Raw genomic sequence first — 57,671 nt, 5'->3', positions numbered from 1 at the left:
TGGTGTGCCCATACACCAGCATAGCAGTCAGCCTGGAGTTCCACCCTGACCTGCAATGCGTTGGCCTTCTGGGTGTTGCCCCATTGCTGTTTGGCTTGCTGTACTTTTGCCAGTGTGCCCTGCAGGTTCTGGATATGATGTCCTATCTCATGCGCCAGCACGTACGCCTGTGCGAAATCACCGGGGGCATCATGCGTTTTTGACAACTCATCAAAGAAACTGAGGTCCAGGTAGACCTTCTGGTCTGCGGGGCAGTAAAACGGGCCGACCGCCGAGTTGGCAAATCCGCATCCGCTCTGTGTCCCTCCGCGGTAGAGGACCATCACGGGTTCCCTGTAGCCAGGCAACTCTTTTTTCCACACATCTTCCGTACTTGCCAGCACCGTTGAGATAAATGCCGCATTTCTATCATCCTCTGCCTGGTCGATCGGAGCTGCGGGGGTACCGTTCATGCCTAGCATGGAAAGCGGATTGAATCCGCTCATATATGCCACCACACCCAGGCCAATGATGGCCCATCCCAGTTTCGTTCTGAGCAGGGGTCTGATGATGGGCCAGAGCAGCATAAGGGTCCCCCTGGAGGGCATACCGCGTCCGCCGCCGGAAGCAGCCCTTCTGTCATCCACATTGGAACTCTTTCTGCCGCCTTTCCATTTCATGGGCATTGCCTTTTTAAATTCTGTTTTATACTTTCAATTATACCAATCACAAGTAAAATTTAACTACAATAATAGCAATAAAACCAAGGAGTTTCTTTGTCTTTAGCTTTAGCAAGAAAATACCGGCCTGCCACCTTTGATGACCTCATCGGACAAGAAGCAGTGTCACAGACGCTCTCTCTTGCGCTTGAAGGGAACAGACTCTCCCACGCCTACCTTTTTTCGGGGCTCAGAGGAAGCGGAAAAACCTCTACGGCACGTATTTTTGCGAAAGCACTGCTCTGTGAAAAAGGCTCCACGTCTCATCCCTGCGGCACATGTACACACTGTGTCATGGCGATCGAGAACAGCCATATGGATATCATCGAGATGGATGCCGCAAGCAACCGCGGGATAGATGATATCAAAGACCTCATCGAACACACCAAATACAAACCCAGCTCTGCACGCTACAAGATCTTCATCATCGATGAGGTACATATGCTTACCCCTCAGGCCTTTAATGCCTTATTGAAAACCCTTGAGGAGCCGCCGGACTTTGTCAAGTTCATACTGGCCACTACCGATCCGTTAAAACTGCCGGCCACCATACTTTCGCGTACCCAACATTTCCGGTTTAAAAAGATCCCCCAACCGCTCGTGCTCAAACATTTGGAACACATCCTGGACCTCGAGAACATCGAGTACGAGAGAGACGCGCTTGACATCATCGCGCGTTCGGGAGCAGGAAGCCTGAGGGATTCTCTGACATTGCTGGATCAGGCCATTGTCTACTCCAAGAACTATGTAGATGTCAATACGGTTACGGGAATGCTGGGTATTATCGAGCCGAGTCACCTGGAGCAACTGCTCTCCGACATCATGCAGAAGGACACCGCAAAGATCCTGGCCTTTATCAAAACGGCTGCAGACTACGAAACGGAGATGATCCTTGATGAGTTTACCCTCTATCTCAAAGAGCTGCTTTTAAATGAAAAAAGCCGTTTGAACCCTATGATCATAGAGCGTTTCTTCAGGATCATCGCAGAATCAAAGTCCTTGCTCTCCCTGGGAAGTGACGGCGAATTCGTGCTCTCTCTGTCTCTCTTTAAAATGATGGAGGCTCTGGAGATCAAAGATATAGACACGATGATACGTGGCCTGGAGCAAGAGCTCAAAGGGGTTGAGATCTCGGAGATCATGGTAACCTCTGAAAAGAGCGCGGTATCTGAAGGGGTGACGGTCATTACAGAAGATGAAATAGTCTCCTCGCTTCCCGTACAGAAACAAAAAATGGCCTCAGACATACAAAACACGCAGGAAACGATAAGCAAAGCAGAAGCAGCTGTCATGCCTGAAGCGCCGGTAGCTTCCTCTGAGATCACAGAAACACCCGTCACAGAAGAGGAAAATGATGCAGGGGCCAAACCCGCTGTTGAGCCCGGAGAGATGCAGGGGTCTATCCCTACACAGGATGTGGAAGCATCCATGAGCGAACCTGCAGCAACACAGCCCTCTGCACCCGCTGCAAACCCTCAGCAGAAAGCCTTTGATGCACTTGTCCGTAAAATTTATGACAGGAATTATGACGTAGGTGCCTGCTTCGAGCGCAATATCACCTTTGAAAGTTTTGCCGACAACCAGCTCACATGGGGTTCTACGGCGGAAGGTGAAGATAAAAAAATGCTCGTCACACATTGGGGGCTTATCAATATGTTCGTCAAAGATATGTTTGGATTTGACACCAAGATCATCAATAGGCCTAAAAAAAAAGTTGACACACCAAACGTAGAAGAAGCAGCACCTCCGGCACAGGAAGCACCTGCACATCAGGATGCGGATTCAGCTTCCATGATAGAAGATATTGAAATGAAAAGTTCCTGTATCGCCCCCGAAGCGGGAGAAACAGAAGCAGCAAAAGAGAAAGACCCTTCCACTCTGCTACAAGAGCCTATGATCAAAGAGGCCATTGCCCTGTTCGATCCAAAGAAGGTCAGGATCAAACGTAACAGCTAGGCAGGCGCTTAGTCCTCCATCCATGCCTTTGTGACTATCTTCGGTTTGTCCTCATAGATCTTGATCTTTTCAGCCCCTACACAGCGCCCGTCATCATCGAGTTCAAACACCACCATTTGCAAAAGCGCCTTGCATGCATCAGGCACATCAAAATGTCCCCCGATCCCGGTAAGCACCCGTTTGATCGGTACCGCACTGTCCATCCCTATCACGCCGTCGTAGCAGCCTGTCAGTCCCACATCTGTCACATAACAGCACCCGTCCCTTACCTGCAGGTCATCTGTGGCCACATGGGTATGGGTACCGATGATCGCGGATACCTCCTCTTTGAGCATATGCAGGAGCGCCTGTTTTTCTGAACTGGCTTCTGCATGCATATCAAGGATGATATGTTTGATCCCCTGTGTCTTCAGCTCTTTGACGACCTCCATGATCATGGTGAACGGGTTGTCTGCCATGGGCATGGTATAGTGTCCCATAAGATTCAGAATGGCAGTTTCATGCCCTGATATGGTCGTTCTGTAGATACCCTTCCCGGGTGTTTCCTTCGGGTAGTTCATCGGGCGGATCAGCGGATAGGTGTCAAAGAGTGTGAGTATCTCTTTTTTGTCGAAACTATGGTTCCCTCCGGTCATCATATCGATACCGTAGCCCAGCAGTTCAGTGCAGTTCTTCTCTGTCAGACCAAAACCGTGGCTGGCATTTTCATAATTGGCTATCATGAAGTCCACAAAATGCTCTTGTTTCAGACGCTTCAGATGACGTTTGATCATCAGGCGTCCGGGTTTACCTACGATATCGCCAATAAACCCGATCTTCATATTTTAAGCTCCTTGGGAAAATACACTTAGCGTGATTTTCCGGCGAACGGCAATAAGGCACTTGCCCAGGTCAATCCCCCGCCGAAGGTGTCAAGCAGCATCAGATCGCCTGTTTTCAGTCTGCCAGACTCCCAAATATCATTCAGTGCCATAGGTATGGAGGCCGCGGAAGTATTTCCGTATTTACCGACGGTAAGTACCACCTGTTCGTCTCTCATCTTCAGCGCATCCCCTACTGCCTTGATAATACGGTAATTCGCCTGGTGCGGGACAAAATGCGGAATATCATTCGCATCGATCTTATTTTTGGCAAGTATCTCTTTGACATCTTTTGTCAAAGTCTTGACTGCCAGTTTAAAGGTTTCATTTCCCTTCATTTGCACGAAATTAAGCCCCTGATCGATCACTTCCTGGCTCGCAGGATGGATCGCTCCGGGTGCCGGTGTCACCAAAAAGTCCGCATAGGACCCGTCTGCGCTCGCATGGATATCGATGAATGCTTCGTCCTTATTCGACGTGGCAGAGATCACCGCGGCACCTGCACCGTCTCCGAACAAGATACAGGTACTTCTGTCTGTATAATCCACCACGGAAGAGAACTTCTCTGCTCCCACCACCAGTACATTTTTCTTCATGCCCGATTCAATGAACGCTTTGGCGATCGTGAGGAGATAGACAAATCCGCTGCATGCGGCAGAGATATCGAACGCCTGCACATCCCTGATACCGATCTTGTCCGAAATAAGACAGGCAGTGGAAGGCATGTTGAAATAATCAGGCGTGACGGTTGCACAAATGACCAGATCTATCTCATCTTTTGCTATACCCGAACGTGCTATTGCCACTTCGCATGCTTTGGCAGCCATATCACTTGTATACTCATCTTCTGCAGCTATATGACGCTCTTTTATACCCGTACGCTTGACGATCCATTCATCTGTGGTATCTACCATCTTTTCAAGATCTGCATTGGATAGGATCTTTTCAGGCACGTATGCCCCTATAGACCTGAATGCCGCGTATATGGGTTTTACTGGTGACATAGTTGTCCTTAACGAATAAAATAAAGTCTGCTATTTTACCATAAATTTATAAGTTTTAAGGAGTAAGAGTGCTTGCAGAGTGGTCTAAGGTACCGAGATACCTTAGACCTATTTGTTATCAGAGAGAAGTGTTTCGATGGTTTTATTTACATCCGACTTGGTATAGCGTATCGCCTGAAATATAGCATTTTTGATGGCTTTGGCATTGGAACTTCCATGAGAGATGATCGCACATCCGTTGACACCCAAGAGCGGTGCGCCTCCGTACTCTGCATAGTCCACCTGCTTTTTCATATTGCCGAATACTTTTCTTTTCATCATCAATGCACCGATCTTTGCCGGAAGCGATTTGCGAATGTGCTGTCTCATCAGTGTGAAGATCGTGGAGACAACCCCCTCACTGGTCTTAAGTAAAATGTTACCGGTAAACCCGTCACATACGACCACGTTCACACTCCCGTTAAATATGTCACGGCCTTCCACATTGCCCACAAACCCCTTAAGTCCTTTGAGCAGCTTAAATGCCTCTTTTGTTAAGGCATTCCCTTTCGAGTCTTCCGAACCATTGGATAAAAGCCCTACTCTGGGAGAAGGTATCCCCAGGATCGTCTGCGCATAGGCTTCACCCATGGCACCGAACTCATAAAGGTTTTGAGGGGTACAGTCCGTTACGGCACCTACATCCAATACCAATGTTTTCGTGGCGATCACACTGGGCATCAATGTCGCAAGTGCCGGCTTGGAGATATGCGGCAAACGGCCTATACGCAAAGTGGCAAGGGTCATGGTCGCACCGCTGTGCCCGGCGGACACCACTGCAGATGCTTCTTTTTCCCGTACCAGCTCTACCGCTTTGAAAATAGAGGAGTCTTTACGTTTCAATGCATTCGTCGCCTGATCGCTCATAGAGATCACATCTGAAGCTTCAACGATTTCAACTTTGTCTGCGTAATAGGGGGGAAGGAAAGAGCGTATCTCTTCTGAATTACCTACTAGAATAGGGAGGAATTTTTCTGTTTCCAGTGCTTGGACCACACCTTCTATGATAGGCTCAGGACCAAAGTCCCCGCCCATTGCGTCAATCGCGATTTTGATCATTAAGATTACGCTTTAGTTTTTTTGTACTCACCAGTGGTCATGTTCATGTGGTGAGGCATTCTCCATGTTCCGTCTGCATCTTTTACAGGCATTGGGAGTGTCAATTTGTAGTGTGTTCTTCTTTTTGCTGATCTTGTGTGACTCACACGTCTTTTAGGTACTGCCATTTTTTGTCCTTTATTACAATTTTATTTAATATTCTACTTCAAAATCTTCATCACTATTGTTACAAGTGTCACAATAGTTATAAGTACTCTTAAATGTATTTATTTCGCTCTGTAGTATGTACGACATATCTATTTCGCCATCTAAGAACTCAATTATATCTAAATCATCTTTATCTTCGGATATGATATCACTGAGCTTAAGCTGCAGACCATTGTCTATATCATAGCTGTAGGTCTTCCCGCATCTATCACATGACAATTCAATACTGCCGCTCATCTTCGCATCCAAGATCACCTGATGATAACCGCTCTTCTTTAAAGTCCCTTCAAGCCTCACACCTTCTAATTCAAATTCAACAGGTGTAGGTGTGGAACCTATCTTATCAAAAACTATTTTCACAGTTTTTTACTTAGTAAATTTCTCTCTGTGCAAAAAAGAAGTTGATTTCATTTGTAGCATTTTCAACAGAGTCACTTCCGTGTACTGCATTGGCATCGATACTGTCCGCGAAATCAGCTCTGATCGTACCCGGCTCAGCTTCTTTTGGGTTGGTAGCACCCATTAGCTCTCTGTTCTTGGCCATTGCATTTTCACCCTCAAGTACGGTTACAACTACTGGACCGGAGATCATGAAATCTACAAGATCCTTGAAGAAAGGTCTTTCTGCGTGGATCGCATAAAATGCTTCAGCATCTACACGTGAAAGTCTTGTTTTTTTCGTTGCTGCAATTCTAAGTCCTGCTGCTTCAAATCTAGCCAAGATCTGACCTACTACATTTTTAGCTACTGCATCAGGTTTGATGATCGATAATGTTTGTTCCATGCTATATTCCTAAGCGATAATTTACTTCCAAATGAAATTCAGTGGATAGTATTCGGACGGAATTCTACCTAAAATTGTATTAAAATAAGTTTATGTTTTGAGAGAATTAAGAGGGTTTTATCGAGACTACCAGGAGGTAGTCTCGTATAAAGTAATAGATTAGTCTTCTACTACTGGTTTTCTAGCTTGTCTATCTTCGATTGAGATATCAGCTCTTGATGGCATAACTGCATCAGCATTTTCCATAACGTAAGCTTGACCATCGATATAGTTCTCTCCGTTAAAGTGATCTTTATAATCTTCTGTAAACGGCATATCCCAAGTGATACAACCTTCCGTTGGACATGCTTCAGCACATGCCGGAGAATCAAAGTGATCTACACACTCAACACATTTGTCAGGATACACATAGTGGTATTCCTCACCCGTTGGATTATCATCCTCGTCTACGATCGCTTCTACTGGACATTCGTCAATACAAGCTGCACAGTTGATACATGTATCATTAATAATTACTGCCATTCTAATTCCTTTATATTTAGATTTCAAACTATAGCTAAAGATTTTTAAAAAATACTTTAATCCCTATAAAATTTATAGGTAAAAAAAAGGCGTTCCCTTTTTACACGTTTTAGACGATCAAAGCCCTAAATAGCGCTTGATCTCCTCAACTCTAGGTGTCTTTTCCCAGGTAAAATCATCATCTTCCCGGCCGAAATGACCATAGGCTGCTGTTTTTCTGTAGATCGGTCTCAACAGATCCAGCTCTTCCATGATACCTTTGGGTGTCAGATCGAACAGTTCTGCGACGCAGGCTGAGATCTTCGCTTCTTCTACCTTTGCCGTACCGTGCGTATCTACATAGATAGAGACCGGCTTGGCAACACCGATGGCATAGGCGATCTGCAAGGTTGCTTTGTCACATGCACCCGCTGCCACCAGGTGCTTCGCTACATATCTTGCGGCATAGGCTGCCGAACGGTCTACCTTGGTAGGGTCCTTACCGGAAAAAGCGCCTCCGCCATGCGGGCAGGATCCGCCGTAGGTATCTACAATGATCTTTCTTCCTGTCAGTCCGGCATCTCCTTGAGGTCCGCCGATGACAAAACGCCCCGTAGGATTGATGTGATAGGTGATATCGTCAGACATCAGTTCCTCAGGTATCACCGCTTTGATAACCTCTTCAAGTACCGCTTTTTGTACCTGTTCAAGTGTGACTTCAGGATGATGCTGCGTTGAGACCACGATCGTATCGATAGCCACAGGCTTGCCATCCACATATCTGACCGAAACCTGCGCTTTTCCATCAGGGCGCAAGAACGGGACAGTACCGTTTTTACGTACCTCAGCAAGTTTTGCTGTGATCTTGTGTGCCAGCAGGATAGGCAGAGGCATAAGCTCTTTGGTCTCGTTACAGGCATAGCCGAACATCAGCCCCTGATCTCCCGCACCTATTTCTCCACACGATTTATCGACACCCTGGTTGATATCCGGGCTTTGTTCGCCTATACCGTTCAGTACACCTGCGGATCTATAGTCGAACCCGTAGCTTGCATCGGTGTACCCTATCTCTCTTACGACTTCCCTCGCGATCTCCTGCATCGGTGCATACGCTGTCGTCTTTAACTCTCCTGCAATAACACAAAAACCATTACTCAGTAACGTCTCGCAGGCCACTCTGGCCTGAGGATCTCTTTCGATGATATAGTCAAGTATAGCATCTGAGATCTGATCAGCCATTTTATCGGGATGACCCTCGGTTACCGATTCACTTGTAAAAATGTATTCGTTAGCCATTTTTTAACCTTTATTTGTTTTCTCCTTGAGTATAGGCAGCACCCATGCTCAATTCCTCTCATTGAAGCTTCACCTTGCGGTTCAGAGAATATTTGAATTTTGTTCACTGTCACTGAACTTAAAAAAAATATTCGAAATATCTTTTTTAAATCCAATTTCATATTGTAGGGACAGACCCCTGTGTCTGTCCAGGAATCAGAATGATTTCCATGGGTTGAGACAGGGCTGAACCCCTACACTATCTTTTTTGCCAATTGCTCCGGCAATATACCCAACGACTCTTCTACCAGTTTTGTATTTCCGTGTGTGATAAAGGCATCACTGTATTCAAAGGTAGTGACTTCGATATCTTTGATCCTGTTTTGGCTTAAAAACTCCAGAATGGCTGAACCTACACCCCCCTGGGCTGCAGAATCAGAGAAAACAAACCATTTTTTGTAGGTCTTGCTGAGTTCTGTAAGCATTGTAGCATCAAGCGGCTTCACAAAACGCAGATCCAGGATCCCGACGTTTTGATCGACCAGTGCGGCAGTCTGTTCTGCGCGGCCTACGCCATTCCCGTAGCCTATGAAGAGTATCTCTTCCCCCTCTTTCAAAAGTACAGATTTCCCAAGTTCATACGCCGGGCTCTCTCTGTCTTCCGCCAGGAAGGGGCCTCTGGGATACCTGAACGCACAAGGATGGTCAAAGTCTTTAGCGAACTGCATACAGAGCTTCATCGTTGTTTCATTATAAGGAGCCAGGAGCGTCATGTTGGGTATTCCTCTTAGGTAAGAGATATCAAAGGCCCCCTGGTGGGTCTCTCCGTCCTCCCCTACGATACCTGCTCTGTCCAGAGCGAACGCCACACCCAGGTCCATCAGTGCTATATCATGGATCACCTGGTCAAAACCGCGCTGCAGGAAGGTAGAGTAGATCGTGCAGAAAGGTTTAAATCCTTCCTTTGCCAGAGGTCCCATAGAGGTCACTGCGTGCTGTTCTGCGATCGCTACATCCCAAAAACGTTTCGGATATTTTTCAATGGCAGCACTCAGCCCTGTCCCGCTTGGCATCGCTGCGGTCACACCTACCACTTTTTCATCTGCATCTGCCAGTTCGACCAGCATATCGGAAAAAATGGCCGTAGCCGCTTTGGCACCGTTTTTCTTAGGAGCCATACCGGTTTTAAGATCAAAAGCACTTACCCCATGCCAATGTTCTTTGGTCCCCTCTGCGATCTCATAGCCTTTCCCTTTAATGGTCTGTGCATGGATCATTACCGGTTTGCCCAACGCTTTGGCCACTTTCATCGTCTCGATCAAAGACTCAATATCATGTCCATCCACAGGACCGATATACTCTATACCCATCTCTTCGAACAGGATACCCGGTGTGATCAGCTTGAAAGACTCTTCAAATCTTTTTGCCATATAGGTTGCGCCTTCGGGCAAATGCTCAAGGAGTTTTTCTACTTTACCCTTGAACTTCTGATAGAATGAACCTGCCATCGTTTGGGAGAGGAGTTTGGAAATAGCCCCTATGGGCTTGGCGATACTCATTTCATTGTCATTGAGTATGATCACCACAGGGTACTTTCTGTCACCCAGCTCATTCAGTGCCTCGTACACCATACCGGCACTCATGCTCCCGTCACCGATACATACGACCGGAATACGTTTTTCACCTTTGAGTGCAATCGCCTTCGCAGCCCCCACAGCCAGAGAAATGGAAGTAGAACTGTGTCCCGCCACATAATAGTCATATTTGGACTCTTTGGGCTTCGTATAGCCGCAGATACCGCCAAACTGGCGCAAGGTGTCGAACTGCTCCCATCTGTCCGTTATAAGTTTATGTGCATACGCCTGATGGCTTACATCAAAGATAAAAGGGTCTTTCTCTACATCGAAAACCTTGTGCATCGCTACGATGAGATCCGTTGCACCCATAGTGGAACTCAGGTGTCCGCCATTTTTACTTACTGTTTCCAATATCTTTTGTCGGATATCTTCTGCCAAAGTATTGAGTTCTTCTATGGAATATGCTTGTATATCTCTCATCTTTTTATTTCCCTGCCAAATAGGCATTCAAAAGTTTTTTTGCAAAAATGATCTCTGCTTCGCTGTAGAGAAATCCTGCCTCTTCAGCGACCTGCTTCAGTTCTTTTTTCGTAACTTTTTTTTGCATACGGTGTACATCTTTCTGCTGCATAAAGTCATCAAGTATAAAGGGTTGGACCTTGATCTCACTTGATGCGACTATCTCGATTCTTTTCAAGCTGTCACTTCTAGAAAATGCTTGAAGAAAACATCATTCTGCTTCGCTGTCCCTATCGTAATGCGTATCGCATTCATTTGATAAGAGGCAAGGTTCCGGATGATCACACCGCGCTTCAGCAATGCATCCGAAATTTTGGTAGAGTCCATGCTCTCGTCGAACAGATAGGTGATAAAGTTCGTATAGCTCTCAATGTATTTAAAGCCCTGTGCATCGGCAAACGCTTCATACCGCTTTATCTGTTCCTGATGCAAAGCTATGGACTCTTCCACAAAGGCATTATCCTTGCATGCCTCTATGGCGACTGCCAAAGAGAGCGTGGAGATATTGAACGGCGGTCTCATTTTATGAAGTTCTTTTATAAGTTCAGCCTGTGCGATACCATAGCCTACACGCATACCGCCCAAACCATGCGCTTTTGAAAATGTACCCAGATAGATGACATTCTCATGATCCAGCAGATCATTGGGTGTAATTGCATATTGTGGATCTTTAGCTGCAGCATACTCCATATAGGCACCGTCTACAACGACCAGTGTATCTGAATCCACTGCATCAATGATCTTCAAGACCTCTTCTCTGGTTGTCGCATCCCCGGTAGGATTGTTCGGTGTACAGAGGAAAATGATCTTTGGTCTGTGCATACGGTATGCTTCCATAAACTCATCATATTGGTGCGTATAGCTCGCAGTACGGATGATCTTTGCACCCATCTGCTTGGCATAGATCTCATACATGGCAAAGGTCACCGCAGACATCAAGACAGATGATTGGTCATCCAAAAGTGCACGCGTGATAAACTCTATCACCTGGTCGGAACCCGCACCTATAATGATATTGTCGTCTTTTACATTAAACTTACTGCTCAGTGCAGCCTTAAGTTCATACATACTGTCATCAGGGTACAGATGCGCGATATCAGCATTGGATCTGATCACTTTGGATATGGCAGGGTTCGTACCTATTGGATTTTCGTTGGACGCCAACTTGACCACATCTTTGGGCGCGATACCAAATTCACGTACGACAAGCTCTATAGGTTTCCCCGCTTCATAGGTTTGAATGTTCTCTAATACTTTGTTAAACTTCATAATTATCTTTCTTCCTCTCAGCTTACTTCTTACTTTTAAATATCGTCTATCTCTTTCACATAGGAACCCAGTATTTTGATCTCATCTTTATGTTTTTCCAAAATAGGTTTGATATGTGCATCCTCTTTGTGCCCGTTGAACTCTATGAAAAAGAGTGATTGGCCCTCTACGATATGTGACTTGATTTTTGTCAAATTCACTTTGGCTGCTTCAAAATCGTTCAAAAAGTCTACCAGGGAACCCGGTGTATTTGCAAGTCTTACAAGCAGAGAGGTCTTGTCATTCCCCGAGGGTGCATTTTCAAAGTCAGAGACAATGAAGAAGCGTGTCCTGTTGTTGCTGTCGTCTTCCACATTGTTGAAGCGTATAGGCAGGTTGTTCAACTTGGCTGCCACTGCCGGACAGAGGGCCGCTGCCGTTTCGTCTTTCAGCGCGAGCTTGGCAGCTTTGACGGTAGATTCCACCGGAATATGTTCCACTTCATCCAGTCTTAGGTCCTGTAAAAATTTGCGGCACTGCCCAAAAGCGATATCCTTGGAATAGATCTTGGTGATCTTGGTGATATCCTCATTGAGTGTGGCAAATGCCAGATGCACATCTATGCACACCTCGGCGATGATCTTAAGGTCATATTCATCCAGACAATTGATCGTATCGCTCACGATACCGTTGCTCGAGTTCTCTATAGGGATCACGCCGAATTTGGCCGTGCCTCTTTTGACCTCACGGAAAATACCCTGTATAGAGCTCATAGGCAGGTAAGCGCTCATGGCACCGAACTTGCTCTCGGCTGCCTGATGCGTAAAGCTTGCTTCGGGCCCCAGGTAGGCGACGCCTTCAGGGAGTTCGAGGTTTCTGGCCACCGCGAACATTTCCAGGAAAAGTGCGTCTATCGCCTCGTCCGTAAGCCTTCCTCTGTTCTGACTTTTGAGACGGTTGAGAATGGCCTGCTCTCTTTCCGGACGATAGATGGGCGCACCTGTGGTATTTTTGAGTTCGCCGACCTGATGCACCAGCTCCATACGCTCATTATAGAGTTCAAGCAGTGTATCATCGATCGTATCTATTTTTGCCCTTAACTCATCCAAAGTCATATCTTATCCTACCTTTTTTAACTTACTGTTCCAAATACTCAAGTTCCAAACGCACCTGGTCCTCATAGGTCTCACGTTGACGTATCAGCCTGTCTTTCCCGCCCTGCAATGCCACTTCCGCACACTTTGCACGCGTATTATAGTTGCTTGCCATCGTAAAACCGTAGGCGCCTGCAGAGTGTATCACTATCAGGTCATTATGCGCTAGCGGAGGCAAAGGTACATTCTTACCGAAGAAGTCACCGCTTTCACACACGGGACCGACCACATCGGCCGGTGTTTTTTCGCCTTCGACCATGACCGCCTCAATCTTATGATGGGCATTGTAGAGGCTTGGGCGTATCAGGTCGTTCATCGCACCGTCTACGATGACAAAACGTTTTCCGCCATTCACCTTTTCATACAGCACCTTCGTGAAAAATGCACCTGCATTGGCAACCATATATCGGCCCGGTTCACACAAGAGTGTCACATCCAACCCCTTGGTCGCTTCAAAGATCGCCTGCGTGTAGGTCTCGGCAGGGATGGTCACTTCGTCATCATAGACGACACCTATACCGCCGCCCACATCAAAGAACTTGATATCAATGTTGATGGCTTTGAGCGAACGGACCAGGTCTGCTACGATCCCGCATGCCTCGCGTATAGGCTCGATGTTGGTCAGCTGTGAACCGATGTGGAAATGGATGCCTACAGGATTCAAGAACTCCGATCTCTTGGCATAAATATACATACGTTTTGCCATATCTATCTCTACACCGAACTTGTTTTCATGCAGCCCCGTGGAAATGTAAGGATGAGTCTGCGGATCGATGTTGGGATTGACACGGATAGAGATGCGTGCTTCTTTCCCGAGTTCTTTGGCCACCATCTCCACACGTTTCATCTCCGCTTCACTCTCCAGGTTGAGAAGGAGGATATCCTGCTCCAGGGCTTCACGTATCTCATCATCACGTTTTCCTACACCGGAGAAGATGATCTTATATTTATCTACACCTGCCGTCAGTGCACGTTTGACCTCACCGATACTCACACAGTCAGCCCCCGCTCCAAGCTTTGCCAAATGGGATATCACTGAAAGGTTCGAATTTGCCTTGACCGCATAATTGATAAGTGATTTTCTACCTGAAAAAGCATCCTTGAGCGTGGTATACCTATTCTCAATATAATCGAAATCATATATATACAAGGGCGTACCATACTTATCTGCCAATGCTTTATAATCAATATTCATTTTCACTATCCTATACTGCTCTGTCATGCGAGTCTATTTTAAGGTGATTTTATCCAAAAGTTGATTAAAAGGTAGATGTAAAGCCTATGGCCGGCATCAGACAAGGCTTCTTTCATCGGTAAAATAGACATAGAGAGCAACACCGATCAGAAGCACTACTGGCAATATCACTGTCAATTCAGGCATCAAAACCCCATTCAGGCCCACCTGACTCAGGCCATACAGCGCACCCCAGATCATGAATGTTGCCCCCAAGGCCAATGCGACGACAGCACCGATATTCATCATTCGTGCATGAAAAGGGAGTTTAAAGAACAGGATCAACAATAAAGCCATGGAAGAAAGCGGCATCACGACCTTATCATAGAGGATGGCCCTTATTTTGTCCGAATTGAGATTTTGTTTCTGTAACAACTTCCAGGTATGGTACGCATCGAGAATATTTAAAGATTTCCCCGCATAAAGCGATTCTATGATCTTGGGTTTATACCCCTCCAGTGTTTCTATGCGCTCCTTATGCTCTATCGTGTAGCGCTTCAATACTTCATTTTCATAGATATGTGTTTTGAGTGTCGCAGCATGTGCCGTCCACTTTTCCCCGTCAAAGGTCGCCAGAGGTGCATTGATGGTATAAAGGACCTGGAATCCCTTGACTTTGAAAATAGTGATATCTGTGATCTTTTTCTCTACAGGATGCAGTTTGGTAATATAGACAAAGGTATCATTATATTTAAAAAAAAGATCATCAACCGCATTGGGGCCCATTTCATTGTCTACAATAAAGGATGCTTTGTCTTTTGCATAGGAGAACTCTGTACTGTTCAATCCCAAAAAAATAAGATAGGTGACGGACGCTACCACCAATAGCGGCGTAAAAAGTCTTTTTTTATCATACCCGAACGCATGAAAGGCCCCCATCGTGTTGTTTTTGATCAGTGTGATCTTTGTCATGATCAATGCAAATACGATCGCCAGCGGGTACAGCAGTCCCAGGGCAACTTCCCACATGTAAAAGATATAGAGTATTTTGTAATTTGAAGCTACATCGAACTGCTGCACATGCTGGAAATAATCGATCGCAGCAAAAGCAAAAGAGAGGCCGAACAGGATGGCGAGCAAATTTTTAAGATACCGCTTCGCCAAATATACAAAGTAGAGTGAAGGTTTAAACAGACTCATTCCAAACCTTCTATGGATCTGAGACTGTATCTTGATTTCACCTCATTCAGCTCCTCTTTTGCCAGCGACACACAGGCTTGTGCAACATGCGTGACCAACCTGTCCAATACGGACATTTCATCCTCGGAAAAATCATGCAGTACATACTCTGCCACTTCTGTTTTATGTGCCGGTTTGCCCACCCCGACCCTTACACGAAGATACTCCTTCGTAATGTGTGCATCCAAAGACCTGAGCCCGTTGTGACCGCCGTGGCCGCCACCTCTTTTAAAACGCACCGCGCCAAAAGGCAGGTCGATATCGTCATGTATCACAATGATGTTTTCCAGTTCTACTTTGAAAAAATGTTTCACTGGCTGTACCGATCTTCCCGAAAGGTTCATAAATGTGGTAGGTTTTAAAAAAAGTGTATCGGCAGCACGATAGAGCTTGCCTTGAAAAGAAGTTTTGGAAATGTCGCGGGCCGAAAAGTCATCGACCAGTTTGTCGATGACCTTGAAGCCGATATTGTGCCGTGTATTTTCGTATTGTGATCCCGGATTACCTAGACCTACGAAAAGTATCACGACCGTGCTTTCATAATGAGGATTATTTAGCTTTGATCACACCACAGATAGCCACATCCGGTCTATCCATCATTTTGCAGTTTGCAGGTACTTCAATGTCTCTTACAAGAATAGAGTCATCTCTGTTCAGTGGTGTCACGTCAAGATCAAATTTAGCAGGCATGTTTTCAACAGCGCCTCTTACTTTCAATCTTTTTTTAGACATGATAAGTACACCTTTGTTCTTAAGACCGACCGGTGTACCATGTGTTACCACCGGTACAAGGAAATCTGTTACCTGCCCAGGAACTGCGATTCTCAGATCTACGTGGGTCGCATCACCGTTTACCGGGTGAAATTGATACTCTTGGATAAATACATTCAGCTCTTTATCGCCAACTTTTACGGGGAATGTCAGTGTCTCTTTATTTCTTACTGTTCTGATGAATTCTCCGCGTTTAAATGCAGCGTTGATATTTTCAACACCATTTGCATAAATGTTTGCGATTAGATAACCATCTCTTTTAAGCTGCTTTGCATTACGCTTGCCGATACTCTCTCTAACGATACCTTCTAACATATCTGTCCTTTATGACTATTGTATAATTTTTTTACTCAATCAATTGCTTCATTTAGTAAAATAGACGCGAATTATACCCAGTTTGTATTAAATTAATCTTCATCCTCTTTGAAACCAAAGACATCATCCTCTTTGGGTTTCGCATGTTCATCCACGATGGCCCCTTTTCCCACACCCTGCATTTTAAGCTTCAGGTCTGCAGGATTGGTTGCATACTCCAGTGCGGTCTCGTCTGTGATCTCGCCCTTTCTCAGGAGATCCAACAGTGCCTGGTCAAAGGTTTGCGTACCGTAGATCTCTTTCCCGTCAAAAAGGGCATCCGGGATCTCGGCATCACGGTTTTCCACTATCAGCTGTTCTATTCTTGCTGTTTTTTTAAGCACTTCGATACCTGCGACCCTGCCTCCGCGTTTTGTGGGGATCAGCCTTTGGGAAATGACACCCTCAAGTACCGAAGCCAGGGACATACGGATACGGTTCTGCTCTTCATTCCCAAACATACCGACGATCCTGTCTATCGTCTCTTTCGCATCCAGTGTATGCAGTGTTGAAAATACCAGGTGCCCGGTATTGGCAGCATGAAGGGCGATATCGATCGTCTCCAGGTCCCTCATCTCCCCTACAAGGATAATATCCGGGTCTTCTCTCAGTGCCGCTCTCAGTGCATCTGAAAAAGAGTGTGCATCGGGACCGATACCCCTCTGGTTGATCAGACACCCTCTGTCCTTATGGACGAACTCAATAGGGTCTTCTACGGTGATGATATGTTTCTTCTGTTCTCTGTTGATCTTGTCAAGTATCGCTGCCAGCGTCGTAGATTTACCGGACCCTGTCACACCGGTCACAAGCACAAGCCCTCTTTGTATCTCTGTAAATGTTTTGATGACCGGCGGCAGATTCAATTCATCCAATGTCAATATCTTCACCGGAATAATACGGAAAACCGCGCTCAGGCCATCCATTTGATAAAAAAAGTTTACACGAAACCTGCTGTCTTCTCCTAACACATAAGAAAAGTCCAGGTTCCTGTCCATTTGTAACTTTTCATACTGATCGGCCGTCGTGATCTCCTGGGCCAGCTTATCCATCATTTCTGCACTCAGAGGATCTTTCCCCAAAACCTTCAGGACACCATGTATACGTACCCTGACCTGAGAGCCCGATTTAAGGTGGAGGTCACTTCCACTGTTGCTGATCATTGTTTTAAGATATAACTTAAGTTTTTCTTCCACGATTATCCCTTTGGGGTAGTATTTATTTTAAAGCGTCAAGCATCTCTTGAAATGCTTTTTCAAATGCCTCAAGCCCTTCTTTCAGAAGTTGTTTATACACTTTCTTCATATCAAACCCATTATCGGCCAATTTCGTAAAATAGCCGTTGATCTCACTCTCTTCCAAAGGAAACTTGGGTGCCGGTGCCTTTTTTGCGATAAAGGCCTCTATGGTTTCAAGCGGTGCAGTATTGACCGAGTGCGGCGCAAGGAGTTCTCTCATGTAGTAGTCTGGCGGCAGCGTATCGCCTTTTACGCCGGTACTTGCGAAAAGGGTGCGTACACTAGGTGTATGGTTCGCTTCGATAAGGTTGTAGATCTTTGCAGCATTGTAGATACCTGTTTTGGCAACAGAGATGCCTTCTTGTTCGAGATCGGCATCAAGCAGCCTGTCAAAACGGCTGACAAAGACAGAGATCACAGCTTCTGCTCTCAGTCCGCCATCCTTTTCAAAACTATCCAAACCTTTTTTCATCGCTTTAAGCGCTTTTCTGGTTTGCTCAGGAGAAAAGATCAATGTGGCATTGACAGAGATACCCGTGCTCAACAGTTCGGTCATCGCATCATACCCTGCTTCTGTAGCAGGTACTTTTATCATGACATTGGGCTCGCCGATCGCAGCAAAGAGTCTCTGCCCTTCTGCAATAGTGCCTTCGGTGTCATTGGAGAGAAAAGGGTCGACCTCTATGGAGATATACCCGTCATTCCCTTCATCGTAGGCAGGTCTTAATGCCTGTGCAGCTGTTCGTATATCTTCTATCGCAAGGGCTTCATACTTCTCTTTTGGGCTTTTGCCGGCCAGAGAAGAGAGCTGTTCTTGATAAGCAGGGGAGGTCGTTATCGCTGAAGCAAAGATAGACGGGTTGCTCGTAGCTCCATTGATCACACCTTCTTCAATCAATTTCGTAAACTTATTTTTAAGAAAATCCCTCTCTACGAAGTCCAACCACAAAGAGAACCCTATATCCCTATTCACCATCATTATACTCCCACTTAAAGTGCTGCCATGAACCAAAATCCATAGGCTTATCCACCGTCTCTTCTAGCAGCTCAAGAAAAATATCTCTCTCAACCACCTCAGCGCCCAAACCCACCATATGATCTGTTTTCATCTGACAGTCTATAAAATCATAACCTTTACTGCCTAAAACATCACTGAGTGCTTTAAAGGCCACCTTGGATGCATCGGGTACCAAAGAGAACATGGACTCTCCAAAAAAGGCTTTCCCCATCGCTACCCCGTACAGTCCTCCTACGAGTCTGCCTTCTTTATACACCTCCACACTGTGCGCAAATCCTTCCTCATGCAGACGTATATAGGCTTCTTTCATTTCAGGGACTATCCAGGTACTCTCCTGCCCTTTTCTGGGGACACTGGCACAATAGGTGATCACTTCAGAAAAACGTGTATCAAAGGTGACCGTAAATTTTCCGGAACGCAACACCCGTCTAAAGGACTTCCGTACTTTAAATTTTTCAGGAAAAAGAAGCAATCTGGGGTTGGGGGACCACCAGAGTATGGGTTCGCCCTCGCTATACCAGGGGAATATCCCCTGTCTGTATGCTGCCAGCAGCCTGGCAGGGGTGAGGTCGCCGCCGTAGGCGAGCAGGCCTTCATCCGGGGCAAAACGAGGGTTCGGGAACGCTAGGAAATGTCTGTTCAACTGCGGTACATAGTAATTGTCTTCGTCAAACATTGAAGCCATTGCTAATGCTTGTTTCCCTCAAAGACAAACTGCAGTTTTTCCCCTTTATAACCCACTTTGACCAAACCGCCTTTTTTGAGTTTTCCGAACAATATCTCATCTGTCAATGCTTCTTTCACTTTGGCATCTATCACGCGTCCGATATGTCTCGCACCATAGCGTTCGTCATACCCTTCTTTTGCCAGGTACTCCTTGGCTTTTTTATCGAGTTTCACTGTCACGTCTTTCGGTTTGAGGAGCACATTGAGCTTATCGATCTCTGTATCCACGATACCTATCAGTACATCCAGCGAGAGCGTATTGAACATGATCGTTGCACTCAAACGGTTCCTGAACTCAGGAGAGAAGAAAGCTGCCAACGCTTTGTCGGTCTTCATGGAAGTGTCTTTGTGGAAGCCCATGACATTGGCCTCTTTGGTACCGATGTTGGAGGTCATGATCAGTATGACGTTCTTAAAGTCAGAGACCACACCGTTATTGTCCGTCAGTTTCGCCCCGTCCATCACCTGAAGCAGGATATTCATGATATCCGGATGTGCTTTTTCTATCTCATCCAAAAGCAGTACCGTATGCGGATGCTTTTTGATCATTTCGGTCAGCAGTCCCCCCTGCTCATACCCTACATACCCCGGAGGTGCACCTACCAGACGGCTGACCGCATGAGGCTCCATATACTCGGACATGTCCAGTCTTTCAAAGTGCACGTTCATGGTTTTGGCCAGCTGTGTTGCAAGCGCTGTTTTACCCACGCCCGTCGGTCCTACGAACAGGAAGCTTCCTATCGGCTTGTCCCCTGCGTTCAGTCCTGCATACGAACGTTTGATCGCTGTGGACAATGCCTTGATCGCCTCGTCCTGCCCGATGATATGTGCCGCCAGGTCCTTCTCCAGGGTTTTCAGTTTTTTCGTATCATCCGTACTGATCACCGTAGAAGGGAGCTTCATGATCTTGGCCACGCTCTCTTCAATATCTTTAGGCTTGACGGTCACACCCTCTTGCCCCTTAAGCATAAAGTGCGCACCTACCTCATCAATGATATCCATCGCCTTATCCGGCAAGAACCTGTCATGCAGGTACTTCACCGAAAGATCGATCGCCGACTGCAGCGCCTCGTCCGTGAATGTGATCTTATGGTACGCTTCGTACTTATGCTGTACCCCTTTGAGGATCGTAAAGGTATCTTCCACACTCGGTTCTTCCACATCCACCTTCGCAAACCTTCGGCTGAGCGCTTTGTCTTTGTCAAAAAAGTTTCTGAACTCCGCATAGGTGGTCGCACCGATACACTTCAAATCACCGCGGGCAAGTGCGGGTTTAAGCAGGTTGGAGGCATCCATGCTTCCGCCGCTGGTCGCTCCCGCGCCCACCATCGTATGGATTTCATCGATGAATAAAATAGCATCCTTTTGTGCGGTAAGCTCCTGGATGATCCCTTTGAGGCGCTTCTCGAAATCTCCCCTGTATTTTGTTCCGGCTACCAAGGCTCCCATATCCAGGGCATAGACCTTTGATTTTTTAAGGATATCAGGCACATCTCCTTCAGAGATCTTCAGTGCCAAGCCTTCAGCAATGGCCGTTTTACCCACCCCGGGCTCACCTACAAGCAGAGGGTTGTTCTTTTTACGACGACACAGTGTTTGCATCACGCGCTCTATCTCATCCAGCCTTCCTACGACGGGGTCTATCTTTCCTGTCTTTGCAAGGCCTACCAGTTCCATCGTGAACTTGTCCAGCAGCGTCTCTTCTTTTTTCTCGTCACTTTTCGTGCTAGTTTTATCATAGCGGTGCGAGATCACTTCAAGCACATCCACACGCGCGATCCCCTCTTTTTTCATCAGGTAGACCGCATAAGAGTGTTCCTGCATGAAGATAGCCGCTATCATATCCCCTATGCTGGCTTCGGTCCTGCCTGAAGAGTGTATCTGTGTCATCATGTCATTGATCGCACGGGAAAGGGCAACCGTTTCAAACGGTTCGACCGCTTCCTGCAGTGCGGGGATGGTCTTTGTGATATGCTCGATGATACCTGCTTCAAGTGCAGTGAGGTCTGCGTTCAATATGGAAAATATATCCTTCCCTGCACCACTTCTTACGATCGCCAAAAATACATGTTCTACTGTCAAGTACTCATGTCTGTTCTCTTTGGCATAGCTTACCGCTTGTTTAAATACATCATTAAGTGCCATACTAATCATTTATAATCCTTTTGGTTCTCTTTCTTCTTGTCATTTCGAAACTTTATCTATCCTCTTCGATAGTAGCAAGCAATGGAAACTCATTTTGTTTTGCTTTCTGTTTGACCTGATGCGCTTTGGTTTGTGCTATTTCAAAATAGTATACACCACATACGGCTTTGCCTGTTTCATGGATGTGCAGCATGATCCTTTCCGCCTCCACATAACTCTTGTGAAAAATAGTGGTGAGCACTTCCACCACAAAATCCATACTGGTGTAGTCATCATTATGCAACAGCACTTTAAACATCTGCGGTTCTTCTAGCTGTAACTCAAATTCCAATTCGTGTTCTATCTTTGGCATATTATGTTAAAATCCTAGTTGTGAAATATATGACTATTATACATAAAAAAATGGAGAATTGCCAATGCAGTCACTTTTCATCACCGCAACAGGGACCAATGTTGGCAAAACACATACCACGCTGCGACTGATCGAACTCCTTTCCGATAGAGGTTTGGCTGTCGGTGCCTACAAGCCCATCGAGACAGGTGTCGGCACTATAGCGCATGATGCCAGTTTACTGCTAAAAGCTTGCCAAAAGGTTAATGAAAACTTCAAACATTTCACTCCGGAGGACATCACCGCCTACACTTTTCCTCTTCCCGCTGCCCCTTTTTGCGCAGATACGAACCATGAGATAAGCCTGGACAGGATCCTAGACCGGTACCATGCTCTCTCAAAGCTCTGTGACATACTTTTGGTAGAAGGTGCGGGGGGACTGATGGTTCCGATCACCAAGGATCTGATGATGATAGACCTGATCGAGAAGTTGGGATCCGATGTACTCCTGGTCACTCCGAGCCGCCTGGGATGCATCAATGACACGCTGCTTTCGCATGAAGCCCTGAATTCCCGCCATATCACATTTGACTGGTGTGTCAATATATTTGAAGATGAAGAGAGTTTCCCCGAAGTGACACAGCCATTTTATGATGAACGATTTCCTAATTGGTGGAGTGTGGACAAAGGCTTACAAAAGTTTATTAGCACCTATTAGCTATAATCACATCATAAGTCTCAAACCTCATATATAAATGACGAAGGATACGATGCCATGCAACATCTCATAGATACCCTTGACCTTTCTGATGCCCAAATAGCACAGCTGCTTGATGATGCCAGGGCTTTTAAACAGCAGCATCCTTCCCATCTCCTAAGAGACAAACTTCTTATTACCCTTTTTTTTGAAGCATCGACCCGGACCCGCTCCTCTTTTGAAGTGGCGGCCAAGAGGCTCGGAGCTGCGGTGGTCCATCTTGACCCGAGCAAAAGTTCTACGAACAAAGGGGAGTCCCTGGAGGACACCTTTGCAAACCTTTGTGCCATGGATCCAGATGGTGTGATCATACGCCACTCTGAAAATGAAGCTCCCGGACTATTGGCGGATATGCAGATGACCTCTGTCATCAATGCAGGGGCAGGAAACTATGCGCACCCTACCCAGGCGCTGCTTGACCTCTTTACCTTGATGGAACATTTTGACGGGGAGGTCCGGGGTAAAACCCTGGCCATTGTAGGCGACATCATAAGTTCACGTGTGGCAAGTTCGGCGATACGTTTGCTGACACGCATGGGTATGAATGTGATCCTGGTCGCGCCAAAACCGTTCATGCCCCAAAGCGACCTGCCGAAATATGAGAGACTCGAAGATGTCCTGAACAAAGTGGATGTCATCATGTCCCTCAGGGCACAGCTCGAACGCCACGCTTCCCCTATTTTCGATGACTATGAAGAGTATGCTGAGCACTACTGCATCAATGCCGAGCGTTTGGGCAGCAGAGATATACTCATCCTGCACCCGGGTCCAGTCATGCGAAACATTGACATCTCCGATGAGATACTTGAAGACCCAAGGTGCAAGGTGCTGACCCAGGTCAGGAACGGGGTGTATATGCGTATGGCTATCCTGAAACTGTTGCTTCTAGACTCTTAATGGATATTCTAGATCTCTGTAGGGGTCGAGCCCCGTCTCGATCCGAGGGTGGCCACAGGGGTCCACCCCTACAAAAACACAATCGATTAAAAAGCTGGTACTTTTAAATGTGGCTTAATAAAGAAAATGGTTTTGAAGAGATGAACAGACTCTCAAAAGCACGTACCCCTTTTCTTTTCATCACTTCTTTTGAACAGGACAGGATCTTTGCCAAACCGCTTGACTCACTGGACGAGGATATTTTCTATAAACTCGAAGCGTGGCGGAACTACCCTGTCCAAAAACGTACCAGGGCATGTAGCTTCTCCAGATCCCCCGTAGACTTCGGCACCTATAAAAAAGCGTTCGATCAGGTACTCGAAGAGATACGTTCGGGCAATACCTACCTGCTCAACCTCACGTTCAGAACACCGGTAGAGAGCTCTTTCACGCTCAAAGAGATCTTTACCTATGCCAGGGCAAAGTTCAAACTCTATTTTAAAGACCAGTTCGTCTGCTTCTCTCCGGAACGCTTTGTGGAAATAACAGAGAACACGATAGCGACATACCCTATGAAAGGGACCATAGATGCCAGCCTGCCCCATGCCAAAGAGAAGATATTGTCCGATGAGAAAGAGATGGCCGAGCATGTGATGATCGTGGACCTGATGCGAAACGACCTCGGGATCATCGGGTCAGACGTCACAGTAGAGAAGTTCCGTTATGTAGAGAAGATACAGGCAGGTGAAAAAGAGCTACTGCAGGTCAGTTCGAAGATCACAGCGACCCTGCCCCCAGACTGGAAAGATCACGTAGGTACACTGCTCCGTCAGATACTCCCTGCAGGCTCCATCTCCGGAACCCCTAAGAAAAGTACGCTGAACATCATCAGGCAGGTAGAAAAGGGGGAGAGAGGATTCTATACAGGGGTATTCGGTGTTTTCGACGGCAGGTCCCTGCGTTCGGGGGTCATGATCCGTTTCATCGAAAAAGAGAATGGCACGTTGTTTTACAAAAGCGGCGGGGGCATTACCATCGACTCTGATGTCAACAGTGAATATGAAGAGTTGCTGGATAAGATCTATTTGCCTTTTTAGCCATATTTTTGTAAACTAGTCTATCAAAACGTACAAAGGTTCAATATGTCCAGACTAGTATCGAATATCGCCTTTTCTTTTTTGCTACTCTTTCACTCTGCTGCGATGGCAGAAGAAGAAACCTCTCCGACAGAACCCTATGCAGAAGAGCAGGAAGCACCTGAAATCACAGAAGATGCCCAACCCGAATCCGGATCTGATGCAGGCCGGGAGAAGATTGAAGCCTCAGAACCCGAAGACGCCCTTTCTGAAGCAGAAAAGGAAGCTTTGGAAGCAGAAGCGGCAGAACTGCGCGAATCAGGCATCTATGACGAGCCTATAGAAGAGTAGCATCTAACGGCAGCCTCTGGCCGGCCGATGGTGCCATCGATAGGCATCATCGTTCTTCACAGTAGAGAAGAAAAGCTCTCCCGAATCTCTCCATGGATCTATAAGGACCCCCTCCTCTACTTTTCCCCCCTTTGCGACCACGACCAAGGCATTGTGTTCATAAAAATATTCCCCTATGTTCGCCCCGGCCAAATGAAATTCAAACGAGGCATAGCGTTTCTCAGAGAGATAGATATAGAGGGCATCACTCCAATGGAAGCAGAGTCCTTTGTCACGCAAGCCCACATTCACCAGGAAATTATGAAATACCGGCGGAGAGGTCAGTGCGAACTCTTTGGTCAGCAGCTGCGTGCGATGAAAAATATCTTTTGAGAGCTGCTCAGCCTCACTTGGAGGGATATTGCTATCGAGCGACTGCAAGAGAATCGTGAGCCGTGTCACCTTGTCTTGCGGTACCGAAGGCGGAGTAACCGCACACCCTGCAAGAAAAAAGGAGAGCAGGAAACACTTAAAATAATAGCTGCGCATAGCGGTCAGGCAGGTAGCTGGCAATGGCAAGGATGACAAGCACCATCGCCGTGCTGTAGATCCAGATCCATCTTGGATCTTTGGAAAGTGCAAATCCGCCTATAAAGCCCACGATCAGCCCCCCTATATGGGCACTGACATCAATGCTGGGGATAGAAAAGCCTATCACAAGATTGATCACGATGATGACAGTAAAATCTTTCATAAAGCTTTTGGTGTAGGAGGCTATCTTCTCTTTATGTGCCAGGAAGAAACCGGCCAATGCCCCAAACACACCAAAGACAGCCCCAGACGCACCGACCCCCACACTTACAGGGTGCACATAGAGAGAGACCAGTCCGCCTATCAGGCCCGAGAAAAAATAAATGCTCAGGTAGGACTTGGTATCAAAATACATTTCCGCCCCCCGGCCTATCAGGTAAAGGGAAAACATATTCATCAGCAGGTGGGTCATACCCCCATGCAGGAACATGGCACTCAACAGCCTCCACCACTCACCCTTCAGCACTGTCAGCGGGCCGTAGAGGGCACCCATATCCACTAGGGTCTGCAACTCCATATCTATCAGGCTTTGGCTCAAGAGTGCTAAGAAGAGATAGACAACCGTGCTGCAGGCTATCAGGGTATAGGTCAGTGTGTAACGTTTGATATCGGCTTTCATTGATGCCTAGTAGATGGCACTATCAAAGATCACGCCATCTATGCCGCCCCTTGCTATTTTACTGATCTCTTTTTCACTGTGGATAAGCACCAGGACACGGGTATCAAAAAGGTACTCCTGCGCGACAGGCTGGATCATCAAAGCTTCATCCTCTTCACAGATGATATACTTTGCGCCTAATGCATTGGCAAAGAGTGCATCATCCAGGGTATTGACCGCTACTGCAAAAGGGATCCCATTGGCCTGGCAATGCTGTGCATAGGTATGTGAATCCACCAAAGGTTCAAGTAAAATGATATCATCCGGTTTGCTCTTCTCGATACCTTCAATGGAAAATACTTTAAAGAACCGATTGCTTTTTATCCATGGGTGTCCAATAATGATCATCCGTACTCCTTTTTCGATCTGATATGTGCCGTTCATTCAAAGCCATCCTGGCCTACGGAACACACTCTCTGGAACAATAATATTTACCGCCTACGATGATGCTCTCTTTTACCGTGACATAGGTATGGCAGGTATCGCATTCCACCAGTGTGTCATCCTCCAGTTTTTTTTCATGCGGACTCTTGCCGAAGGTTGGAAGTCTGCCTCCAAAAAGTTTATAGATAAGTACTGCTGCAATAGCAAAAATTAGCAATTTTAAAATCATTGTTCGTTCTTTATATATAGGTAGTTTCGCTGGTTTTTTTGTACTATATCATATCTTAGCTGATGTTGTACATCTTCTATCTCATCAAAGACCCGGGACCCTTTGTAAAAAAGATATTCTGTATGCGCGTCACTGATCTTCGAGGTCAATTCCAAAAGCAGTCTTGTATTGGTGACCGCTCTGGAGCTGATAAGGTCGAACGCTTCATCTGCGACCTCTTCCACCCTTTTTGCCTCCACGCTGACATTGGAGAGCCCCAGATCTATCGCTGCGTACTTCAAGAAAGAGACACGCTTTTTCAGCGGTTCAGCCAGTACCACTCTGGTTCCGGGCAGCGCGATCGCAAGTACAAGCCCGGGAAAGCCTGCTCCCGTACCCACGTCCAAGAGCGTTTCGGGTTTTTTGATAAACGTCAAAGGGTACAGAGAGTCTATGATATTGACATAGATCGCATCGACGGTCCTGGCTCCGGTAAGGTTATGGATCTGGTTCCATTCATGCAACAGTGATGCGAAGTTCTCCAGCTTGACGATGGTCTCACGCTCGAGCTGTATACCCTCAGCATCCAGATACTGTGACAGATTCAATGCGCTTTCACCTCTACCAGCCCGCTCTCAAGCAGTTTCTCCACAAAGTCTGAGAGGTCCTTTTCCAAGATCTCCGGCTCCACATCGTACTGCTCCAGCAATGCATCGAAAACATCCTGCAGCGTTCCATGCTCCTGCATCGCCTGCCAAATGGAGGTACCCACTTCATCAAGACCAAAATAGTTTTCACTCTCCATATCGAGAATGACCATTTCATCATCTACCTCTTGTGCGAAAACGGTATCTGCAAAGATGATTTTTTGATTGAGATCCATTGTTGTCCTTCTGTTGGATTTGGGTGCTGCTTAGAGCAGATGCCCCATCTGCTCTTTCTTGACCTGGAGATAGCCTTCATTATGAGGGTTCGGTTTGATCTTGATAGGAAGGCGCTCTATGATCTCTATGTCACCAAGACTCTCTATCTTCTTAGGATTGTTGGTAAGCAGTTTCAGCTTTTTGATACCAAAATGTTTTAAAATGAACTCTACCACTTCATAGGTGCGTTCGTCCGCTTTGAAACCCAACTGGTGGTTCGCTGCTACCGTGTCCAGCCCTGCATCCTGAAGCGCATAGGCATTGACCTTGTTGAGCAGTCCAATATTACGTCCTTCCTGACGGTGATAGATGATCATACCGCCCTCTCTGGCTATCAGTGCCAGGGCATAGTGAAGCTGCTCTCCGCAGTCACATTTCACCGATCCCAGTGCATCGCCGGTCAGACATTCGGAGTGTACCCTCACGATGGGTGCATCCGAGAGATCCTCTGTAAAAATGGCCAAATGTTCTTTGTTGCCCTCTCTGAAAGCTTGTATCTTAAAGGTGCCGTATTTGGTCGGTAGCGTGGCGATCTGTGATATATCAATAGTATTCATGATGAGATTATACTTTAAAAATGAGAAATTAGAAATTAGAAATCGGAAATTAACCATAATTGTCCCATATAATTGTTAAAATAAATAAAATATTTTATGAAGGTATCAACTATGTTCGCACGCTTGAGAAGAAAAAGGATCAACCCCGTCCTCAGAGACCTGCTCCAGGAGACCCATCTTTCTGTCAATGACTTCATCTACCCTCTTTTTGCCAAAAGCGGCACAGACATCAAAGATGAAGTAGCTTCCATGCCCGGGGTCTATCAAATGAGCATCGATGAGATCATCAAAGAGTGCGAGGTGCTCAAAGGGCTTGGTATCTACGCCATCATCCTCTTTGGGATTCCCGATACGAAGGATTCTGTAGGGTCGGATGCCATGTGCGAGCACGGTATCATCGCGCAAACGGTACGTCAGGTCAAAGCGGCCCACCCTGACATGTTCGTTGTGACCGATCTCTGTTTCTGTGAATACACAGACCATGGGCACTGCGGCGTCATCGATCCTGTACTTCATACGGTCGACAATGACATTACGCTGGGCAACCTGGCCAAACAGGCCGTGATCCATGCCAAGGCAGGGGCTGATATGATAGCACCTTCCGGTATGATGGACGGTATGATCACTGCCATCCGTAGCGGTCTGGATGCAGCAGGCTTTGAAAACCTGCCGGTCATGTCCTACTCAACCAAGTTTGCCTCTGCCTACTACGGACCTTTCCGTGACGTAGCCGAGTCAAGTCCCAGTTTTGGGGACAGAAGGTCCTACCAGATGAACCCGGCTAACAGAAATGAAGCCATCCTGGAGAGTCAGGAAGATGAAAAAGAGGGTGCGGACATTCTGATGGTGAAACCTGCCCTGGCCTACCTTGACATCGTAAGAGATGTGAAGAACAGTACGTCACTTCCGCTGGCAGTCTACAATGTCAGCGGTGAATACGCCATGCTGAAGATGGCCGCAAAGGCCGGTGTGATAGATTACGACAAGGTGATGATGGAAACACTCATGGCATTCAAACGTGCCGGTGCGGATATCATCATTACCTATCATGCAAAAGAGGCAGCGATACTGCTCCAAAAGTAACTCCACAGCAATTCCTGCCCCATACGAAAGGTGCAGGCTTCTGCAACTTTCAACCTTTTATGGTAAAATGATTCCTTTTAAATTTTACATTAGTATTAGGTATCTAATGTATCAAGGATAGTCCTATGAGACACTTTTTAACCCTCAAAGATTTTAGCAAAGACGAGATCTTGGAGATGATTGCATTGGCACAGAAGATCAAGAGCCAAACCAAACAGCGCAAGTTCGTCCCCTATATGGAACACCAGACACTGGGAATGATATTTGAAAAGAGCTCCACGCGTACACGTGTGAGTTTTGAGACGGGTATCTATCAGCTTGGCGGTGTAGGTCTTTTCCTCTCTTCCAATGACATACAGCTGGGTCGCGGTGAACCAATGAAAGATACTGCCCGTGTTATCAGCCGCATGGTCGACATGGTGATGATACGCACGTTCGAACAGTCCAAGCTCGAAGAGTTTGCACGCTTCTCAAAAGTACCGGTCATCAATGGGCTGACAGACTCCTACCACCCGGTACAGCTGATGACCGACTACCTTACGATGATAGAGCATGGCAAAGACAAAGACCCTGTGGTCGCCTATGTCGGTGACGGGAACAATATGACACACTCCTGGCTGATGCTTGCAGCGAAACTAGGGTTTGAACTGAGAGTGGCTACGCCTCAAGGCTATGAATGCGATGAGACTATCGTAAAAGAGGCGCTTGATATAGCCAAAGAGAGCGGCGCCAGGATCACGTTCGGCAATGACCCCAGAGAGGCGGTCAAAGGGTGTGATGTGGTCACCACGGACACCTGGGTCTCCATGGGACAGGAAGATGAAAAAGAGGTCCGCATGAAAGCCTTCAAGGGATATATGGTCGATGAATCCATGATGGCTTTGGCCAAAGCCGATGCGATATTCCTGCACTGTCTTCCTGCCTACAGGGGCTATGAAGTGAGCGAAGAGACGTTTGAGAAACATGCTGACGTCATCTTCAGCGAAGCAGAGAACAGACTGCATGCCCAAAAAGGCATCATGGTATGGTTGGATCAGCACCGCTGACCCAACCAAGTGTTTAGCGTTAAGAAAAGAAATAAAACAATAATTATATTTGAGTGTTCATCATTCACTTTCAGTTTCTAGAGTCATCCTCTGAACACTGAACGCTGAACGCTCTTTCCAAAGGAAAGCACTTGAGCAAGATAGATTTCGAAAAATTCAGCAAATATTCCAAGCCGGGACCGAGATACACTTCCTACCCTACCGCCCTGGAATTCAGTGATGCCTTCAGCTATGATGCCTATATACACTACCTGGAAAACTCGAAAGAAAAACTCTCACTCTATGTGCATCTGCCATTCTGCCGGTCAGCCTGCTACTTCTGCGGATGCAATGTTGTCTTTACCTCCAAGGAAGCGAAACTTTCACGTTATATAGAATATCTGAAAAAAGAGGTGGACCTCTTGGCCAAACATATCGATACTTCGCGTGAAGTGATACAGTTTCATTTCGGCGGCGGTACACCAACCTACTATAAGGCCTTTGAACTGGATGAGATCGTCAGCCACATAAAGTCCAGGTTCCCGAACTGGAGCGATGAGGCAGAGGTTTCCTGCGAGATAGACCCCCGATACTTCAATGAAGACCATATGAAGGTCTTTCAGAAGCATGGTTTCAACCGTATCAGCTTCGGTGTGCAGGACCTCGATGAAAAGGTCCAAACAGAGATCCACCGCGTACAACCTTTGGAGCTCACCCAAAAGGCAGTGGACCTTGCCAGAAAATATGGGATAAAGTCCATCAATACAGACTTTATCTATGGATTACCGTACCAAACGCTCGAAACCTTCAAGAAGACCCTGAAACTCTCGACACAGCTCGATCCAGACAGGGTGGCAGTCTTCAATTATGCCCATGTGCCCTGGCTGATGAAAACACAGCGTAAATTTGATGAAACCACCCTCCCCACACCGAATGAAAAGTTAAAGATCTTTCAATACACCATTGACTTTTTTGAAAGTAATGGCTATAAGATGGTAGGTATGGACCACTTTGCAAAACCCGAAGATGAACTTTTTGCCGCCATAGAAAAAGGTGAACTGCACCGAAACTTTCAAGGCTATACCACCAAGGGCGGTTCCAACCTTATAGGTATCGGTCTTACCAGTATCGGTGAAGGTGAACGCTATTATGCGCAGAACACCAAAGATATGAAGGTCTATGAAGCAGCGCTGGATGCAGGCAAGCTCCCCTATGAACGTGGGGTGGACCTCAGCGAGGATGACTATATCCGTAAAGCGGTCATCATGGAGCTTATGGCAAACTTCTCTATAGATATGAAACGTGTGGAACAAGAGCACGATATCATATTTAAAGCGTATTTTGCAGATGCGCTGGAGGCGTTACAGGAGTTTGTGGATGCTGATCTGGTGACGATCACGGAAGACAAGATCACCGTCAGTACTACCGGTACCCTGCTGATCAGGAACATTGCGATGCCATTTGATGCGTATATGAAAAAATATGCGCAAAGCAAAAAAAGTTTTTCAAAAACGGTATAATCACAAAAATATGCATTCCCACACAGCATCATATGGGAACAAGTATAAAGAGGAAATATGAGTAAAACACCAGAAGAGATTTTTAACTTTACCGATACCAGTGAAGCCTGTATCAAATGCGGTAAATGTATCCCTGTATGTACCATCCACCAGGTCAATCCGGATGAGACCACGTCTCCTCGCGGCTTCATTGACCTTTTGGGTGCCTATCAGCAAGGAGATCTGGAACTCGATAAGAACGCCAAAGATATCTTCGAGTCCTGTTTCCTCTGTACCAACTGTGTCGATGTCTGCCCCAACTCACTGCCTACGGATATGGTCATCGAAGAGGTGCGTGCAGACATTGCTGACAAGTTTGGTATCGCATGGTTCAAACGTGCTTTTTTCTACCTGCTTCGCCACCGCAGGATCATGGACCTGGTCATGAAGCTCGGCTTTATGTTCAAAACCTGTGCATTGTCCGTGGATGAAAAAGGCAGAGGCCTTCGAGCAAGATTTTCCCTCCCGATGGTAAAAAAAGGAAGACTGCTTCCATCATTGGCAAAAACAAGTTTTTTAAACAGCCATCCTGAAGAGATACCGGCTCCCGTGCAGGAAAAGAAAAACCCTCGTGTAGCGATCTTCATCGGATGTCTTGCCAACTATAACTACACGGATATCGGTGAGAGCTTGGTCGAGATACTGAAACAATTGAATATTGATGTGTTCATCCCCAAGAAACAGCTCTGTTGTGGTGCCCCGGCCTACTTTACCGGAGATGTGGATTCTGTAGAGTATATGACCAAAAAGAATATCGAATATTTTGAGGGCTTTATGGATGAGTGTGATGCGATGCTGATCCCGGAAGCGACCTGTTCAGCGATGGTAAAACATGACTGGCAGGTCTTCTTTAAAAATCACGATATGCCTGAATGGGAAGAGCGTGCCAAAAAAGTGGCGGAAAAGATCCATATGGCAACAGCATGGCTCTATAACAACACCGATCTGGTCAAACTGCTGGAAACAAAAGGTAAAAAGTTTGATGACGTCGTCACCTACCATGACCCTTGCCATGCGAGGAAAGTACAGGGTATCTGGGAAGAACCGCGTAATCTGCTTGCGCAAAACTATCCGATGAAAGAGATGAGTGATCCAAACCGCTGTTGCGGATTTGGCGGGGTGACGATGCAGACAGAGAAGTTCCATCTTGCAGAAGCCGCAGGGAAGCCAAAAGCGGCCATGATCAAAGATACAAAAGCCAAGTATGTCAGTGCGGAATGTTCTGCCTGCAGGGTACAGCTCAGCGAAGCGATGAACAACGCCGACGTAGAGACCATCTTCAAGAATCCTTTGGAGCTGATCGCAGAGGCGCTGAAAGATTAACCGAAACGGCAGGCTTCTCCTGCCTTGATGACAAAGATATTATATCCGTCACTGTACTTATACTCCAGACCGCACCCCAGTTTTTCCAGAATACTGTAGACAATATAGAGCCCCAGTCCAAACCCTGAACTTCTTTTCTCCTCCTGGGAAAAAGGCTCGATATAGTAGGATAGAGGGTGTTGCAGCTTTTCACCTTTGGAACTGACCTCCAGGCCATCATCGACCGATCTGAGCGTCACATGTTTGTCTTTGCTGTACTTGATGCCGTTATCCAGTAAGTTCTTAATGGCCAAGGAGAGCAGTTTCACATCAGAGGCCAACGCGATACTTTTCACATCCACCGTTACATGCTCTTTCCCTACCATCAAAAGGTCCAGACTTCTTCGTACGACTTCATCCAGCATCACATATTCAAAATTCGGTTCAAAACTGTGGGTGGTGACCCTCTCTATCTCGGCCAGTTCCGAGATCAGCTCGTTCATTCGCTCAAAGGCGCGTATGAGCACCTTTTTGGTGGCTTCGTCTTCCATCATCTCTACCACGATACGCCCTTTGGTAATAGGTGTTTTAAGCTCATGCATCAAATTACGCATGAAAAGATTCTTGGACTTGCTCAGATCGTTGATATGCATAATCGCATCATCAAAACTTTTGGCTATTTTACCTATCTCGTCATCATACTGATAGGTAATACGCGTCTGTATATCACCCTGGGCAAACCGCTGTATCTGTCTATGCAGTTTTTTCAGGGGATAGAGTTTTCTCAGAACCGCCACGTAGATCAAAAGCAGCAACCCGATCAGAAAAATACCCAATGCGACGGCTATCTCAAAATAGTAGTTCTCGCGCCGGTCATCTTCCAGCAATAGATTGTGTTCCATACGCTGCACATAGATATAATATTTATCGTTTATTCTAAAGACCCTTACCTGCCCGAGAGAAGACCCCCCTGTAAAGATCGTCTCACCCTGTTCTTCTATCTGCTTCCTTACCTCATCGCTGTCTTTCTCAGGTATGGGGTTCAACCTCAGGTCTCTATAGAGCTGCTCCAGTGCTTTTTCACCGGGATTGAGCTGCAAATTTGAGAGGAACGTGATGGAGACGAGCTGGTAGCGTTTATACTCTTCGATCTTATGGCGGTCTTTATCCCAGGAGAGAAAGAGTAAAAAGGTAGCGATCAGAATGGAGATCGCCAAAGAGAAAAGAATATGTATAAAGGTGGTTACGGAAAGGTTTCTCATATGCGATCGGTCAAAAGATATCCCACTCCGCGAATGGGTTTGATGTAGATATTGTCAGGGTCTATTTTCGCGATCTTCTGCCGTATGCGGGAGATGATCACATCGATGTTCTTGATCGAAGAGTCATCATCGATGTGCTCGCTTTCGTACAAAAGCTGCTCTCTTGAAACAGAACCGTTCTTGTGCTGCAGCAGCATACCCAGCACATCATACTCTGCCGCGGTCAGCTCCAAGGGATGTCCTTTAAACCGGATCTCTCTGGCATTGGGGTCTGCCACGAACAGCTCTTCTTTTTCTGCTGCGGCCTCCTCCACGCTCTGTGTACGTCTTAAGATCGTTTTAATGCGGGTGACCAGTTCCCTGGGATCGTAAGGCTTTGGCATATAGTCATCCGCACCCCGTTCCATACCGATGACCTTGTCGGTGATGTCATCCCTCGCCGAAGAGATGATGATAGGGATATTACTGATATCACGGATCTTTGGTATGACCTCCAGACCATCCATACCGGGCAACGTCAAGTCCAGAATGATCAGATCGAATTGATGCTGTGTCAGGAGAGAAAGCCCGATATACGGATCCTCCGCACCGATCACTTCCATATCAAATTTCGTAAGATAGTTCGTTAAGATGAGTGCCAATTCCGGATCATCTTCTATAATGAGTATTTTTATAATGATGTTTTCCTTCTCTGACCTAGGTCGTTATTCTGCTTTGCTCTTTATGATTATAATCAATATATACTTTAGTAATTGCGATCAAAAATGAAGTGATCGCCGGCCCCAGTATCATTCCCCAGAAGCCGTAGGTACTCATCCCTGCTATGATAGAGAAAAATATCACCAGTTCGTTGATCTCGACGGTACTCTTCAGAAGATCTTCTTTGATCACTTTGATGATCACCGGTTTGATGAACGTATCTGCGATCACAGAGATGACCACCACCGAATACCCCGAAATGAACAGCGCTGTATTTGCATCCATATCGGACCAGGCATAGAGTGCTACCGGTATCCAGACGATGGCACCTCCGATGACGGGGATCAACGATGCAAAGCCATAAATGACCCCAAAAAGCAGTCCGTTGAAACCAAAGTAGCTCACCATCACGCCAAACAGGAATCCTTCAAAGATCGCTGTCACCACAATAGAGTAAAAAACCACCTCCATCGTAGAAGAGACCTCGTGTATCATTTTGGCACTTTTCATCTTGCTCATAGGCATGAGTGCACGTATCAATTCAAAAAAACGCTCTCCGTAAAAGTTCATCAGAAAATAGAATACCAGCACAAGCAGCATATTTTTGACAAATCCCAATCCCACGCTCCCCGCTGTGGTCATATAAGAGGTGGAATCCTGAATATACTCTGCGATCTTCGCATCGTTCAACCCCACCTGGCGCCACTCTTGCACATAGGGGATCTCTTCTGTAAATGTTTTGATGCCCGAAGTGACCTCATTGATGGTCTTTACATCCAGTTTTGAAATATACTCCACCCCGATCGTTGCCATATAGACAATAGGGGCGAACAGGATCAATATCAAAAGCAAGGTGGTGATGATAGCACTGATCTTTCTAGAGTTAAAATAGCTGATCAGCTTTTTGGTCAGGTTATACGTTCCCATCGTAAGCAGTATGGCAACTACCATAGAGAGCAGAAACGGTTTATAGATCGTATAGGCCCCGATAAGAGAGAGCATAAAAAGTACAGTGATCGTGATACTTTTATTATTCATCAAAGAGTCCGTCCTTGATGCCGCCCAGCTTAAAATGTTCATAACTCTTCTGGGTGGCGATACGTCCTCTTGCTGTTCTTTCTACATAACCGTTTGCTATCAGGTAAGGCTCCAGCACATCCTCTATGGTCCCTTCGTCCTCAGAGAGCGCTGCGCCTATGGTGCTCAGTCCCATCGGTTTGTTCTTCGCAGAGACAAGCAGCTCCAAAAGCTTGATGTCCTGTTCATCAAAACCTAAGTGGTTGACGCCCAGCTCATCCAAGGCATATCTTGCCCTTTGCAGCGTCACCTCCTCTTCATTGGCCACTTCGGAAAAGTCCCGTACACGCTTGAGCAGGCGAAGCGCTATACGCGGTGTGCCCCTGCTTCTGCGCGCGATCTCAACAGACGCTTCCTCCTGGGCCGGTTTGTCCAGTTTCTCGGCAGCCTGCCTGACGATCTGAGAGAGTTCGACCGGTGTATAGAACTGCATTCTAAAGTGCATCCCGAAACGTTCACGAAGCGGGTTGGAAAGCATCCCGGCTCTCGTGGTTGCGCCTATCAGCGTAAAACGCGGCAGATCTATCTTCACCGTCTGTGCAGCAGGTCCGCTTCCGATGATAATGTCCAAACGGAAATCTTCCATGGCCGGGTAGAGTATCTCTTCGATCGCCGGGGACATACGGTGGATCTCATCGATAAACAGGATATCTCCCTCTTCGATGTTCGTCAGCAGTGCCGCAAGGTCTCCCGCTTTTTCTATCATAGGGGCGGCAGTCGTTTTGATGTTCGCTCCCATCTCGCTCGAAATGATATTGGCGATGGTCGTCTTGCCCAGACCCGGAGGACCAAAAAAAAGGATGTGGTCGAGCGCTTCCTTTCTTTTCTTACTTGCTTCTATGAAGACCTTGAGGTTCTTTTTGATCTTCTCCTGGCCTATATACTCATCCCAGGAACTGGGGCGCAGTGTCGCCTCATAGGAGACCTCTTCATCAAAACGCTCTATTTCAACCATACGTTCCATACTACAGACCCTTTCTGTGCTTCATGTGCATAGTCAATAATTCATGCCCGCGCATCTCATGTTTCATCAATAGGTGTATTCCTCGCTTGGGAATTCTCTCCCTTTGACCTCGTTCCTGTACGCCTCGATCCCTTTGCGTATCTGCTTTGCACCATCCAAATACTGCTTGACGAATTTTGGTTTGAAGGTTTCAAAGAACCCGAACATATCGCTCCAGACAAGTACCTGTCCATCAGTGCTGTTCCCCGCGCCTATGCCGATGGTAGGCACAGAGACGGCCTCGGTAATGGCTTTGGCGGCCTCTTCCTTCACTCCCTCTACCACAATGGCAAATACCCCTGCTTTTTCCAATGCTTTGGCATCTTCTACCAGTACCTCTATGTCAGCCTGGTCTTTCCCCCGCACTTTATAGCCGCCCTCGCTTCGCAGGAACTGCGGCATCAGCCCGATGTGCCCCAGGACCGCTATGGAGTTTTGCGTTAACGCTTGCACGATGTGCGCCCGCTCTTTTCCGCCCTCTATCTTCACTGCCTGTGCATTTGTCTCCTGATACGCTCTGGTAGCATGCTTCAATGCAACTTCAGGTGACGTGTAGGTGCCAAAAGGCATATCGAGCACGACAAGAGGAAGGCTCGCACCGTTACAGACCGCCTGTGTATGGTAGATCATCTGATCCATCGTTGCCGAAAGCGTGTCCTCTTTGCCTAGAAAGCTCATATTCAGACTGTCTCCGACCAGTATCATCTCTACTTCACCATCAAAGAGCTGGGCAAAAAGGGCATCATAGGCGGTCACCATTGTAATAGGTTCCACGCCTTTCATGCCTGCTATGGTGCTTAAAGTTATTTTTTTCTCTATCTTGGGGGTATGAATACTCATGATCTTCCTAACATACTTCTGGTTTTATAATTCTAATCATTTTATCTAAAAAATGTATAATAACAAAAATAATAGTTGAGATACTTACCATAAAAGAGTACAAAGTGAAAAATTTAGTTGCCTACATTACCACCGGTTTCCCTTCATTGGAGTTCACGGTCGATGCTGCCTTGGCTTTGGCTGAAGCCGGTGTGGACACCCTTGAACTGGGTATGCCCTTCTCAGACCCTGTCGCAGACGGTCCGGTCATCGAAAAAGCAAATCTAAAAGCATTGGAGAAGGGGTTTAAACTGGACCACCTTTTTGACGTTTCTGCAAAGATCGCGCCACATATCGATACCCTGTGGATGGGATACTTCAACCCTTTTTATCACAGAGGCATGGACTACTTCATCACTCAGGCGAACAAAGCGGGAGTCAACGGGTTCATCATCCCCGACCTTCCTTTGGAAGAGGCAAGACCATACAAACCGGCCATAGAGGCTGCGGGACTGAACCTTATCGACTTCATCGCCCCTACAGACTCCAAAGCGCGTATCGAGGAGATCGTCAAGGATGCGAAAAAGTTCATCTACCTAGTCGCCTATGCCGGTATCACCGGTGCAGGAAAAAGTGAAGACCTCCAGCCCGTGATCACAGATATCAAATCCTTTACAGATACCCCTGTCTACGTGGGATTCGGTGTGGATCAGAACACTGCCAAAGAAAAAGCCGAAGGTGCAGACGGTGTCATCGTAGGGTCTGCCTTTGTGAAAGTGCTTTTGGATGAAAGCCTGAACGATACACAAAAGATCAGCAGGATCGCTACACTTGCCAAAGAGATCAAAGAGAAGATCAACAGCTGATTCCGGCATAAAAGCCCATTAAAGAAATTAGAGAGTATAATACTCCTAATTACACAAAGGGTTATACACTATGGAACACCTCATCTGGAATGCCGATCCCACTATCTTTGCACTAGGTCCTCTTGAGCTCCGCTGGTACGGCCTGCTCTTCGTAGGTTCATTTTTTCTGGGGCTGCTCATTTTGACCAGAATATACAAACGCGAAGGCAAAGATCCTGCTGTACTCGATGCGCTGCTTATCTATGTCATGGTCGGTGCGGTACTCGGGTCACGTTTGGTACACTGCCTCTTTTATGAACCCGAATACTATCTTTCCCATCCCTTGGAGATACTCAAAATATGGAAAGGCGGGCTGGCGAGCCACGGCGGACTGGCCGGGGTGCTCATCACCCTCTATCTTTTTGCGAAACGCTATCACACCTCCTATATGTGGCTGCTTTCACGCGTGGCTATCCCGGGGGCGCTCACTGCCGCCTTCGTACGCATCGGGAACCTTTTCAACTCTGAGATACTCGGACTTCCCAGCGACAAGCCCTGGGCGATCATCTTTTCACGTGTCGACATGGTGCCCAGACACCCGGTTCAGCTCTATGAAGCCCTTTCCTATCTTATCATTTTCGTACTTCTGATCGCTGTCTACCGCAGAGTCACACCGGCTTTTGCCACGAAGATACTGCCGGGTGTATTTCTGGTCACAGTATTTACCGCACGTTTCTTATTGGAATATACCAAAACAAGACAGGAGTCATATACGATGGATATTCCTTTCACCACCGGACAGATGCTGAGCGTACCTTATGTAATATTGGGGATATTGTGGATCATTTGGGCCTATAAAAGCGATTCCAAGGAGTCAAGCCATGACAAAGCCTCTCATAGCTAACTATACACTCGGTATTGACATAGGGTCAACGACCGTCAAATATGTACTATGCGACAAAGACTTCAACATACTCCAAAAAGCCTATACCCCCCACGACACCAAACAGGCGGAAACACTTTTAAGACTCCTTGAGGAGCTCTCCCTTTCGCACCCTGAAGCCTACAACAGGATCGATAAGGTCTACATCACCGGCTCCGGAGCATCGCGCATCGCTCCGACCATCAACGCGCGTTTTGTCCAGGAGGTCAATGCGGTCGTACTTGCGGTCGAACATATGCATCCGGATGTACGCGCGGTCGTAGAGCTTGGCGGACAGGATGCAAAGATTATCCATTTCAAAGAGAGCGAGGATGGTAAAAAATCCGTACTCACCTCTATGAACGACAAATGTGCTTCAGGTACAGGTGCCACGATAGAAAAATGTACGATGAAGGTCGGTATGGATAGCGAAGAGGTGCAGAAACTCTCTTTTGAAACAGACAAACTCCACCACGTGGCGGCCAAATGCGGTGTCTTTGCAGAAACGGATATCGTCAACCTGGTCAAAACTTCCGTACCCTCGCATGAGATCATGAACTCGCTCGCAGATGCCATCGTCATGCAGAACCTGACCGTCCTGACACGGGGTAACACCCTGATGCCCAAGGTCCTGCTTCTGGGAGGTCCCAACACCTACCTGCCCTTCCTGCAGGAGTGCTGGAGAATGCGCATCAGCGAGCTGTGGGATGAACGGGGCATTGCCTACGACAAAGAGAAGCTGGAGGAACTGATCATCGTGCCCGACAATGCCCAGTATTATGCCGCGCTGGGTGCGGTCATCTTCGGTGAGGGCGAAGCGAACCATGACAGATCCTTTACCGGGCTGATACAGCTTAAAACACTGGTCGAGTCAGGGGGCATCACACAGAATGAGAACAACGATGCGCCTCTGGTCTCCTCTCCTGAAGAGCTGCAGGCTTTTCAGGCGGCCTATACGATCAAAGCATTCATCCCTCCGGTACTCAGCAAAAAAACCACCTGTTTTTTAGGCATAGACGGAGGTTCCACCTCTTCCAAAGCCGTTTTGTGTGATGAAGATGGCGAACTGCTCTTAAAGGTCTATCAGCTCTCCAAAGGCAACCCCATAAAAGATACCCTGGAGCTGCTACAGAAGATCCAGGCCGAGGACCCGAACCGCTTTTATGACATTCAGGGCTTAGGGGTGACCGGGTACGCGGCGGATGTACTCAGCGGTGCGCTCAATGCAGATGCCAACATCATCGAAACGATCGCGCACATGAAGAGTGCCCAGCAAGCCTTCGGTGAGAGTATCAATGTGATCTGTGACATCGGAGGCCAGGATATCAAGGTCCTTTTCATGGAAAACGGCATGATGAAGAATTTCCGTCTCTCCAACCAGTGCTCTGCCGGCAACGGAACCCTGCTCCAAAGTATGGCCAAACAGTTCGGCGTCCCGATAGAGAACTATGCAGAGACCGCCTTTTCGGCAAAACAGGCACCCCTGTTCAATTACGGGTGTGCGGTATTCCTGGACACGGACAGGGTCAATTTCCAGAAAGAGGGCTATTCCAAAGAAGAGCTCTTTGCCGGTATCGCAAAAGTATTGCCTAAAAATGTCTGGCAGTATGTGGTACAGGCACCGAATCTGGCAGCCTTCGGAGACCACTTTGTGCTTCAGGGAGGGACACAGTACAATCAGGCAGCGCTCAAGTCCCAGGTGGACTACATCAAAGAGAAGGTCCCCCATGCCAGAGTAGACGTACACCCCCATCCGGGAGAGGCAGGTGCGTATGGTGCAGCGATAGAGGCGAAGGATGTCGTACAGCAAAGAGGCTATGCCACCTTTGTAGGCATGGAAGAGGCACTGCAAATGACCTACACCTCCCGGACCGACGAGAGTACACGCTGCCACTTTTGCAGCATCAACTGTTCGCGTACCTTCATAGACACACAGACGCCCTCTTCCGAAACCGTACGCTACATCGCAGGGTTCTCCTGTGAAGAGGGTACCGTCGAATCACACGAAGCGCTCAAACTCCTCAAAGAGAGCAGAAGATCGTTGCAGCAGCACACTCCCAATCTTGTCAAAAAAGAGTCGATGTCCCTCTTCGCGCCTATCTATGACCTGGAACCCAAACCTACCGCCTCTACCAGGATCAAAGAGCAGCAGGTCAAGGTCACGCTCGGCGGATGGGGGCCTACCCTGCGCAGAGAGGTACAGAGAGCCTTTGCTCTCAGCAGCGAGGAGAATAAAAACTACAGAAAGTCCCTCCACATCGCCATCCCGAAAGTGCTCAATATTTACTCACTGGCTCCTTTTTTGCGTACCTACCTCGAAGCACTGGACATCGATCCTCTGAAGATACAGTTTTCAGGTTTCTCCAATGAGGATATGTTCCTGGAAGGCGCCAAATACGGCTCTGTAGACTCCTGCTACCCGGCCAAAGTGGCACAGTCCCATGTCTATGCTTTGATGTACTCAAAAAAGTTTGCGAAAAAACAGTTTGACCATATGTGGTTCCCGGCGGTCACACATCTGCCGGGGTATCTCAAACATACGATGGGCCAGACCTCCTGTCCTATCGTTTCGGGTACACCCAAGGTGGTCTACTCTGCCTTTACCAAAGAGCGTGATCTCTTTGCAGAGAAAGGTATCGACTATGTGGAAGATGCCCTCAATTTTGACAACCCTGAACTGCTGAAAAAACAGCTTTTTGATACCTGGGGAGAAAAACTTCGTATCACGAAAGATGAAAACAACTGGGCGGTAGCACAGGCCTGGAAGGCATTGGCCAAAAATGATACGGACATTATGAAGGAAGGTCGTGCCATCCTGGATGACGCTGTCGCCAATGACGAGATCGTCATCCTGCTTCTGGGACGCCCCTACCATACAGACCCCGGACTCAACCATGAGGTACTGGACGAGTTCCAGTCTCTAGGGTTCAAGACCATCTCCATGCGTGCCATTCCGAAGGATGAAACCTATCTGATGCAGTATTTTAAAGAGGATGTTGCAAACGGCTATATTGCATCGCCCTATGACATACGTGATGTGTGGGCGGAGAACTTTTCGACCAACTCTGCACAGAAGGTCTGGGCAGCCAAATTTGCGGCGCGCCACCCCAATGTCGCAGTGCTTGATCTTTCGAGTTTCAAATGCGGCCATGATGCGCCGACCTATGCGATCATTGACAAAATCCTGGGAGCAAGCCGTACCCCGCATCTGACCCTCCATGATATCGATGCCAACAAACCAGGCGGTTCCATCAAGATACGGGTCAAGACCTTTGCCTATACGCTGGAACAGTATCAAAAAAGACTAACGGACAGATATACGGCCCGGCAACAAACCGATGATAATCAAATACACAAGGAGATGACAGTATGAGTATAGCATGTAGTAATATCAAACCTCCCCAAAGCAATGGCGACCTGACCTTTATCAATACCGCTGAAACACAATGGCGCGACGTTCCCAAAGAACCGATCAAGTATGCCCCCAAAGAGGAGACGGTCATGGTCTCGGGCGGCTTGACCATTCTGCAGGACAAGCTGATACAGGCCGCCTTGCGATCGATGGGTGAAAACTATATCTCCATACCCAATCCTGACTTTGAATCCTTTCAAAAAGGCAAAGCGTACGGGAACAGGGGTCAGTGCAACCCCACCTATTTCACGGTCGGGAACCTCGTCAAGTACCTGCAGAAACTTCGCGATGAAGAAGGAATGAGTGCTGAGGAGATCGTACGAAAATATGTCTATGTCACCGCAGGAGGCTGCGGGCCCTGCCGTTTCGGGATGTACATCACCGAATATAAAAAAGCCTTAAGGGATGCAGGGTTTGAAGGGCTGAGGATCACCGGTTTCGAACACGACAAAGGGATCTTCCAGGGGGATGAGATCGATGATGGCATCCTCAACTTCACCCCTACCTTTTTCGTGACGCTGATCAAAGCGGTCATCATCGGTGACATCATCAATATCCTGGGGTACAAAATGCGTCCTTATGAAGTCACACCAGGCAGTGTCGATGATGCCATGAAGCAATGTGAAGACCTTGTGGCCAAAGCTTTTATGGACAAGAAAAGCCTGCTGAGAACATTGTGGAAATGCCGTCGTATCTTGGAAAAAGTGGTGCTGGACCGTTTACAGCCCAAAGCGAAGGTCATGGTCATGGGTGAATTCTGGGCAGCGATGACCGAGGGCGACGGGAACTACAACCTGCACAGGTTTTTAGAGTCCGAAGGTGCCGAATGCATTCCCCAGCCGATCATCAACCGCCTGATGCTCAATCTCTGGGAAGCGGAACGTGGATTGCACAAAAAGGAAGCATTGGAAACAGAGAATGCAAAAGTGATAGACTTCTCTTCCGTCAAGACCAGGATACTGATGAAAGCCGGCAAGATCGCGATCAAAACACATTTCAGCCTCTATGCCAAAGCGATAGGGCTGCATGACTATGAGATACCGGACATGGATAAACTGGCGAAACTGGGTCAGGAATACTATACGCTTGACTGTGACGGAGGGGAGGGACACCTGGAAGTGGCACACCTTATCGAAAGCGTGAAAGAGAACATCGCCCACCTTGTGATCTCGGTCAAGCCTTTTGGATGCATGCCCTCCTCTTCTGTCTCCGACGGTGTGCAGTCACTGGTGACAAGCCGTTTTCCCCAAGCCAATTTCCTTGCCATAGAGACCTCGGGAGAAGGCGCTGCGAACTTCTACTCCAGGGTACAGATGGCACTCTTCAAGGCCAAACAGTCTGCCAAAGAGGAGTTCGAAGCATTGGAAAAACCCGAACACATACCGGAAAAAGTGCACAACTATCTCTATCAGCCGCACAGTGAAAAGGCAGGAACAGCCGCACAGCTCATCGACAGTTTGGGCTATTGATCCTTTTGCAGCAAGTCTTTTTGGGCTTGCTATTTAGCAACGAAAAAAACTTTTTTCACCCCTATTGACAAATTAACCAAAAAGTGTTACACTCCGCCATCTTTACAGATATGGGGATGACTTGGTTTCGACTGGAGTAGTCGGGGCTATGTGCATGTCGGACTGGGCAATTCCGTTACGCGGCCCACACGCGAATAAACGCAAACAATACAGATTATCGTCCAGCTTACGCAGTAGCGTAAGTCATTAACCCCGCTAACGCGGAGGACTGCTTCGCCGGTGAGTGTCATCTTAACCGGATCATGAAGTATCACATCTGATGACTATGCTCCCTGGAAGCTATGCCAGGGTGTGAGAATCTTAGCTCGTCCTGTCAAGTTTTGAGTGTAGTACAAAACAGGATTAAAATTAACAACACTGACTAAGCATGTAGAGTCATGGTTCTATCTATTTTAGGACAGGGGTTCGATCCCCCTCATCTCCACCAAACTCCAATTCAACACAATCTCTCTAAGACTAATCCCAAGTACAATTTCAGCTTAATTAAGTAACCAAAACTTTCGTAAATTCTGTAAAAAATACCTCATAGAGTGTCTTGTAATTGAGGTCTATACTTTGGGCTAATCATTTCCGTATAGACTTTAACGGTAACAATAGTCCTATAAGTGATTTTGCTTGTTTTGATTTAATTTTCTTTATTACAATTGTTCTTTGATCCGATAAAGTTAAAATGTGCTATCATTATATAAAATTTTATAATACAAAATTATGACGACAGACCAGGCAAATTCTTTATAATTGCTGATCGTTAATTAATTATGGATAAGAAGAAAAATTTAAAATAATAATTTTCTGACATTTTTATTATTTAGATATAGTTTTTACATCAAAAAAGGATATTATGTATGCATAAAATGAGATATGGATTTACAATGATCGAATTGATCTTTGTAATTGTTATTATTGGGATTTTGGCAGCAGTAGCAATACCTAAATTAGCAGCGACTAGGGATGATGCAAAAATATCTCAAATTATTGCAAATACAAAAACTGCATATAGAGATATGAGTTCCTTCTATACAGCTAAAGGCAACTTATACTGGAAAGATACAGCAACAGTTAATGAAGTGACAAACGTAGAACTCGTCACTAGCTGTAGTAGTGGACAATCGACAGCATCGGTAGCAGGTGCTACGCTTGTTTTATGTGATGGAAAAAGCACAGACGCTGTAACCTGTGTAACTATGGAAGTAAATGAAACTACGGTAAAAGTTACTGCAGCAAACTTAGGTGGTAGTATAGTGTGTGATGGTGTTGTAACAGATCCTGCTATTATTAGTATGGCTGGTGGCGCAGGTGAAACTAAGACTCATTACTTAGGTGGAGAACGAGTGATCCGTTAAATTTTTGATAGCTGTAGATCCTACATCCCAAACCTTGCAAACTCGTCAAAGTCAATCACTAACATAAAGTTTATCTTAAGTAAAGCGGTAGGTTTAAATCACTTCTTTAGGTAGTTCGGCAGACAATGCCGTCGTCATTTCGTACGAGATCGTGCCGAACTGTTTGGCAGCGGCCTGTGCATCGTTCATCACACACACTTCCTCTTTTTCCGATTCAAGCGAAATGAAATCCATCGAGACACGTCCAATTATAGGCAGCCCTTCGCTGGTCATGTAAGGCGTGGAAGCATCTCCGCGACACCATCCGTCACCGTAGCCCAGATCATAGGTAGAGACCGTCATGTCCTGCGAAGCGGTGAAGTCCCCTCCATATCCTATGCGCTCCCCTTCTCTTAAGATCCTGGTTGACATTTTTTTTGCATGCAGGGAGAGTACGGGCTGCAGCGTGACCTGATCAAAAGCGTCCGGCAGTTCACTGTATCCGTACGCGCCGATGCCCACACGTACCAGGTCCTCCTCAAAACTTTTCGTGCGGAGAATGGCTGCCGTATTGTGCGAATGTACTCTGACATCTGTGAAACCGGCCTCTCTGACTCTCTGTTTCGCACGCTCGAACTGTTTCTGCTGCCAAAAAAATTCAGAGCCCAGCGTATCAGAACTGCGATAGTGCGTCATCAGACCTACAAGGTTCAGACCCTGGGCTTTGATCAAAGAGAGTGCCTCATCGATCTCATCCAACGCGATACCGTTGCGGTGCATCCCGGTATCGACCTTCAGTTCAACCTTTGCGCCTTTTTGTGCCTTTTTGATCTCTGCCAATGTGTTGAGTGTAAAGGAATAGACCTCATCTTTGATGGCCGTATCTCCCAGTACCAATACCGTTTCAAACAGATCCCTGATCTTCACTGCTTCCGCCGTATTTCGTACGACCGCATGCTTGATACCGAACTCCGCCGCCAGTTTTCCCATGAGCTCCAGCCCATGACCATAGGCATTGTCCTTCAGCACCACAGCGATCTTTTCAACTGAGCCAGTTTTTAGTGCAATTTGGCTAAGATTATGATAGAAATTTTGTCTGTTTATTTTAATAAATGCCATGAAGCGATTATACCAAAATACATACTAAAAAAGGGCTCATCATGATCACAATGCCAGCAGAATGGGAAAAACAACGTGCCATCCTCCTCTCTTTTCCCCACGAGGGGACAGATTGGCATGATCCGGAGGCTCCTTCAGACCTGGAAGCCAGCCTCTCTCCCTTTATACGTATCGCACAGGCCATTGCCTACAAAGAAGCCGTCTACATCATCTGTAAGGACAAAGAGAAGATCTCCGGTATGTTCTGTTCCACGCGAAACATGACCTTCATAGAGATCCCTACGAATGATACCTGGATACGTGACTACGGCTACATTTCTATCAAAGAAGATGATAAAGTAAAGTTACTTGACTTCACGTTTGACGGCTGGGGCGGCAAGTTTGAAGCCTCGCTTGACAACAGTGTCAATACAACACTTCACACAATGGGTTATATGGGGACCACACCGCTCGAGACGATCGACTTCGTTTTGGAAGGCGGTTCACTGGAGAGTGACGGTGCAGGAACGATCCTTACTACTTCCGAGTGTCTCTGCAACCCCAACAGAAACGGCGGACTGAGCAAAAAAGAGATAGAAGAGAAGCTGCATACCTATCTGGGAGCTCAAAGGGTCTTGTGGCTGGACCATGGGTATCTTGCAGGGGATGATACGGACAGCCATATTGACACTTTGGCCAGGTTTGTCAACAGGGATACGATCATGTATGTCAAGTGCGATGATACAGAAGATGAACATTATGAAGCACTCAAAAAGATGGAAGCACAACTTCACACCTTTAGAATGGCTGACGGAAAACCTTATACTCTGGTACCGCTTCCTATGAGTGATGCGATCTACGATGAAGAAGGACACCGTCTTCCTGCCACCTATGCAAACTTTTTGATCACCAATGACGCGCTTATCTATCCGACGTACGGCACACCGCAGGACCAGATCGCCCATGATGTGTTTACTGCACAGTTCCCGGGCAGAGAGATCATCCCGGTCAATTGCCTCAAACTGATAGAACAGGGAGGCAGCCTGCACTGTTCAACCATGCAGGTAGCCTACTAAGACTACATGCTCTTCCCGAAGTTTTGTGTCCAGTAGGTCTGGAACCGGTCGTTTGACGGATGGTACGCCATACCTACCTCTGTAAAATGTCCGCCCATCAGGTTTTTACAATGCTCATCACTACGAAGCCATGCATCCATAGCTGCCTGTGCTGACCGCTGTCCTGCAGCGATATTCTCAGCGGCCGCACGCCATCTATACTCCGCATAGCTCATACGGTCTCTTAACCTACTGCCACGTCCGAGCCCCATTTCAACAGCCGCTCTGTCATTTCTGCTGCCTGAACCATCATGGCTGAAGTGGCTGCTCTTGGCCATATCATACGTGTGTACATAGGCAGCTTGATAGAGTTTATCGCTCCAGACCAATGGTCCTACCGGTCCCATACTGCCGTACTTTCCACATGACCTTCTCTTCGAACGGACCTGATTGATCCGGGTGAGGAATTCTTTTTTCTGTGCTCTGGTTAGTGAAGAGTGTGCGTGTGCCCTCTCCATGTGAACGCTTTTGCCATCTGGCTTTGAAGTATGGGGCTTGTCTGTGTTAGTGATAGTGGCATGTGCAACCTTGGTCGAACCGCACCCTGTAAAGAGTAAGATCGTAGCTGACAACAGTGCGAAACTTGTACTTTTCATACACTTTTTCCTTTAAATCGAAATAACTTCAGGAAAAGTAAAAGTTACAAGCATCTGCGAATGTGCAGCCTGGCGATCTTGGAGTTAAGACCCATGACTTTCCGTCCATATCTCTCGATATGTTTGGCTTTTAACATTTCCTTGTGTGTAATATATAAAAATAGCGTTTAATAAAAAATAAAATTATGCTAAAATCTATTTTATGAAAACAGCACTTATCCAACAAATTTTTTATGGCAACAAAACCGATACTGTCAACGTCACTGTCTCCAAGATACAAGAGGCTGCAAAGCATGGAGCAGAGCTCGTTGTACTTCAGGAACTTCATCAGAACGAATACTTCTGCCAGAGTGAAGATACCAGGTTCTTCGATTATGCTGCAAACTTTGAAGAAGATGTCGCTTTCTGGTCAGGGATTGCAAAAGAAAACGCCGTCGTTCTTGTCACTTCCCTCTTTGAAAGGCGTGCTCCGGGGCTCTACCACAATACGGCCGTCGTCTTCGAAAAAGACGGCTCTGTTGCAGGGAAGTACCGCAAGATGCATATCCCTGATGACCCGGGGTTTTATGAGAAGTTCTACTTCACGCCCGGAGACCTCGGGTTTGAACCGATACAGACCTCTGTAGGAAAACTGGGAGTTCTGGTCTGTTGGGACCAGTGGTACCCCGAAGCCGCAAGGTCAATGACACTCAAAGGAGCTGAAGTGCTCATCTATCCTACAGCTATCGGATGGTTCGATGCAGACAGCGAAGAGGAAAAAACGCGTCAGGTAGAGAGCTGGATCACCATCCAGCGTTCGCATGCGATCGCCAACGGTCTCCCTGTCATTTCATGCAACCGTGTAGGGTTTGAGGCGGACAGTGCAGGCGTGATGGACGGCATACGTTTCTGGGGCAACTCTTTTGTCGCGGGAGCCCAGGGCGAGATACTGGTACAGGCCGGAAGCGAGAAGGAAGAGATACTCTATGCAGAGATCGACCATGCCCGTACCAAAGAAGTACGTGACATCTGGCCATTTCTGCGTGACAGACGCATAGAAGAGTACCAGTGCCTTCTCAAAAGGTATTGTGATTAAACCTTTTGCTGCTGTCGCAGCATAAAGAGCAACCCGGGGTTAATGCCGTTCAAACCACCACATAAAAGCGAACATCAGTCCCGGCGTTTTTGCGATGGACTCATCATAGATAAATGCTTTGGCATCCTTGACAGGGAGGCAGACCACTTCAATGTCCTCATGGTCGACGCCCCCTCCTTCACCTACCTTCATACTTTCATCGACCTCTGCAAAATAGAGTATCTGTTTACTCCCTGCAAACCCTACCGAAGTATGAAAAGAGGTGATCCTCTCCAGTGCTTCGATAGGGACGGCAAAGCCGCACTCTTCTTCGATCTCTTCCCTGGCTATCTCTTCCAGGGAAAGGGCTTTATCTACGATGCCGGCACACAGTTCGATCGTCATGCCGTCCTGATTGTTGAGATAGACCGCCGGTCTGAACTGCTTTACCAAAATAAAGGCTCTCTTCTCTTTGTGGTAGATCAGTATGGCTACACTGTCATGCGCCTGAACGACTTCCCATGATTTCTTGATGCCGTCCTGTTCATAGGTTGCAAAGGATGTGACGACAAAGTTTGGCTCAACCAGAGGCTGAAGTTTAAAGTGTTTAATGTGAGGGTTCATCATTTACCTTCATACTTGTCTTTGTATACCCTTCCCAGCTGAAAGGTGTTCCTTCTTCCTGCATGGAAGAGAGCAGTTTCACCTCTTTCTTTTTGGCATTTTTGATCACGACCTCTTTATATTTGGTGGTAGTCACATTTTTATATTCGGTAAATGTTTTTAACACCGTATCTTTGATCGATCCCTTGCGCAACACCTGCATCGGATCTATCCACTTTCCATATCGTGTCATCCCGAAATGCAGATGGGGTCCCGTACTTCTTCCCGTACTTCCGACATATCCGATGATCTGACCTTTTTTTACCTGTTGCCCTCGTTTCACACCTATACGGCTCTGATGGGCATAAAGCGACTCGTAGCCGCCTGCATGCTTGATCTTCACGACCTTCCCGTACCCGCCCATATGGCCTGAAAAAGTCACCTTCCCGGAGCTAATGGCAAGCAGGGGTGTACCCCTTCTGGCCCCAAAATCTGTCCCATGATGCGGTCGATACCGTTTTAGTATAGGGTGAAATCTTCTATGCGAAAAATGCGAAGTGATACGTACATGGCGCAGAGGCATTCCAAATTGCGAAGAGCTACTTTTTACAGGTACCCTGCGCGTATACGTCACTTTTTTCTTTCCAGTCACCGTATAAGCCTGTTTCGTTTTATCAGTGATGTAGCCATACCCCTCTTCATCGGCATAAATGAACTGTTTCTTTCCCTTGGATTCATAGAGGGCTATTTGAACATACGGGGTATCATGCGGGATCCCCATTCTTGTTCTTTGGGTATAGAGAAAGGAGACCTTGTCCCCCTTCTTGAATTTTTTTGCATTCACCGCACCCTTGAAGAGCTGCCCCATTTTATCTGCAAGCGCAGGATGACACAGTGCATTCGCGATATCCGTATAAAGGTTCTGTTCTATCGTCACCGTAGCACTGTACTCTTTCTCTTTATACTCTATGGGGATGATCTCAAAACTGTAGTTGTCGCTGCCATGCTCTTTGGCCACTCTTATCTGCATCTCTTTACCGATAGGGATCAACGCCTGTTCAAGCACTCCGCTGCTGTCCCTGAGCTCATAAAAAAGTTGGTCGCCCGCAATATCGGAAAGGAACTGAAGGTCTGTGTCTGAAATATCATTTAAGAGACCTGTTGAAATACCCCTGGAAGTCAAATAATGCGAAAAAGTTTCACCTTTCTGCCAACGTTCTTCTGTAATTTTTGCCCCGAACAGTAGACTGGACAGCAACATGCATACCACTATTTTTTTAAGACATCCCATCCTGTATCATTATCCCTATTGATTAATTGGACGATATTATAACGGAAATAGGTTAATCAGACCGCAACCGCGAGGGCATCAATAAACTTTTACTATATTGTTTGTATAATCAATCCAATATATTTCATTATCTAAAGGATCGCTATGCGCAAGATCGCTCTCTTCACTCTTCTCTCTTTACCCCTTTTTGCAGGTTTTTTCCCTCAAACCGTACAAACTTCCGTCACATCTGTAAAAGGAACCGCCATCACACTGAATGAAAAATTCCCTGTCAATGGCATGAGTGGCGTGGTGATCCATAATTATGGCAGCGACCTGGCAGCGATCACCAGCCGCATTGTCCAAACCTCTTCAGAGGGGCCGGCCTCACTGCTGCAGGCAGATATCCTTCAGCATGATGAGCTCCCTACCATCAAAACGGCTGTGGCTCCCGGAGACAAAGTGATCGGCGGATACATGTACGACAATGTGCTTCTCCTGGCCCCGGATGCGAACACCTATGCGAAGATCACATCTGTACATGATAAAAAATGGATACACCCGGACCTGTTCGCACTCTATCTTTCCGTGGAAGGGGAAGAGAGACCGACCAAAGAGAACCTTTCCCGGTTCGCAAAGCAACACCAGGTAGGCCTGATCTATATCGTACGTAAAAATGCTGCTGTCCTTTTGGATCCTATTTCTGGGACGATCATCGCCCAGAAACCTATGACAGACCTTCCGGAAGAAGGAAAGTTCCCTTTTTATATGCGCTTCGAACCACTCGATACAGGGTGGTTCGGGAGCGAAGTCAAAGGCAACTATTATCAAACGATGGAATCATTATAATGGAGCAACACTATGTTAGATAAAAAACATATAAAATATTTTGAACAACTGGTAGGCAAAGAGAACGTCTATAGTGACAAAGCACACCTTATCGCCTACTCTTATGATGCGACACGTACACGCTATGAACCAGAAGCGGTGATCTTTCCAAGAGATGAAGCCGATGTCAGTGCCATACTCAAATACTGTAACGAACATCACATTGTCATCACACCCAGAGGCGCGGGTTCCGGATTTACAGGAGGGGCGCTTCCTTCCCAGGGCGGTATCACTTTGGGGATGGAAAAGCATATGAACAAGATCCTCGAGATCGATATGGAGAACATGGTAGCCGTGGTGCAGCCGGGAGTGATCAATATGGACCTGCAGAAAGCGGTAGAGGCAGTAGGACTTTTCTATCCGCCAGATCCTGCCAGCGAACAGTACTCTACGCTCGGCGGTAACGTCAGTGAAAACGCAGGGGGCATGCGTGCAGCAAAGTACGGCTTGACCAAAGACTATGTGATGGCGCTCCGCGCAGTGCGCCCGAACGGCGACATCATCCGTGCGGGGAAACGTACCATCAAAGATGTCGCAGGCTACAACATAGCGGGTATCCTGATCGCCAGCGAAGGAACCCTGGCCGTCATTACAGAGATCACGCTGAAGCTCATCCCGAAACCTAAGTTCACCAAGGCCTATATGGGTATCTTCCCTTCTGTGGATGATGCCATGAATGCCGTGTTCAAATCACTTGCGGCCGGTGCGAACCCTGTGGCGATGGAGTTCATGGATGACCTGGTGGTCCGGGCACTCAAAGAGAAACTGGGCGTGAAGCTTCCCGAAGATGCAGGCGCCCTGCTGATAGGGGATGTCGATGGGAACGTGATAGAAGAGGTAGAGTTTCAGCTGGAGACCCTCGAGAGATCCTTCAGAGAGAATGGTGCCCAGGATTTCATCATAGCCCATGATGCCAAAGAGCGGGACGAACTCTGGTATGCAAGACGTAATGCTTCTCCCTCCATCACGATCTTTGGAAGCAAAAAGCTCAACGAAGACATCTCGGTCCCTAGAAGCATGCTGCCTGAAGCACTTGAGCGTATCTATGCGGTAGGGAACAAATACGGCTTTAAAGTACCGTGTTTCGGACATGCAGGCGACGGGAATATCCACGTCAATGTCATGGTGGACGGTTCTGATGAAAAGCAGCTGCATGATGGACACCAGGCCATAGAAGAGATCTTCGAACTGGTGGTAGAGATGGGCGGGACGCTCAGTGGCGAACATGGCATCGGTACAAGCAAAGCGCCGTTCATGAACATCGCCTTCAACGAAGTAGAACTGGATCTGTTCAAAAGCATCAAACACGCGTTTGACCCTAACAATATACTCAATCCGGGGAAAATGGGATTACCGGAATAGTCGCATCAGCGACTCCGAGGACCATCCCGGACAGCTCTGATAATTGAATGGATAGATCCTCCGTGAGCAATACGGGGAAAAGAAGAGGAGTACAGTACCATGCAGACCGATCCTCAATTCAAAAAGATCCTCAAAACCTATTACATCTTTATACGTGATTTCCTAAGCGATCTTTTTGACAGCAAACTGGGACACTATGCCTCCAGTTTGAGCTGGAGTACACTTTTCTCCATCATTCCTTTCCTGGTCATCCTGCTTGCTATTTTTACGACCATGCCCTTGTTTCATGCGATGTATGAGAAGGTCGAAGCACTCATTTTTGCCAACCTCATGCCTACGGATTCCGAGGTCATTATGGAATACCTCAACACCTTTGTAGCAAACTCTGACAAACTGGGCTATATGGGGGCATTCTATGTGACATTTGCGGCCATCATGTTTTTCAAAAACTATGACTATATCGTGAATGACATCTTTTCCACACCCAGACGAAGCATCTCGAAGGCGGTAAAGACCTATCTTTTGCTTATCCTTACCATACCTGCCATGATGGCCGCCTCTTTTTATCTCTCCTCCGAGATACAGGTATATCTGGATAAAAGCCATATCACCAGTGTCATACATCTCTACAAGATCATCCCTTATTTCATCGTCTGGATGATGTTCTACATCGCCTACCAGCTCTCTCCCAATACACGCATAGAGGTCTCCGCTGCCCTGGTAAGTTCTTTCATCGCTTCACTTATATGGTATCTTTCCCAAAACGCGTTCGTCTTCTATGTGATGCACAATAAGACCTATGCAAGCATTTATGGCAGTATCAGCATTGCACTCTTCTTCTTTTTATGGATCTATATCTCATGGGCCATCTTCATCCATGGACTTAAATTCTGTGATCTACTCAACAAGAACGAAGAGATAGACCATATATAGGGATGCGGTTCCCAATGTGGACCAAAAAAGTTTTTTACTCCATATGGCCCCTATGGAGAGCCCTGCATATCCTACCATTCCCCATATCGGAACAAGGGATTCCGTACTGCTTTGTGGCAGTGCAAAGAGCGCTGACAACGCCGTATCAAGCAGATCTCCAAAGCCCACTAGGTGCAAACCCATCGCCAGAGGATAAAAGGGAACGAAGAGCAGGGAGAGCAGCGGTGAGAGAAGCTGATAGGGACTTGTCACCCCAAACACAGCGTGCACTATAGGAAGCATCAGCATAAAGATCCCCAAAGGTATAAAGAGCAGTGAAATGATCCAGGTCTTGACTCCCTTACCGTACTGCAGCAGCAAAAAGATATAAAATACGCCTGCCACCGAAAGCCCAAAACCAAGCGAAACAAGCAAAGAAGGAAAAAGTGCCACAAGCAGTAAGACGACCGTGGCCAAAAAAGTAAAACTCAGCAGCTCCATCCCCAGCAGCAATACCGTCCATCCCACGAGTACCATCGCATAGGAGCGTACCAGAGAGGGAGGGAAATCCACAAACCATACATAGGTACCCAGCAGTATCATGGCTGCCAGCCCTACATCGAAGAGTGCATGCCGGTAAGGGAAAAAGCGTTGCTGTAGCGGCCTGTAGAACAATAAGAGCAAGCCATAGACCAATCCCCACAGTATCCCCAGGTGAAATCCGCTCAATGCCACAAGATGGCTGACACCGAGCAGACTGATCTTCTCCCTGAGCGCTTTGTCCAGAGAGGTGGCAAAAAAGATGGCATTATAGAACGAGCCCAAAGAGCCATCCCGGTGCTGGGATGCCACTTTTTTCAGCAGGTCATCTTTGAACGTTTTCGGCAGGGGCTCCTTGTGCTTGATCCTGCTTTTCACATAGAAGGTACCCAGATAGTCTGTAAAGCCTATGCGGTTATCGGGGAAGATCTGGAGACGTAAACGTGTATGAGCGAGATCTTCTTTGCGGTAGTGGGTGGTATAGAAAGTAAATCCCTCGTCACTGCGAAGCTTCAGTACCTGATACCGTTGCTTTCCTTTGGTCTTCTCATAGGCAGCGAGTACGTTTGCATGGGTATAGTAAAAAGGTTTTGAAATGAAGTTCTGATACGTATAATATTCAATGGAGAGTCGGGCCAGGATCACACCCAGGAAAAAGAGTGTGACCCAAATAAAGTGTTTCGTTTCGGGAAATAATCTTGGTTTTTCCGTTTGCACAGGCTTCCTTCACAATGAACTCCATGAGCGTATCCTTTGATGAAAGAAACTCACTAAGGCTTTTTTCTATACGGTCCTATATCGTAGGCAACTCTATGTTCCCTTCATTCCTCGGTATGTCAGCCTCTTCATACTCGATCTCAAATGCCGGAGATTTGGAAGCGTCCACAAAACGGGTAAAGTTCTTTTGGAAAACGAGATTCACGGTACCCGTCGGCCCGTTTCTCTGTTTTCCTATGATGATCTCCGCATCCTCTTCCGGTTTTTTTCTGAACTCTGAGGTATACTCTTTCCCTTCCGCTTTGGCTTTCATCTCTTTTTCTTTCTCCTGTGCCTCGCGGTAGACATCATCGCGATAGACGAACAGGATGATATCGGCATCCTGTTCTATCGCTCCGGATTCACGGAGATCCGAAAGCATCGGTCGCTTATTGTCCCTGCTCTCCACCCCACGGTTCAGCTGTGAAAGTGCGATGATAGGGATCTGAAGCTCCCTTGCCAGCTGCTTGAGCCCTCTTGAGATCTCAGATACCTCCTGCTGTCTTCCTTCTCTCCCCTCGCCGCTCATCAGCTGAAGGTAGTCTATGATGGCCAGCGAAATTTCAGGGTGCTGCGTTTTGAGCTTGCGCAGTTTGCTCCGTACATGGTGGATCGTTGCATACCCGCCGTCATCTACGAACAGTTTTTTCGTAGCGATATCCTGGGTCGCGGCAGCTAGCTGACTCCACTGTTCATCCCTCAGGTCCCCTACCCTGAGCGCCTGAAGCGGTATGGAGGTTTTGGCAGAAAGCATTCTCAGCATGAGCTGCTCTGCAGGCATTTCCAGCGAGAAAAAAGCCACTCCTTCGTTCCGTTCTATCGCTTTCAGCGCCATGTTGAGCACAAACGCTGTTTTCCCCATCGCCGGCCTTGCCGCAATGATCACCAGGTCCCCTTTTCCAAATCCGGAAGTCTTGTCATTGAGGTTTCTGAATCCGGTATCCGTACCGATCAGTTTGGAGTTTCCCAGTGATTTGAGACGTTCTATCTCCGCCATCATCGCCAAAGTGATCTCTTTGGATTCCCTAAAGTCATCAGAGGTCGAGTTCTGGGTGATCTCATAGAGCTTTTTCTCTACCAGGTTCATCACCTCTTCGGCAGGAAGATCATCCTCTATGGTGACCTTTCTTATCTCCGTTGCCAGTGTCGCCAGTGCCCTTTTGCTCGATTTGGCTTTGATCTCCTGAAGATAGGCAGCCGTATTGGTGATCGGGTTTGCGGAAAGCAGATCAAGCATCGCCACTTCATCAAACTTCCCCATACTGTTGAGTTTGGCACGCAAAAACTCGTCATCAAGCGGTTTCTCTTCCACGGAAAGTGCTTCCATCGCAGCAAAGACATGCTGGTGAAAAGGAAGGTAAAAATCATGCGGTTTGAGCTTGGC

The 57,671-nt window shown here is 47.1% G+C and carries 59 protein-coding genes, 1 other RNA gene and 1 riboswitch (1 of these 61 running past the window's edge); of the genes, 20 read left to right on the top strand and 40 right to left on the bottom strand.

All coding sequences use genetic code 11. The annotated features are described in order from the left end of the window. Window positions 1-659, bottom strand: partial view of a KPN_02809 family neutral zinc metallopeptidase gene (gene ypfJ, locus VIM88_RS08120; RefSeq protein WP_331862389.1) — the 5' portion only. 211 nt of this gene lie to the left of the window's left edge; the window shows 659 of its 870 coding nt (coding positions 1-659); its start codon is at window positions 657-659; its stop codon lies off the left edge, out of view. Between the two features lie 96 nt (window positions 660-755). On the opposite strand from ypfJ, the gene VIM88_RS08115 reads away from it, so the two are divergent. After that, a complete protein-coding gene (locus tag VIM88_RS08115) occupies window positions 756-2,654 on the top strand; it encodes a DNA polymerase III subunit gamma/tau (RefSeq protein WP_331862388.1) in 1,899 nt (632 codons plus the stop codon). Between the two features lie 8 nt (window positions 2,655-2,662). On the opposite strand, the gene VIM88_RS08110 is transcribed toward VIM88_RS08115, so the two are convergent. The 21 genes from VIM88_RS08110 to VIM88_RS08010 form a co-directional block, all read right to left on the bottom strand. Beyond that, on the bottom strand, window positions 2,663-3,475 hold the full coding sequence (locus tag VIM88_RS08110) for a TIGR00282 family metallophosphoesterase (RefSeq protein ID WP_331862387.1): 813 nt from the start codon (window positions 3,473-3,475) through the stop codon (window positions 2,663-2,665). A gap of 26 nt (window positions 3,476-3,501) precedes the next feature. Beyond that, window positions 3,502-4,518 (bottom strand): beta-ketoacyl-ACP synthase III, encoded by a 1,017-nt coding sequence (locus tag VIM88_RS08105; protein WP_331862386.1) that lies wholly within the window; start codon window positions 4,516-4,518, stop codon window positions 3,502-3,504. 108 nt (window positions 4,519-4,626) lie between these two features. After that, a complete protein-coding gene (gene plsX / locus VIM88_RS08100) occupies window positions 4,627-5,616 on the bottom strand; it encodes a phosphate acyltransferase PlsX (protein WP_331862385.1) in 990 nt (329 codons plus the stop codon). Between the two features lie 5 nt (window positions 5,617-5,621). Next, the gene (gene rpmF / locus VIM88_RS08095; protein ID WP_331862384.1) at window positions 5,622-5,783 is read right to left on the bottom strand and encodes a 50S ribosomal protein L32; all 162 of its coding nucleotides are present in this window, start codon (window positions 5,781-5,783) and stop codon (window positions 5,622-5,624) included. A 25-nt stretch (window positions 5,784-5,808) separates the two neighbouring features. Then, entirely contained in the window at window positions 5,809-6,183 is a 375-nt protein-coding gene (locus VIM88_RS08090; RefSeq protein WP_331862383.1) for a hypothetical protein, read from the bottom strand. A 10-nt stretch (window positions 6,184-6,193) separates the two neighbouring features. Beyond that, window positions 6,194-6,607: a nucleoside-diphosphate kinase gene (gene ndk / locus VIM88_RS08085; RefSeq protein ID WP_331862382.1), complete on the bottom strand. Its 414-nt coding sequence runs from the start codon at window positions 6,605-6,607 to the stop codon at window positions 6,194-6,196. A gap of 159 nt (window positions 6,608-6,766) precedes the next feature. Further along, window positions 6,767-7,129 (bottom strand): 4Fe-4S dicluster domain-containing protein, encoded by a 363-nt coding sequence (locus tag VIM88_RS10225; RefSeq protein ID WP_414717482.1) that lies wholly within the window; start codon window positions 7,127-7,129, stop codon window positions 6,767-6,769. A gap of 117 nt (window positions 7,130-7,246) precedes the next feature. Continuing rightward, complete coding sequence (gene metK / locus VIM88_RS08075; protein WP_331862381.1) at window positions 7,247-8,404, bottom strand: methionine adenosyltransferase; 1,158 nt, start codon at window positions 8,402-8,404, stop codon at window positions 7,247-7,249. A 233-nt stretch (window positions 8,405-8,637) separates the two neighbouring features. Further along, a complete protein-coding gene (gene dxs, locus VIM88_RS08070; RefSeq protein ID WP_331862380.1) occupies window positions 8,638-10,440 on the bottom strand; it encodes a 1-deoxy-D-xylulose-5-phosphate synthase in 1,803 nt (600 codons plus the stop codon). A gap of 4 nt (window positions 10,441-10,444) precedes the next feature. Beyond that, window positions 10,445-10,657 (bottom strand): hypothetical protein, encoded by a 213-nt coding sequence (locus VIM88_RS08065; RefSeq protein WP_331862379.1) that lies wholly within the window; start codon window positions 10,655-10,657, stop codon window positions 10,445-10,447. After that, the gene (gene hisC / locus VIM88_RS08060) at window positions 10,654-11,748 is read right to left on the bottom strand and encodes a histidinol-phosphate transaminase (RefSeq protein WP_331862378.1); all 1,095 of its coding nucleotides are present in this window, start codon (window positions 11,746-11,748) and stop codon (window positions 10,654-10,656) included. Before hisC ends, VIM88_RS08065 begins: the two co-directional genes overlap by 4 nt. A 35-nt stretch (window positions 11,749-11,783) precedes the next feature. Beyond that, window positions 11,784-12,842: a chorismate mutase gene (gene pheA, locus VIM88_RS08055; protein ID WP_331862377.1), complete on the bottom strand. Its 1,059-nt coding sequence runs from the start codon at window positions 12,840-12,842 to the stop codon at window positions 11,784-11,786. A gap of 22 nt (window positions 12,843-12,864) precedes the next feature. Beyond that, on the bottom strand, window positions 12,865-14,076 hold the full coding sequence (gene lysA, locus VIM88_RS08050; RefSeq protein ID WP_331862376.1) for a diaminopimelate decarboxylase: 1,212 nt from the start codon (window positions 14,074-14,076) through the stop codon (window positions 12,865-12,867). 96 nt (window positions 14,077-14,172) lie between these two features. Further along, window positions 14,173-15,255, bottom strand: coding sequence for an LptF/LptG family permease (locus VIM88_RS08045; protein ID WP_331862375.1), 1,083 nt, complete (start codon window positions 15,253-15,255; stop codon window positions 14,173-14,175). Beyond that, entirely contained in the window at window positions 15,252-15,821 is a 570-nt protein-coding gene (gene pth / locus VIM88_RS08040) for an aminoacyl-tRNA hydrolase (protein ID WP_331862374.1), read from the bottom strand. Before pth ends, VIM88_RS08045 begins: the two co-directional genes overlap by 4 nt. Window positions 15,822-15,843: 22 nt before the next feature. After that, complete coding sequence (locus VIM88_RS08035; protein ID WP_331862373.1) at window positions 15,844-16,380, bottom strand: 50S ribosomal protein L25/general stress protein Ctc; 537 nt, start codon at window positions 16,378-16,380, stop codon at window positions 15,844-15,846. Between the two features lie 92 nt (window positions 16,381-16,472). After that, entirely contained in the window at window positions 16,473-17,612 is a 1,140-nt protein-coding gene (locus VIM88_RS08030; RefSeq protein WP_331862372.1) for a PilT/PilU family type 4a pilus ATPase, read from the bottom strand. A gap of 22 nt (window positions 17,613-17,634) precedes the next feature. Continuing rightward, on the bottom strand, window positions 17,635-18,630 hold the full coding sequence (locus tag VIM88_RS08025) for a transaldolase (protein WP_331862396.1): 996 nt from the start codon (window positions 18,628-18,630) through the stop codon (window positions 17,635-17,637). Next, window positions 18,620-19,357 carry a leucyl/phenylalanyl-tRNA--protein transferase gene (aat, locus tag VIM88_RS08020; RefSeq protein WP_331862371.1) on the bottom strand — a complete coding sequence of 246 codons (738 nt, stop codon included), beginning with the start codon at window positions 19,355-19,357 and terminating at the stop codon, window positions 18,620-18,622. Before aat ends, VIM88_RS08025 begins: the two co-directional genes overlap by 11 nt. A gap of 2 nt (window positions 19,358-19,359) precedes the next feature. Further along, window positions 19,360-21,552, bottom strand: a complete 2,193-nt coding sequence (clpA, locus tag VIM88_RS08015; protein ID WP_331862370.1) for an ATP-dependent Clp protease ATP-binding subunit ClpA — start codon at window positions 21,550-21,552, stop codon at window positions 19,360-19,362. Between the two features lie 43 nt (window positions 21,553-21,595). Further along, window positions 21,596-21,895 (bottom strand): ATP-dependent Clp protease adaptor ClpS, encoded by a 300-nt coding sequence (locus tag VIM88_RS08010; protein ID WP_331862369.1) that lies wholly within the window; start codon window positions 21,893-21,895, stop codon window positions 21,596-21,598. A 64-nt stretch (window positions 21,896-21,959) separates the two neighbouring features. Here VIM88_RS08010 and bioD point away from each other — a divergent pair, with 64 nt between their 5' ends. The 4 genes from bioD to VIM88_RS07990 all read left to right on the top strand — a co-directional run bounded on the left by bioD (window position 21,960) and on the right by VIM88_RS07990 (window position 24,934). Next, a complete protein-coding gene (bioD, locus tag VIM88_RS08005; RefSeq protein WP_331862368.1) occupies window positions 21,960-22,592 on the top strand; it encodes a dethiobiotin synthase in 633 nt (210 codons plus the stop codon). Between the two features lie 57 nt (window positions 22,593-22,649). Then, window positions 22,650-23,528, top strand: a complete 879-nt coding sequence (locus VIM88_RS08000; protein ID WP_331862367.1) for an aspartate carbamoyltransferase catalytic subunit — start codon at window positions 22,650-22,652, stop codon at window positions 23,526-23,528. 107 nt (window positions 23,529-23,635) lie between these two features. Beyond that, the gene (locus tag VIM88_RS07995) at window positions 23,636-24,604 is read left to right on the top strand and encodes an aminodeoxychorismate synthase component I (protein ID WP_331862366.1); all 969 of its coding nucleotides are present in this window, start codon (window positions 23,636-23,638) and stop codon (window positions 24,602-24,604) included. 45 nt (window positions 24,605-24,649) lie between these two features. After that, window positions 24,650-24,934 (top strand): hypothetical protein, encoded by a 285-nt coding sequence (locus VIM88_RS07990; RefSeq protein ID WP_331862365.1) that lies wholly within the window; start codon window positions 24,650-24,652, stop codon window positions 24,932-24,934. 3 nt (window positions 24,935-24,937) lie between these two features. Here the strand turns inward: VIM88_RS07990 and VIM88_RS07985 are convergent, their stop codons facing one another. The 7 genes from VIM88_RS07985 to ribA form a co-directional block, all read right to left on the bottom strand. Continuing rightward, complete coding sequence (locus tag VIM88_RS07985; protein WP_331862364.1) at window positions 24,938-25,375, bottom strand: hypothetical protein; 438 nt, start codon at window positions 25,373-25,375, stop codon at window positions 24,938-24,940. A 67-nt stretch (window positions 25,376-25,442) separates the two neighbouring features. Next, a complete protein-coding gene (locus tag VIM88_RS07980) occupies window positions 25,443-26,123 on the bottom strand; it encodes a rhomboid family intramembrane serine protease (RefSeq protein ID WP_331862363.1) in 681 nt (226 codons plus the stop codon). 6 nt (window positions 26,124-26,129) lie between these two features. After that, the gene (locus VIM88_RS07975) at window positions 26,130-26,510 is read right to left on the bottom strand and encodes a hypothetical protein (RefSeq protein ID WP_331862362.1); all 381 of its coding nucleotides are present in this window, start codon (window positions 26,508-26,510) and stop codon (window positions 26,130-26,132) included. A 52-nt stretch (window positions 26,511-26,562) separates the two neighbouring features. Then, the gene (locus VIM88_RS07970; protein ID WP_331862361.1) at window positions 26,563-26,763 is read right to left on the bottom strand and encodes a PP0621 family protein; all 201 of its coding nucleotides are present in this window, start codon (window positions 26,761-26,763) and stop codon (window positions 26,563-26,565) included. 8 nt (window positions 26,764-26,771) lie between these two features. Beyond that, entirely contained in the window at window positions 26,772-27,362 is a 591-nt protein-coding gene (gene rsmG / locus VIM88_RS07965; protein ID WP_331862360.1) for a 16S rRNA (guanine(527)-N(7))-methyltransferase RsmG, read from the bottom strand. Beyond that, entirely contained in the window at window positions 27,359-27,637 is a 279-nt protein-coding gene (locus VIM88_RS07960) for a PqqD family protein (protein ID WP_331862359.1), read from the bottom strand. Before VIM88_RS07960 ends, rsmG begins: the two co-directional genes overlap by 4 nt. Window positions 27,638-27,667: 30 nt before the next feature. Next, window positions 27,668-28,234, bottom strand: a complete 567-nt coding sequence (gene ribA, locus VIM88_RS07955) for a GTP cyclohydrolase II (protein WP_331862358.1) — start codon at window positions 28,232-28,234, stop codon at window positions 27,668-27,670. 111 nt (window positions 28,235-28,345) lie between these two features. Here ribA and hemB point away from each other — a divergent pair, with 111 nt between their 5' ends. The 4 genes from hemB (at window position 28,346) to VIM88_RS07935 (ending at window position 33,224) form a co-directional block, all read left to right on the top strand. After that, window positions 28,346-29,317: a porphobilinogen synthase gene (hemB, locus tag VIM88_RS07950; RefSeq protein ID WP_331862357.1), complete on the top strand. Its 972-nt coding sequence runs from the start codon at window positions 28,346-28,348 to the stop codon at window positions 29,315-29,317. A gap of 125 nt (window positions 29,318-29,442) precedes the next feature. Beyond that, on the top strand, window positions 29,443-30,363 hold the full coding sequence (gene argF / locus VIM88_RS07945) for an ornithine carbamoyltransferase (RefSeq protein WP_331862356.1): 921 nt from the start codon (window positions 29,443-29,445) through the stop codon (window positions 30,361-30,363). Window positions 30,364-30,494: 131 nt separating this feature from the next. After that, a complete protein-coding gene (gene hemN / locus VIM88_RS07940; RefSeq protein ID WP_331862355.1) occupies window positions 30,495-31,862 on the top strand; it encodes an oxygen-independent coproporphyrinogen III oxidase in 1,368 nt (455 codons plus the stop codon). Between the two features lie 57 nt (window positions 31,863-31,919). Further along, on the top strand, window positions 31,920-33,224 hold the full coding sequence (locus tag VIM88_RS07935; RefSeq protein WP_331862354.1) for a (Fe-S)-binding protein: 1,305 nt from the start codon (window positions 31,920-31,922) through the stop codon (window positions 33,222-33,224). On the opposite strand, the gene VIM88_RS07930 is transcribed toward VIM88_RS07935, so the two are convergent. The 5 genes from VIM88_RS07930 to panB all read right to left on the bottom strand — a co-directional run bounded on the left by VIM88_RS07930 (window position 33,221) and on the right by panB (window position 38,084). Then, complete coding sequence (locus VIM88_RS07930; RefSeq protein WP_331862353.1) at window positions 33,221-34,465, bottom strand: ArsS family sensor histidine kinase; 1,245 nt, start codon at window positions 34,463-34,465, stop codon at window positions 33,221-33,223. The genes VIM88_RS07935 and VIM88_RS07930 overlap by 4 nt on opposite strands. Next, window positions 34,462-35,142: a response regulator transcription factor gene (locus VIM88_RS07925; RefSeq protein WP_331862395.1), complete on the bottom strand. Its 681-nt coding sequence runs from the start codon at window positions 35,140-35,142 to the stop codon at window positions 34,462-34,464. The genes VIM88_RS07930 and VIM88_RS07925 overlap by 4 nt, the downstream gene beginning before the upstream one ends. Window positions 35,143-35,161: 19 nt before the next feature. Next, entirely contained in the window at window positions 35,162-36,202 is a 1,041-nt protein-coding gene (locus VIM88_RS07920; protein WP_331862352.1) for an AI-2E family transporter, read from the bottom strand. Beyond that, complete coding sequence (gene ruvB / locus VIM88_RS07915) at window positions 36,195-37,205, bottom strand: Holliday junction branch migration DNA helicase RuvB (RefSeq protein WP_331862351.1); 1,011 nt, start codon at window positions 37,203-37,205, stop codon at window positions 36,195-36,197. The genes VIM88_RS07920 and ruvB overlap by 8 nt, the downstream gene beginning before the upstream one ends. A 66-nt stretch (window positions 37,206-37,271) precedes the next feature. Beyond that, window positions 37,272-38,084 (bottom strand): 3-methyl-2-oxobutanoate hydroxymethyltransferase, encoded by an 813-nt coding sequence (gene panB / locus VIM88_RS07910; RefSeq protein WP_331862350.1) that lies wholly within the window; start codon window positions 38,082-38,084, stop codon window positions 37,272-37,274. Between the two features lie 89 nt (window positions 38,085-38,173). On the opposite strand from panB, the gene trpA reads away from it, so the two are divergent. The 6 genes from trpA (at window position 38,174) to VIM88_RS07880 (ending at window position 46,114) form a co-directional block, all read left to right on the top strand. Further along, window positions 38,174-38,929, top strand: a complete 756-nt coding sequence (trpA, locus tag VIM88_RS07905) for a tryptophan synthase subunit alpha (RefSeq protein WP_331862394.1) — start codon at window positions 38,174-38,176, stop codon at window positions 38,927-38,929. Between the two features lie 70 nt (window positions 38,930-38,999). Continuing rightward, window positions 39,000-39,812 (top strand): prolipoprotein diacylglyceryl transferase, encoded by an 813-nt coding sequence (gene lgt, locus VIM88_RS07900; protein ID WP_331862349.1) that lies wholly within the window; start codon window positions 39,000-39,002, stop codon window positions 39,810-39,812. Continuing rightward, window positions 39,790-43,203 (top strand): BadF/BadG/BcrA/BcrD ATPase family protein, encoded by a 3,414-nt coding sequence (locus VIM88_RS07895; RefSeq protein ID WP_331862348.1) that lies wholly within the window; start codon window positions 39,790-39,792, stop codon window positions 43,201-43,203. Before lgt ends, VIM88_RS07895 begins: the two co-directional genes overlap by 23 nt. Next, window positions 43,200-44,711 (top strand): hypothetical protein, encoded by a 1,512-nt coding sequence (locus tag VIM88_RS07890; protein ID WP_331862347.1) that lies wholly within the window; start codon window positions 43,200-43,202, stop codon window positions 44,709-44,711. The genes VIM88_RS07895 and VIM88_RS07890 overlap by 4 nt, the downstream gene beginning before the upstream one ends. Before the next feature lie 112 nt (window positions 44,712-44,823). Beyond that, window positions 44,824-45,198, top strand: a transfer-messenger RNA (tmRNA) gene (gene ssrA / locus VIM88_RS07885). Window positions 45,199-45,643: 445 nt separating this feature from the next. Beyond that, the gene (locus tag VIM88_RS07880; RefSeq protein ID WP_414717480.1) at window positions 45,644-46,114 is read left to right on the top strand and encodes a type II secretion system protein; all 471 of its coding nucleotides are present in this window, start codon (window positions 45,644-45,646) and stop codon (window positions 46,112-46,114) included. Window positions 46,115-46,207: 93 nt separating this feature from the next. On the opposite strand, the gene VIM88_RS07875 is transcribed toward VIM88_RS07880, so the two are convergent. Beyond that, on the bottom strand, window positions 46,208-47,212 hold the full coding sequence (locus tag VIM88_RS07875) for an alanine racemase (protein ID WP_331862345.1): 1,005 nt from the start codon (window positions 47,210-47,212) through the stop codon (window positions 46,208-46,210). Window positions 47,213-47,253: 41 nt separating this feature from the next. On the opposite strand from VIM88_RS07875, the gene VIM88_RS07870 reads away from it, so the two are divergent. Further along, window positions 47,254-48,267: an agmatine deiminase family protein gene (locus VIM88_RS07870; RefSeq protein ID WP_331862344.1), complete on the top strand. Its 1,014-nt coding sequence runs from the start codon at window positions 47,254-47,256 to the stop codon at window positions 48,265-48,267. Between the two features lie 2 nt (window positions 48,268-48,269). Here the strand turns inward: VIM88_RS07870 and VIM88_RS07865 are convergent, their stop codons facing one another. Beyond that, window positions 48,270-48,902, bottom strand: a complete 633-nt coding sequence (locus VIM88_RS07865) for a CAP domain-containing protein (RefSeq protein WP_331862343.1) — start codon at window positions 48,900-48,902, stop codon at window positions 48,270-48,272. Between the two features lie 60 nt (window positions 48,903-48,962). After that, window positions 48,963-49,040, bottom strand: a riboswitch (cyclic di-GMP riboswitch). 64 nt (window positions 49,041-49,104) lie between these two features. Here VIM88_RS07865 and VIM88_RS07860 point away from each other — a divergent pair. After that, window positions 49,105-49,977: a carbon-nitrogen hydrolase gene (locus VIM88_RS07860; protein WP_331862342.1), complete on the top strand. Its 873-nt coding sequence runs from the start codon at window positions 49,105-49,107 to the stop codon at window positions 49,975-49,977. A gap of 39 nt (window positions 49,978-50,016) precedes the next feature. Here the strand turns inward: VIM88_RS07860 and VIM88_RS07855 are convergent, their stop codons facing one another. Both VIM88_RS07855 and VIM88_RS07850 read right to left on the bottom strand, forming a co-directional pair. After that, a complete protein-coding gene (locus VIM88_RS07855; protein WP_331862341.1) occupies window positions 50,017-50,580 on the bottom strand; it encodes an NUDIX domain-containing protein in 564 nt (187 codons plus the stop codon). Further along, a complete protein-coding gene (locus tag VIM88_RS07850) occupies window positions 50,564-51,820 on the bottom strand; it encodes a peptidoglycan DD-metalloendopeptidase family protein (RefSeq protein ID WP_331862340.1) in 1,257 nt (418 codons plus the stop codon). Before VIM88_RS07850 ends, VIM88_RS07855 begins: the two co-directional genes overlap by 17 nt. 174 nt (window positions 51,821-51,994) lie before the next feature. Here VIM88_RS07850 and VIM88_RS07845 point away from each other — a divergent pair, with 174 nt between their 5' ends. The 3 genes from VIM88_RS07845 (at window position 51,995) to VIM88_RS07835 (ending at window position 55,012) form a co-directional block, all read left to right on the top strand. Further along, on the top strand, window positions 51,995-52,678 hold the full coding sequence (locus VIM88_RS07845) for a plasminogen-binding N-terminal domain-containing protein (protein WP_331862339.1): 684 nt from the start codon (window positions 51,995-51,997) through the stop codon (window positions 52,676-52,678). A 12-nt stretch (window positions 52,679-52,690) separates the two neighbouring features. After that, window positions 52,691-54,079 carry an FAD-binding oxidoreductase gene (locus tag VIM88_RS07840; RefSeq protein WP_331862338.1) on the top strand — a complete coding sequence of 463 codons (1,389 nt, stop codon included), beginning with the start codon at window positions 52,691-52,693 and terminating at the stop codon, window positions 54,077-54,079. 99 nt (window positions 54,080-54,178) lie between these two features. Continuing rightward, window positions 54,179-55,012: a YihY family inner membrane protein gene (locus tag VIM88_RS07835; protein ID WP_331862337.1), complete on the top strand. Its 834-nt coding sequence runs from the start codon at window positions 54,179-54,181 to the stop codon at window positions 55,010-55,012. Here the strand turns inward: VIM88_RS07835 and VIM88_RS07830 are convergent. Together VIM88_RS07830 and VIM88_RS07825 are read right to left on the bottom strand one after the other, a co-directional pair. Next, on the bottom strand, window positions 54,977-56,248 hold the full coding sequence (locus VIM88_RS07830; protein ID WP_331862336.1) for a ComEC/Rec2 family competence protein: 1,272 nt from the start codon (window positions 56,246-56,248) through the stop codon (window positions 54,977-54,979). The genes VIM88_RS07835 and VIM88_RS07830 overlap by 36 nt on opposite strands. Window positions 56,249-56,324: 76 nt before the next feature. Further along, window positions 56,325-57,671 (bottom strand): replicative DNA helicase (locus VIM88_RS07825; RefSeq protein WP_331862335.1); only part of this gene is annotated, 1,347 nt, incomplete at its 5' end.

The organism is Sulfurovum sp. (assembly GCF_036568385.1).
GTDB lineage: Bacteria > Campylobacterota > Campylobacteria > Campylobacterales > Sulfurovaceae > Sulfurovum.
The sequence above is the reverse complement of the archived record's forward strand: the minus strand, read 5'-3'. Positions and strand labels throughout refer to the sequence as shown.

Coding starts and splice junctions, on each gene's coding strand:
- VIM88_RS07960 (WP_331862359.1), bottom strand. CDS start 27,637: ATGGATCTCAATCAAAAAATCATCTTTGCAGATACCGTTTTCGCACAA.
- ribA (WP_331862358.1), bottom strand. CDS start 28,234: ATGAATACTATTGATATATCACAGATCGCCACGCTACCGACCAAATAC.
- VIM88_RS10225 (WP_414717482.1), bottom strand. CDS start 7,129: ATGGCAGTAATTATTAATGATACATGTATCAACTGTGCAGCTTGTATT.
- VIM88_RS07935 (WP_331862354.1), top strand. CDS start 31,920: ATGAGTAAAACACCAGAAGAGATTTTTAACTTTACCGATACCAGTGAA.
- bioD (WP_331862368.1), top strand. CDS start 21,960: ATGCAGTCACTTTTCATCACCGCAACAGGGACCAATGTTGGCAAAACA.
- VIM88_RS07870 (WP_331862344.1), top strand. CDS start 47,254: ATGATCACAATGCCAGCAGAATGGGAAAAACAACGTGCCATCCTCCTC.
- VIM88_RS07875 (WP_331862345.1), bottom strand. CDS start 47,212: ATGGCATTTATTAAAATAAACAGACAAAATTTCTATCATAATCTTAGC.
- VIM88_RS07920 (WP_331862352.1), bottom strand. CDS start 36,202: ATGAATAATAAAAGTATCACGATCACTGTACTTTTTATGCTCTCTCTT.
- ruvB (WP_331862351.1), bottom strand. CDS start 37,205: ATGGAACGTATGGTTGAAATAGAGCGTTTTGATGAAGAGGTCTCCTAT.
- metK (WP_331862381.1), bottom strand. CDS start 8,404: ATGGCTAACGAATACATTTTTACAAGTGAATCGGTAACCGAGGGTCAT.
- VIM88_RS07840 (WP_331862338.1), top strand. CDS start 52,691: ATGTTAGATAAAAAACATATAAAATATTTTGAACAACTGGTAGGCAAA.
- VIM88_RS07895 (WP_331862348.1), top strand. CDS start 39,790: ATGACAAAGCCTCTCATAGCTAACTATACACTCGGTATTGACATAGGG.
- VIM88_RS08025 (WP_331862396.1), bottom strand. CDS start 18,630: ATGGTGAATAGGGATATAGGGTTCTCTTTGTGGTTGGACTTCGTAGAG.
- VIM88_RS07975 (WP_331862362.1), bottom strand. CDS start 26,510: ATGATCATTATTGGACACCCATGGATAAAAAGCAATCGGTTCTTTAAA.
- VIM88_RS07980 (WP_331862363.1), bottom strand. CDS start 26,123: ATGAAAGCCGATATCAAACGTTACACACTGACCTATACCCTGATAGCC.
- argF (WP_331862356.1), top strand. CDS start 29,443: ATGAGACACTTTTTAACCCTCAAAGATTTTAGCAAAGACGAGATCTTG.
- VIM88_RS07850 (WP_331862340.1), bottom strand. CDS start 51,820: ATGTTGCTGTCCAGTCTACTGTTCGGGGCAAAAATTACAGAAGAACGT.
- VIM88_RS07930 (WP_331862353.1), bottom strand. CDS start 34,465: ATGAGAAACCTTTCCGTAACCACCTTTATACATATTCTTTTCTCTTTG.
- VIM88_RS07845 (WP_331862339.1), top strand. CDS start 51,995: ATGCGCAAGATCGCTCTCTTCACTCTTCTCTCTTTACCCCTTTTTGCA.
- hisC (WP_331862378.1), bottom strand. CDS start 11,748: ATGAAGTTTAACAAAGTATTAGAGAACATTCAAACCTATGAAGCGGGG.
- VIM88_RS07855 (WP_331862341.1), bottom strand. CDS start 50,580: ATGAACCCTCACATTAAACACTTTAAACTTCAGCCTCTGGTTGAGCCA.
- VIM88_RS08010 (WP_331862369.1), bottom strand. CDS start 21,895: ATGCCAAAGATAGAACACGAATTGGAATTTGAGTTACAGCTAGAAGAA.
- VIM88_RS08105 (WP_331862386.1), bottom strand. CDS start 4,518: ATGTCACCAGTAAAACCCATATACGCGGCATTCAGGTCTATAGGGGCA.
- VIM88_RS07990 (WP_331862365.1), top strand. CDS start 24,650: ATGTCCAGACTAGTATCGAATATCGCCTTTTCTTTTTTGCTACTCTTT.
- VIM88_RS07880 (WP_414717480.1), top strand. CDS start 45,644: ATGATCGAATTGATCTTTGTAATTGTTATTATTGGGATTTTGGCAGCA.
- VIM88_RS07995 (WP_331862366.1), top strand. CDS start 23,636: ATGTGGCTTAATAAAGAAAATGGTTTTGAAGAGATGAACAGACTCTCA.
- VIM88_RS07890 (WP_331862347.1), top strand. CDS start 43,200: ATGAGTATAGCATGTAGTAATATCAAACCTCCCCAAAGCAATGGCGAC.
- aat (WP_331862371.1), bottom strand. CDS start 19,357: ATGGCTTCAATGTTTGACGAAGACAATTACTATGTACCGCAGTTGAAC.
- VIM88_RS07865 (WP_331862343.1), bottom strand. CDS start 48,902: ATGAAAAGTACAAGTTTCGCACTGTTGTCAGCTACGATCTTACTCTTT.
- VIM88_RS08000 (WP_331862367.1), top strand. CDS start 22,650: ATGCAACATCTCATAGATACCCTTGACCTTTCTGATGCCCAAATAGCA.
- VIM88_RS07860 (WP_331862342.1), top strand. CDS start 49,105: ATGAAAACAGCACTTATCCAACAAATTTTTTATGGCAACAAAACCGAT.
- VIM88_RS08045 (WP_331862375.1), bottom strand. CDS start 15,255: ATGAGTCTGTTTAAACCTTCACTCTACTTTGTATATTTGGCGAAGCGG.
- panB (WP_331862350.1), bottom strand. CDS start 38,084: ATGAGTATTCATACCCCCAAGATAGAGAAAAAAATAACTTTAAGCACC.
- hemB (WP_331862357.1), top strand. CDS start 28,346: ATGTTCGCACGCTTGAGAAGAAAAAGGATCAACCCCGTCCTCAGAGAC.
- pheA (WP_331862377.1), bottom strand. CDS start 12,842: ATGACTTTGGATGAGTTAAGGGCAAAAATAGATACGATCGATGATACA.
- lysA (WP_331862376.1), bottom strand. CDS start 14,076: ATGAATATTGATTATAAAGCATTGGCAGATAAGTATGGTACGCCCTTG.
- rpmF (WP_331862384.1), bottom strand. CDS start 5,783: ATGGCAGTACCTAAAAGACGTGTGAGTCACACAAGATCAGCAAAAAGA.
- VIM88_RS08110 (WP_331862387.1), bottom strand. CDS start 3,475: ATGAAGATCGGGTTTATTGGCGATATCGTAGGTAAACCCGGACGCCTG.
- VIM88_RS08035 (WP_331862373.1), bottom strand. CDS start 16,380: ATGTTAGAAGGTATCGTTAGAGAGAGTATCGGCAAGCGTAATGCAAAG.
- ndk (WP_331862382.1), bottom strand. CDS start 6,607: ATGGAACAAACATTATCGATCATCAAACCTGATGCAGTAGCTAAAAAT.
- clpA (WP_331862370.1), bottom strand. CDS start 21,552: ATGATTAGTATGGCACTTAATGATGTATTTAAACAAGCGGTAAGCTAT.
- lgt (WP_331862349.1), top strand. CDS start 39,000: ATGGAACACCTCATCTGGAATGCCGATCCCACTATCTTTGCACTAGGT.
- dxs (WP_331862380.1), bottom strand. CDS start 10,440: ATGAGAGATATACAAGCATATTCCATAGAAGAACTCAATACTTTGGCA.
- VIM88_RS07835 (WP_331862337.1), top strand. CDS start 54,179: ATGCAGACCGATCCTCAATTCAAAAAGATCCTCAAAACCTATTACATC.
- plsX (WP_331862385.1), bottom strand. CDS start 5,616: ATGATCAAAATCGCGATTGACGCAATGGGCGGGGACTTTGGTCCTGAG.